The sequence below is a fragment of the Kitasatospora sp. NPDC005748 genome (assembly GCF_040630735.1).
Taxonomy (GTDB): domain Bacteria; phylum Actinomycetota; class Actinomycetes; order Streptomycetales; family Streptomycetaceae; genus Kitasatospora.
The window spans coordinates 1-42,469 of sequence record NZ_JBEXYD010000067.1; the positions used below are offsets into that span (position 1 = coordinate 1).

At 76.0% G+C, this 42,469-nt stretch carries 36 protein-coding genes; 20 read left to right on the forward strand and 16 right to left on the reverse strand.

Annotated elements, in window-relative coordinates; all coding sequences use genetic code 11:
- Positions 1 to 48: 48 nt before the first annotated feature.
- Positions 49 to 960, reverse strand: coding sequence for an acyl-CoA thioesterase II (locus ABZ495_RS31360; RefSeq protein ID WP_359839249.1), 912 nt, complete (start codon positions 958 to 960; stop codon positions 49 to 51).
- 147 nt (positions 961 to 1,107) lie between these two features.
- On the opposite strand from ABZ495_RS31360, the gene ABZ495_RS31365 reads away from it, so the two are divergent.
- The 3 genes from ABZ495_RS31365 (at position 1,108) to ABZ495_RS31375 (ending at position 6,254) form a co-directional block, all read left to right on the forward strand.
- Positions 1,108 to 2,493, forward strand: coding sequence for an SWIM zinc finger family protein (locus ABZ495_RS31365; RefSeq protein ID WP_359839251.1), 1,386 nt, complete (start codon positions 1,108 to 1,110; stop codon positions 2,491 to 2,493).
- A complete protein-coding gene (locus ABZ495_RS31370) occupies positions 2,490 to 5,189 on the forward strand; it encodes a DUF6493 family protein (protein ID WP_359839253.1) in 2,700 nt (899 codons plus the stop codon). The genes ABZ495_RS31365 and ABZ495_RS31370 overlap by 4 nt, the downstream gene beginning before the upstream one ends.
- 114 nt (positions 5,190 to 5,303) lie before the next feature.
- Entirely contained in the window at positions 5,304 to 6,254 is a 951-nt protein-coding gene (locus tag ABZ495_RS31375) for a DUF389 domain-containing protein (protein ID WP_359839255.1), read from the forward strand.
- Positions 6,255 to 6,297: 43 nt separating this feature from the next.
- Here ABZ495_RS31375 and ABZ495_RS31380 read toward each other — a convergent pair whose 3' ends face one another.
- The 3 genes from ABZ495_RS31380 to ABZ495_RS31390 all read right to left on the reverse strand — a co-directional run bounded on the left by ABZ495_RS31380 (position 6,298) and on the right by ABZ495_RS31390 (position 8,820).
- Entirely contained in the window at positions 6,298 to 7,491 is a 1,194-nt protein-coding gene (locus tag ABZ495_RS31380; RefSeq protein WP_359809959.1) for an MBL fold metallo-hydrolase, read from the reverse strand.
- Between the two features lie 286 nt (positions 7,492 to 7,777).
- Complete coding sequence (locus ABZ495_RS31385) at positions 7,778 to 8,230, reverse strand: MaoC family dehydratase (RefSeq protein ID WP_329490640.1); 453 nt, start codon at positions 8,228 to 8,230, stop codon at positions 7,778 to 7,780.
- A 158-nt stretch (positions 8,231 to 8,388) separates the two neighbouring features.
- A complete protein-coding gene (locus tag ABZ495_RS31390; protein ID WP_329490641.1) occupies positions 8,389 to 8,820 on the reverse strand; it encodes a pyridoxamine 5'-phosphate oxidase family protein in 432 nt (143 codons plus the stop codon).
- 259 nt (positions 8,821 to 9,079) lie between these two features.
- On the opposite strand from ABZ495_RS31390, the gene ABZ495_RS31395 reads away from it, so the two are divergent.
- From ABZ495_RS31395 to ABZ495_RS31465, 15 genes are all read left to right on the forward strand, one after another.
- Positions 9,080 to 9,931: a hypothetical protein gene (locus tag ABZ495_RS31395; protein WP_359809911.1), complete on the forward strand. Its 852-nt coding sequence runs from the start codon at positions 9,080 to 9,082 to the stop codon at positions 9,929 to 9,931.
- Positions 9,932 to 10,213: 282 nt separating this feature from the next.
- On the forward strand, positions 10,214 to 10,693 hold the full coding sequence (locus ABZ495_RS31400) for a hypothetical protein (RefSeq protein ID WP_329490643.1): 480 nt from the start codon (positions 10,214 to 10,216) through the stop codon (positions 10,691 to 10,693).
- A gap of 71 nt (positions 10,694 to 10,764) precedes the next feature.
- On the forward strand, positions 10,765 to 11,628 hold the full coding sequence (locus tag ABZ495_RS31405; protein WP_359809913.1) for a hypothetical protein: 864 nt from the start codon (positions 10,765 to 10,767) through the stop codon (positions 11,626 to 11,628).
- Positions 11,629 to 11,774: 146 nt separating this feature from the next.
- Entirely contained in the window at positions 11,775 to 12,506 is a 732-nt protein-coding gene (locus ABZ495_RS31410) for an SAF domain-containing protein (protein WP_359809915.1), read from the forward strand.
- A 1-nt stretch (position 12,507) separates the two neighbouring features.
- Positions 12,508 to 13,815 carry a hypothetical protein gene (locus tag ABZ495_RS31415; protein ID WP_359809917.1) on the forward strand — a complete coding sequence of 436 codons (1,308 nt, stop codon included), beginning with the start codon at positions 12,508 to 12,510 and terminating at the stop codon, positions 13,813 to 13,815.
- Positions 13,805 to 15,415 (forward strand): ATPase, T2SS/T4P/T4SS family, encoded by a 1,611-nt coding sequence (locus tag ABZ495_RS31420; protein ID WP_359809918.1) that lies wholly within the window; start codon positions 13,805 to 13,807, stop codon positions 15,413 to 15,415. Before ABZ495_RS31415 ends, ABZ495_RS31420 begins: the two co-directional genes overlap by 11 nt.
- Positions 15,412 to 16,401 carry a type II secretion system F family protein gene (locus tag ABZ495_RS31425; RefSeq protein ID WP_359809920.1) on the forward strand — a complete coding sequence of 330 codons (990 nt, stop codon included), beginning with the start codon at positions 15,412 to 15,414 and terminating at the stop codon, positions 16,399 to 16,401. The genes ABZ495_RS31420 and ABZ495_RS31425 overlap by 4 nt, the downstream gene beginning before the upstream one ends.
- A complete protein-coding gene (locus ABZ495_RS31430) occupies positions 16,398 to 17,276 on the forward strand; it encodes a hypothetical protein (protein ID WP_329490649.1) in 879 nt (292 codons plus the stop codon). Before ABZ495_RS31425 ends, ABZ495_RS31430 begins: the two co-directional genes overlap by 4 nt.
- A 57-nt stretch (positions 17,277 to 17,333) precedes the next feature.
- Entirely contained in the window at positions 17,334 to 17,618 is a 285-nt protein-coding gene (locus ABZ495_RS31435) for a hypothetical protein (protein ID WP_329490650.1), read from the forward strand.
- Complete coding sequence (locus tag ABZ495_RS31440; protein ID WP_359809923.1) at positions 17,615 to 18,028, forward strand: TadE/TadG family type IV pilus assembly protein; 414 nt, start codon at positions 17,615 to 17,617, stop codon at positions 18,026 to 18,028. The genes ABZ495_RS31435 and ABZ495_RS31440 overlap by 4 nt, the downstream gene beginning before the upstream one ends.
- Before the next feature lie 56 nt (positions 18,029 to 18,084).
- A complete protein-coding gene (locus tag ABZ495_RS31445; RefSeq protein WP_329490652.1) occupies positions 18,085 to 18,531 on the forward strand; it encodes a TadE/TadG family type IV pilus assembly protein in 447 nt (148 codons plus the stop codon).
- Positions 18,532 to 18,700: 169 nt separating this feature from the next.
- On the forward strand, positions 18,701 to 19,195 hold the full coding sequence (locus ABZ495_RS31450) for a hypothetical protein (protein ID WP_352294152.1): 495 nt from the start codon (positions 18,701 to 18,703) through the stop codon (positions 19,193 to 19,195).
- Complete coding sequence (locus ABZ495_RS31455) at positions 19,195 to 23,076, forward strand: BTAD domain-containing putative transcriptional regulator (RefSeq protein WP_359839257.1); 3,882 nt, start codon at positions 19,195 to 19,197, stop codon at positions 23,074 to 23,076. The genes ABZ495_RS31450 and ABZ495_RS31455 overlap by 1 nt, the downstream gene beginning before the upstream one ends.
- A gap of 162 nt (positions 23,077 to 23,238) precedes the next feature.
- The gene (locus ABZ495_RS31460) at positions 23,239 to 23,673 is read left to right on the forward strand and encodes a VOC family protein (RefSeq protein WP_329490655.1); all 435 of its coding nucleotides are present in this window, start codon (positions 23,239 to 23,241) and stop codon (positions 23,671 to 23,673) included.
- A gap of 499 nt (positions 23,674 to 24,172) precedes the next feature.
- On the forward strand, positions 24,173 to 26,287 hold the full coding sequence (locus tag ABZ495_RS31465) for a hypothetical protein (RefSeq protein ID WP_359839259.1): 2,115 nt from the start codon (positions 24,173 to 24,175) through the stop codon (positions 26,285 to 26,287).
- Between the two features lie 105 nt (positions 26,288 to 26,392).
- Here ABZ495_RS31465 and ABZ495_RS31470 read toward each other — a convergent pair whose 3' ends face one another.
- The 4 genes from ABZ495_RS31470 to ABZ495_RS31485 all read right to left on the reverse strand — a co-directional run bounded on the left by ABZ495_RS31470 (position 26,393) and on the right by ABZ495_RS31485 (position 31,203).
- On the reverse strand, positions 26,393 to 27,754 hold the full coding sequence (locus ABZ495_RS31470) for a S53 family peptidase (protein ID WP_359839261.1): 1,362 nt from the start codon (positions 27,752 to 27,754) through the stop codon (positions 26,393 to 26,395).
- 196 nt (positions 27,755 to 27,950) lie between these two features.
- A complete protein-coding gene (gene fabG, locus ABZ495_RS31475; RefSeq protein ID WP_329490658.1) occupies positions 27,951 to 28,709 on the reverse strand; it encodes a 3-oxoacyl-ACP reductase FabG in 759 nt (252 codons plus the stop codon).
- 113 nt (positions 28,710 to 28,822) lie between these two features.
- Positions 28,823 to 30,010, reverse strand: a complete 1,188-nt coding sequence (locus tag ABZ495_RS31480) for a thiolase family protein (RefSeq protein ID WP_359809933.1) — start codon at positions 30,008 to 30,010, stop codon at positions 28,823 to 28,825.
- 44 nt (positions 30,011 to 30,054) lie between these two features.
- Entirely contained in the window at positions 30,055 to 31,203 is a 1,149-nt protein-coding gene (locus ABZ495_RS31485) for an acyl-CoA dehydrogenase family protein (RefSeq protein ID WP_359809935.1), read from the reverse strand.
- Positions 31,204 to 31,336: 133 nt separating this feature from the next.
- Between ABZ495_RS31485 and ABZ495_RS31490 the strand changes: the two genes are divergently transcribed.
- The gene (locus ABZ495_RS31490; RefSeq protein ID WP_359839263.1) at positions 31,337 to 32,044 is read left to right on the forward strand and encodes a TetR/AcrR family transcriptional regulator C-terminal domain-containing protein; all 708 of its coding nucleotides are present in this window, start codon (positions 31,337 to 31,339) and stop codon (positions 32,042 to 32,044) included.
- Here ABZ495_RS31490 and ABZ495_RS31495 read toward each other — a convergent pair.
- From ABZ495_RS31495 to ABZ495_RS31525, 7 genes are all read right to left on the reverse strand, one after another.
- Positions 31,987 to 33,426 carry a nitric oxide synthase oxygenase gene (locus tag ABZ495_RS31495; RefSeq protein ID WP_359839265.1) on the reverse strand — a complete coding sequence of 480 codons (1,440 nt, stop codon included), beginning with the start codon at positions 33,424 to 33,426 and terminating at the stop codon, positions 31,987 to 31,989. The genes ABZ495_RS31490 and ABZ495_RS31495 overlap by 58 nt on opposite strands.
- A gap of 120 nt (positions 33,427 to 33,546) precedes the next feature.
- On the reverse strand, positions 33,547 to 34,977 hold the full coding sequence (locus ABZ495_RS31500) for a sugar porter family MFS transporter (RefSeq protein WP_359839267.1): 1,431 nt from the start codon (positions 34,975 to 34,977) through the stop codon (positions 33,547 to 33,549).
- A 118-nt stretch (positions 34,978 to 35,095) separates the two neighbouring features.
- Positions 35,096 to 36,079 (reverse strand): L-histidine N(alpha)-methyltransferase, encoded by a 984-nt coding sequence (gene egtD, locus ABZ495_RS31505; protein WP_359809941.1) that lies wholly within the window; start codon positions 36,077 to 36,079, stop codon positions 35,096 to 35,098.
- Positions 36,080 to 36,131: 52 nt separating this feature from the next.
- Positions 36,132 to 36,869: an ergothioneine biosynthesis protein EgtC gene (gene egtC / locus ABZ495_RS31510; protein WP_359839269.1), complete on the reverse strand. Its 738-nt coding sequence runs from the start codon at positions 36,867 to 36,869 to the stop codon at positions 36,132 to 36,134.
- Entirely contained in the window at positions 36,869 to 38,287 is a 1,419-nt protein-coding gene (gene egtB / locus ABZ495_RS31515) for an ergothioneine biosynthesis protein EgtB (protein WP_359839271.1), read from the reverse strand. The genes egtC and egtB overlap by 1 nt, the downstream gene beginning before the upstream one ends.
- Positions 38,284 to 39,654 carry an ergothioneine biosynthesis glutamate--cysteine ligase EgtA gene (gene egtA / locus ABZ495_RS31520; protein ID WP_359839273.1) on the reverse strand — a complete coding sequence of 457 codons (1,371 nt, stop codon included), beginning with the start codon at positions 39,652 to 39,654 and terminating at the stop codon, positions 38,284 to 38,286. The genes egtB and egtA overlap by 4 nt, the downstream gene beginning before the upstream one ends.
- 111 nt (positions 39,655 to 39,765) lie before the next feature.
- The gene (locus ABZ495_RS31525; RefSeq protein ID WP_359839274.1) at positions 39,766 to 40,974 is read right to left on the reverse strand and encodes an aminotransferase class I/II-fold pyridoxal phosphate-dependent enzyme; all 1,209 of its coding nucleotides are present in this window, start codon (positions 40,972 to 40,974) and stop codon (positions 39,766 to 39,768) included.
- 211 nt (positions 40,975 to 41,185) lie between these two features.
- Between ABZ495_RS31525 and ABZ495_RS31530 the strand changes: the two genes are divergently transcribed.
- A complete protein-coding gene (locus ABZ495_RS31530) occupies positions 41,186 to 41,800 on the forward strand; it encodes an antibiotic biosynthesis monooxygenase (RefSeq protein ID WP_359809949.1) in 615 nt (204 codons plus the stop codon).
- 3 nt (positions 41,801 to 41,803) lie between these two features.
- Here ABZ495_RS31530 and ABZ495_RS31535 read toward each other — a convergent pair whose 3' ends face one another.
- Positions 41,804 to 42,295: an SRPBCC family protein gene (locus tag ABZ495_RS31535; protein WP_359839276.1), complete on the reverse strand. Its 492-nt coding sequence runs from the start codon at positions 42,293 to 42,295 to the stop codon at positions 41,804 to 41,806.
- Between the last annotated feature and the right edge of the window lie 174 nt (positions 42,296 to 42,469).

The following is a 42,469-nucleotide window of genomic DNA, read 5'->3' on the forward strand; positions in this document are numbered from 1 at the left end:
CGTCCGCCGTCCACCGGTGGACGGCGGACGAACGCGGGGCGACCGGGGTCAGTGCGCCCGGGGTGCCCGGTCGCGGATCAGGGCCTCCTGGACGGCGGAGGCGACCAGCCGGCCGTCCCGGTCGTAGAACTCGCCGAGCGACAGCCCCCGGCCGTCCGAGGAGGAGGGGCTGCGCTGGGCGAACAGCAGCCACTCGTCGGCCCGGAACGGGCGGTGGAACCACATCGCGTGGTCCAGCGAGGCCATGATCAGCCGGGGCGGCTCGGTGCGCTGGAAGAAGTTCGGCTGGACGTGCAGCCCGGCCGTCGAGGCCAGCGTGAGGTCCGAGAGGTAGGTCAGCGCGCAGACGTGCAGCAGCCGGTCTCCGGCGGGGAGCGGGGAGGCGGTGCGCAGCCAGACGAACTGCTGCGGCATGCCCGGGACGGCCGGCGGCACGCCGGGTGCGTCCGGCGGGACGAACCGCAGGTCCAGCGAGCCGAAGCCGCCCGTGCGGGTCAGCGCGGCGCGGGCCTCGGCGTCCCAGCCCGCCAGCGCGTCCGGCAGCTCCTCCGGGCCGGGCAGCGCCGGCATCTCCCGGTGGCGGTCGGCGGCGGGCTCGGGCCGCTTGAAGGAGGCGGAGAGCGTGAAGATCGCTTCGCCGCCCTGGACGGCGGTCACCCGGCGGGTGGCGTAGGACATCCCCTGGCGGACCCGGTCGACCTCGTAGCGGATCGGCCGGGAGGGGTCCCCGGGGAGCAGGAAGTAGCTGTGCAGCGAGTGCACGTCCCGGTCGTCGCCGATGGTGTGCCCGGCGGCGGTCAGCGCCTGCGCGGCGACCTGGCCGCCGAAGGCGCGCATCGGGGCGCCGGCGTGGCAGCACCCCCGGAACGTGTTCTCGTCCAGCCGCTCGATCCGCAGCAGCTCGGCGAACGAGCCGGCGGTGTCGGCGGCCGGTCTCTCCTTCTCGGTCAGGTCGGTCACGGGGACATAGTGGCAGAAGCCGCCGTCCGGCGGTGTGACCGGGGTAACCCGGGGACCGGAGGCAGCCTGATAGAACCTGTTCCAGTACTGGCCTCGGCCCGGGCGCTCTCCGACGGATTGTCAGTCGCCCCTCCTAGCGTGCTCCGCATGACGCAAGCCGCACACGCGTACGCCTACCTGCGCCCGTCCGCCGTTCTCGACGGGGCCGAGGGCCCACGCCTCGCCCTGGAGACCTCCGGCGGCACCACGCCGCTCGGCGCGGTCGCCAACCCGCGCTTCTTCGCGGGCTTCCTGGCCGACCCGGCCCCGGCCGCCGCCGCGCTGCTCGCGGTCGCCGACGTGGCCGCCGCCCGCTACTACCAGCCGCTGCTGCGCGCCTCGCTCGACCCGGTGGTCACCGCCAACGGCGACCGGCTGCGCTTCGAGTCCTTCTCCGGCTGCTGCGGCGTCTACGCCCGTCTCGACGTGCTCCGGGCCGGGCTCGACGGCGACGACATCGGCCACGGCACCACCAACGTCGACGTCAACAACCCGCTGCGGGAGGCGCTCACCCGGATCGGTCCGGCCGAGCCGCTGCACCTCGCGGTGGGGCCCGACGCACTGGAGGTCACCACCTTCGAGGGACCGGTCGTCGAGAAGAAGGTCCCGCTGCCCGAGCGCTGGGTGCGCGGCTTCGCCGAGACCCAGGTGACGGCCGCCGCCTTCGACCTGCGCGCCGAGCTGCCCGCCGCCGAGGCGGTCCGCTTCCTGCGCTCGCTGCCGCGCGGCGGCGGGCGGGCCCGGTCCGCCGCCGGCTGGGTCGTCCCGGCCGGCCGGACGCTGCGCCCGACCACCCGGCCCGTCCCCGGCGCGGTCTGCCTGCCCGGCCCGGAGCGGCTGGTGGCGCTCCAGCGGGTGCTGCGGCACGCGCTGGCCCTGCGGGTGTACGGCCCGGTCGCGGGCGACGCCCCGGCGGCCTCCGCCTGGGAGGTGGTGCTGCCCGGCATGCGCCTCACCCTCACCCTCTCGCCGGACGCCTCACGCGGCTTCTCCGGGGAGGGCGGCGTGCTCGGCGCGCTGGCCACCGGCGCCGCCGAGCAGGACGCCGAGCTGGTCGCGGTGCTGCTGGCCTGGGAGCCGCGGATCGACGTCGCCGAACTCGCCGAGCAGTCCGGGCTCACTCCGGCCCGGGTCCGGGCCGCCCTCACCAGGCTCGGCACCGCCGGGCAGATCGGCTACGACACCGCCGAGGCCGCCTACTTCCACCGCCAGCTGCCGTACGACGCCGGCCGGGCCGTGGCGCGGAACCCGCGGCTGCGGGCCGCGCACGCGCTGGTCGCGGCGGGCGCGGTACGGCTGGAGCCGGGCGGCGCGCTCGCCGAGGTCACCGTGGACGACCACCACCAGCGGGTGCGCACGGACGAGGCGGGCCGGGTGAGCTGCACCTGCCTCTGGTGGGCCAAGTACCGGGGCGGGCGCGGTCCGTGCAAGCACGCGCTGGCGGTCGCCGTGGTGCGGGAGCGGGTCGCGAGCGGGCGGGAGGCGGGCGCGTGAGCGGCGTCGAGGAGTTGCTGCGGGCGGTTCGCGAAGGGCGGACCCCGCAGGTGCCGGCGCTGGTCGCGGCGCTCGGCCCGGCCGAGCGGCGGGCCTGTCTGCCGGCCCTCAAGGAGCTGCGCAAGGAGCTCCGCGGCGAGTGGTCGAACGCGGCGACCGCGCGGGCCGGGGCGGTGCTGGTGGCCGGCGCCGGCTGCCACGCCGGGCCGGCCGGCGCCGCCGCCTGGATCGGCGGGCGGGACTTCGCCGGCCGCTCCTGCGCCCGCCACCCGGCGCTCGGCGCGGTCGTCGAGGCCCAGCCGGTCGAGTGGCAGATCGAGGTGGTCAACCGGCTGGCGGCCCGCCGCGGCTCGGGCTGGAGCTGGGACCTCTACCCGCTGATCGAGCGGACCGTCCGGCGGACCGGCTGCCCGGTGCCGGCCACCGAGGCCTTCACCGGCGAGTGGCTCGACCGGGTCGGGGCCGGCGACGGCCGCCGGGACCGCAGCCGGACGCTGCTGGAGTACCTCCGCGAGGACGCCTTCACCCCGCTGCTGGCGCCCCGGGTGTTCGAGCTCGCCGACGTCGGCTGGCGGTTCGAGCACCGGCGCACCGAGCGGCCCGGGGACTCCTGGCCCGCCGCCCTCACCGCGCTCGCGGCCGAGGGCCGGGTGGACCGCGCCGAGCTGATCGACCGCTGCCTGGCCCGCCTGGTGCGCGGCGGCAAGCCGGGTGACCAGCGGGCCTTCCTGGGCGTCCTGGCGGCGCTCGCGCCGAGCCCGGACGAGTACGCGAAGCAGGTCCGGAGTCTGGTCGCCCTGCTGGACACGCTCTCGGTGATCGCCGGCCACGCCCAGCAGGTGCTGTCCGAGCTGGACGCCGCCGGGCTGGTCGAGCCCGAGGTGCTGGCGGAGGCCTCGGCGGTGGTGCTGTTCCGGACCGAGAAGAAGCTGGTGCGCGCCCAACTGGGCTGGCTGGACAAGGCCGCGAAGCGCTCGCCCGAGCGCGCCGGCCCGGTGGTGCTGGCGGCCGCCGAGGCCTTCGGCCACCCCGACTCCGCCCTCCAGGAGCGGGCCCTCGCCGTGGTCGCCCGCCACCTCCGGGCGGCGGGCGAGGCGGTGCTGCCCGACCTGCGCCTCGCCGCCGAGGGGCTGAACCCGGCCCACCACGCCCGCGCGGGCGAGCTGTTGGGCGCGCCGGTCGGCGGCGACGACCCGGACACCGGCTGGAGCGAGCTGCTCCCGCCCGCTCCGGTGCCGAGGCCGCTGGGCGAGCCGATCGCGACGGCCGCCGAGGTCGCCGAGGAGCTGTCCGTGCTGCTGGCCGCCGCGCAGCCCGAGGTCGCGGACTTCGAGCGCACCCTGGACGGTCTCGTCCGGCACGCGCACCTGGACCGCGCGGCGCTCGCCGAGGCGCTGGCGCCGGTGCTGCGGGTGCACCCGTGGACCGGGTTCGGCCGCTGGCACGACTGCGGGCCGGAGGACGTGCTGTACGTCGCGGCCGTGATCGCCGGTGCGGCCGACCCGCGCCTGCGCGGGGCCGTCTTCCGGGACAAGAACTCGGTGCCGCTGCGCGGCGGGCACAACACGGTGTACGGCAACGTGTTCGCCGTCCGGCTGACCGAGGCGGCCGAGCGGGTCATGGCCGACCGGCCGCCGTTGCTGCTCGCCACCCCGACCGACACCACCGGTGCGCTGTCGGCGCAGGCCCTGGTCGACCGGCTGGGCCGCTACCAGGAGGCCGGGGTCGAGCCGGGGGAGGCCGATCTGCACGCGGCGCTGCTGCGGCTCACCGTGACCGCGGACGAGGCCGTGCTGGCCGCCGCCGACCGGCTGACCTCGCCGGCCGGGCGCTGGGCGGCCCGCTGGCTGCGCGAGGGCGGTCTGCCGGGCCAGTCCTCCGAACGGGTGCGGTTCGCGCCGCCCGCCCGGGACGCCGGCGCCCGGTCGTTCTTCTGGGAGCGTCGGCGGGAGCACCGGTGGGAGGGCGTCAAGCGGATCTGCGTCGCCCAGCCCGGCGTCGGGGCGGGCCCGCGGGGCCCGGCCGGCGAGCGGCTGGGCGCCGAGTTCCGGGCGCTGCTGGCGGCCACCGAGCCCAGCGTGGTGCGGGCGTCGGCCCAGGACGAGTGGCTCTGGCAGCCGACCGCGCACTGGGCCGCCGTCCTGCCGCACCACCGGGAGGAGCTGGCCGCCCGCTGGCTCGACGGGTTCGCCGGCGGCGCCGACCGGGAGCAGCGCGGCGCCGCCGGGCTGCTGCCCGTCCTCGCCGAGGCCGGCGGACCGGCCGGTCTCGCGCTCCACCTGGCGCTGGCGTACGGGCTGGGCGCCCGCTTCCCCGAGGACCGCACGGCCGCGGTGGACGCCCTGCTCGTCCTCGCCGCCCGCGGGTGCCTCGACGGCGGGCTGCTCGGCCGTGAGCTGGGGGAGCTGGTCACCGAGGGCACGGTGAAGCCCAACCGGCTGGCCCAGGCGCTGACCGCGGCCGCCGACACCGGCGCGTACGGCACGGTCTGGTCGGTCCTGGCGCCCGCGCTGCCGGCCGTGCTGGCGGGCGCCGCGGGCCGGGGCACCGGTGAGCTGGTCGCGCTGGCCGCCGACTGCGCCCGGCGCAGCTCGGCCCGGGGCCCGATCCCCGAGGTGACGGAGGCGGCGGCCCGGCCCGGTACCGCCCGCCTGGTGAAGGAGGCCCGCGCCCTGCGCGACATCCTGGCGGGGTGACGCCCCGGGTGACCCGTGGAGCCCCGGCCGCCCGCCCCGGGCGGCCGGGGCCCGGGCGGCAGGCCCTAGGGTGAGCCGGTCCGTTCCTCGCCGAGACCACTGCCCGGAGCCCCCGTGCTGCACCTGCGCCTGATCGTCCCCCACGACCTGCGGAAGGCCGTCCTCGACAGCCTGGACGGCTTCGTCGGCGTGACCCATGTGGTGGTCCTGCCGGATGCCGCCGTCCGGCCCGCCGGGGACGTGGTGCTCTGCGACGTGGCGCGCGAGTCGGCGGACGAGGTGCTTGGGGCGCTGCGGGAGACCGGGCTCTCCGAGCGCGGGGCGATCAGCGCCGAGGAGGTCGCGCTGACCCTCTCGGCCGCCGCCGACGAGGCCGAGCGGCTCGCGCCGGGAGAGGGGGCGGACGCGCTGGTCTGGGAGGCGGTCTCCGAGATCACCCACGAGGAGTCCACCCTCACCGCCGTCTACCTGGCCTTCCTCACCGTCGCGACCATGCTGGCCGCGTGCGGGGCCGTGCTGGACAGCGCGATCCTGGTGGTCGGCGCGATGGCCGTCGGGCCGGAGTTCGGGCCGCTGGCCGGGTTCTGCGTCGCGCTGGTCCAGCGGCGGGCCCGGCCCGCCCTGCGGTCGCTGAACGCGCTGGTGGCCGGCTTCGCGGTCGCGATGGCGCTGACCGTCCTGTTCTCCCTGCTGATGGACGCCCTCGGGTTGTTCAGCCAGGCGGCTTTCGACGGAGCGCGGCCGAACACCTCGTTCATCTGGCAGCCGGACGCGACCTCCTTCGTGGTCGCCCTGCTCGCGGGGGTCGCCGGTCTGCTCTCGCTGACCTCGGCGAAGGCCGGGATGCTGGTCGGCGTGGCGATCTCGGTGACCACCGTACCGGCGGCCGCCAACGCGGCGGTCGCGCTCGGCTACGGCGACCTGAACCAGTTCTGGGGCTCCAGCTGGCAGCTGCTGGTGAACATGCTGGGCATCGTGGTGGCGGGGGTGCTGACGCTGCTGGTGCAGCAGGGTGCCTGGCGGGTGATCCGCCGCCGGGCGAAGCAGGAGGAGGCGGCGAGCTGACGGCGGCAGCTGACGGCGCGGCGGGCTGACGGCACGCCGCGGCTCAGACGGGAACGCCGTCGTCCTCCGCGGCGCCCTGGGGGCGGACCGGGGGGTGGCCCGCCGCCCCGGCCAGGCCGTCCGGGACGAGCAGTTCGCGGTCGTCGCGGGGCAGCGCCGCGACCGCCCGCCACCAGAGCCGCGGGGCGGGCGGGTCCGCCGGCTCGAAGGGTTTGCCGGGGCGCGGCACCGCCAGCCGGGCACCGAGCGCCTGGGCGGCGGCGACCACCCGTTCGGCGGGCTCCTCCCAGGGGTGCGGCGCCAGGTTGAAGGTGCACCAGTGGATCGGCAGCAGCAGCTCGCCGCCGAGGTCGAGATGGGCCCGGACGCCCTCCTCGGGCGTCATGTGCACCTCGGGCCAGAAGTCGCTGTACGCGCCGACCTGCATCATCGTCGCGTCGAAGGGCCCGAACCGGCGGCCGATCTCGGCGAACCCGGGGAAGTAGCCGGTGTCACCGCTGTGGAAGAGTCGGTGCCCGCCGCCGGACACCACCCAGGACGCCCAGAGGAACAGCGCGCTGGTGCGCGGGCCGCGGCTGCAGTAGTGCCGGGCCGGGGTGGCGGTCAGCGTCAGGCCCGCCACCTCGGCCGACTCCCACCAGTCCAGCTCGACGATCCGGTCGGCCGGCACGCCCCAGTGCTCCAGGTGCGCGCCGACCCCGAGCGGGACGGCGAAGACCGCGCCGGTGGCGGACAGCGCGCGGACGGCGGCCATCTCCAGGTGGTCGTAGTGGTCGTGGGAGACCACCACGACGTCCACCGGGCCGAGTTCGGCGAGCGGCAGCGGGACGGGGTGCAGCCGCTTGGGACCGGTCCAGCCGAACGGTGAGCAGCGCTCGCCCCAGACCGGGTCGAAGAGCACCCGGCGGCCGCCGATCTCGGCCAGCACGGTGGCGTGGCCGAGCCAGCTGAGCCGCAGTCCGGACGCGGGGGGCCGGGCCAGGTCGACCGGGAGCAGCCGGTGCAGCGGCACGGCGGCGGTCGGCACCCGGCGGGTCTTGTCGGCGGTGAGCTGGGCGCGGGTGATCTCCAGCGGGCTGCGCTCGTACACCAGTCGGCGGGTCGGCAGCGGGTTGCGGAACGCGCCGTCCGCGAACTGCGGGGAGCGGTGGATCCGGGCCAGCCGCTCGCCCCGCGGGTCGGCCCCGAAGGCGTCCGTCCGGACCCGCTGCCAGGCCGCGCGGGGGAGTCCGGCCAGGCCCGGGGCCGTCGTGGTCGCTGAGGGGACGGAGAACTGCGAGGCCAGAGCGGCGACGCGGGAGAACCACGGGACGGGGCGGGGCACGGCACCTCCAAGGGCGGCTGCGGCTACCGGGCATGCCGGGGCGCGTACCCACGGCGGTGAGACCGAAGCGGTACGACGACCATCTCGTCGGAGGTTACTCGCAGCGGGCGGTCCGGACCCGGTGGACGGCCCCACGCGTGCCGTTCGGCGTACGCCGGGCCGAACGGCACGCGCGGGAGGCCCGGCCCGGCCCCCGGGCTCAGGCGTAGAAGCGGGTGATCGTCTCGGCGACGCAGTGCGGCTTCTCGCTCTCCGCGCTGGTGATGGTGAACCGGACGACCGCCTGGACGCCGCCGGGCACCTCGGTCGCGGAGACCAGCTCGGCGGTGGCCCGCAGCGCGGTGCCGACCGGCACCGGAGCCGGGAAGCGCACCTTCTCGGAGCCGTAGTTCAGCGCCATCCGGACGCCCTCCACGCTGTAGCACTCCTTGGCCAGCACCGGGATCATCGAGAGCGTGAGGTACCCGTGCGCGATGGTCGAGCCGAACCGGCTCTCCTTCGCCCGCTCCGGGTCGACGTGGATCCACTGGTGGTCGCCGGTGGCCTGGGCGAACAGGTCGATCCGCTCCTGCTCGACGGTGTGCCACCGGCTGGTGCCGAGTTCGGTGCCGACGGCGGCGGTCAGGTCGGCGAGGGAGGCGAAGGTCGTCACGGTGCGCTCCTGGTGGCAGGCGGAGGTGGGGGAACTCCGGGAGAGTATGCCTACTCGCCGGTCACCTGTCAGGGGGCCGTCCACGGCGGGCGCTCCGCCGTCCACGGCGGGCCGGTCACCGGTCCGGCGAGCTTCGGGCCGGTCGGACGAGCACACCCCTAGGACCGCTGCACCGTGCGGCCGGCGGGCAGCAGTCGGCGGCCGCCCACGAGCTCCGGCACCAGTGCGACGAACATCGGGTCGGGATCGCCGACCCAGGGACGCAGCCCGCTGCGCAGTGCCCGGCGGACCAGCTCCGGGTCGCGCACCACGTCCGCCCGGCCATGCACCAGGACGCTCCAGCCGGTCCGGGTGACCGCGTCCAGCCGGTCGGCCTGGAAGGCGACGACGGTGCCGTCCAGCCCGCGCGCGGTGGTGCTGCTCCGGCGCACCGCCAGCAGCAGCCGCCCGTCCGGCGTGACGTCGAAGGAGACCGGCAGCACGGCCGGCAGCGCGTGCTCGGTGTACACCACGCGTCCGACGGGCACGGTGCTGAGCAGCCGAAGGCACTCGGCCTCGCACAGGGTCTCCACCCGGTCGTCACGGTCCATGGGTCCGATCGTGCCCCCGCCGGTGTGCGGCCGATAGGGCCCATGGTCCCGGAGCGGCCGGGCCGGGAGCCCCGTCGCCGCGGCCCGGGGCGGTAGCTTGTCCGGCGGCGGGTGGAACGTGCCGCCGGCACGGGCGGCACCCGGCGACCGGGGCCGGGCGGGCCCGGCGGCGCACGCAGGACAGGGCAGGACAGGGGCCGCGGCGGTACACGGGCGCGGCGGGCGGTCCCGGGTTCCCGGGGCCGGCGAGGAGGGGGCGGTGCGGGTGGTCAGTGGGGTCGACCTTGTGGTGATCGGGGCGGACGGCGGGCCGGACCGCGGCTTCGGCGGTTCGGCGCTCGCGGCGGACGGCGCCCGGCTGCTCGCCGACGTGCTGCCCGGGATGTGCTTCGACGCCGGATCGGCGGGCTGCCGGGTGGCCGTGGTGGAGCCGGGCGCGGACGCCAACACCATGCTCACGACGGTGCGGGAGGCGGCCGCGCGGCCGGGCCGGTGGCTGCTGGTCTGCCTGGTCGGCCAGTTGGTGGCGGATCCGCGCGGCCGGCGGCTGGCCCTGGTCACCGGCGGCAGCACCGCCGACAACGCGTACCGGCGCGGGCTCGCCTGGGACTGGGTGGTCAGCGCGATGGTCCACGGCGACCAGGAGGAGGCGCTGCTGCTGGTCGACGCCGTCGTGGACCGGGACACCTGGTCGGCCCTCGAACGCGGTGGCGGCGAGGACGGCGTCGGCGAGCTGCTCAGCTACTCGCGGGTCCCGCTCTGGGGCCGGATCGGCCGCTACACCCCCGGCAGACGCGGGCGGGACGCCGTACTGCCGGGCGGCGAGGGGTCGTTCAGCCGGGCCCTGACCGGGGTGCTCCGGCAGGGGCTCCCCGGAGCACCGGCCGCCGTCGCCCCGCTCGACCTCCAGCCGGCCGTCGCCGGTCTGCTCGACGGCCGTGATCCGGCCGGTGCGCCGGGCGCGCGCCTGCTCGTACCGCCGCCGGGCGGGCGCCTCCTGATGCGCAATCGGGCCGCGGTGCGGGGCGCATTGGCCGGATTGTCGCTTTCCGAAGAACTGTTGGCCGTCCTGTGGCGTGAAAGTGCCCCGACGGATCCACCTTCCACGTAAGGTCAGGTGGCCCGGGGTGTTGCCGTGAAGGGGTGGCTTGGCGAAGAATCGATGCTCTCGCGGCAACACCGGCGGGGCAGCGGAATTCTTCTGGCGACCACAGGCCACGGACGGGGTCGGTCGCGACGAGGTGGGGCGATGCGGCGGCGCGGAAATGTATTGCGCCCTGGGGCGGTTGGGGTCGCTGGGCTGGTTTTGGCGATGCTTCTGACCGCCTGTGGGAGCGGTGGTGGCGCCGGTTCCGTCGATCGTCTCGGGACGGCTGCGCCCAGTGTTGCGGGAGTGAACCCGGTAACTCCTTCGGGTGGTTCGGCAAACGTCGGGATCGCGCCGACCGAAGGGCCCGAAGGCGCGGCGGGGCGACTGGCGCTGAGCACCTATCAGGACTGGTGGCAGACCCAGGCGGCGGACTTCGCCCGGGCCGATTCGGACGGCTCCCAGTTGGAGACGTACTCGTCCGGGAAGGCACTGGCCGACGCCCTCGTCAATCTCCGTCAGCTCCATGACGCCAAACTGGTGATGATCGGCGCCCCGCGGAATTCACCCGTGGTGAAGAGCGTCGATCTGAAGGCGGACCCGCAGGCCGCCGTCATCGAGGACTGCCTCGATGTGACCGACTGGCACCAGGCCGATGCGACCACCCGCGCGGTAAAGGATCCACCGCGGCGGCTCACCCGGTACATCGCGACCGTTTCCCTGCGACAGTTCCAGACGCGCTGGCTGATCTACGAGTTCAAGCGGGAGGTGGACCGAACATGCTGAAACCGGTACGGCGATTCGTGATCCGCACGCTGTTGGTCGCGGGATTGCTGTTATCCCCGGCCGCGCCTGCGATGGCGGACGAACCACCGATCGGCGGGGACGTCACGCACTGCGCCGTCAACGTCATCTGCGAGGGCGGCACCATCCCCGGCGGCACGCCCTCCCCGGGGGGCGGCGGGACGGGCGGCGGGAGCACCGGCGGCCCGCAGATCTGCCGCTGGAACGGCCAGGACTGGCCCTGCCACGACCCGGAGCTGGGCTGGTTCAGCGGCTCGACCGGCTGCTACTACCGCGAGGTCTCCCCGCAGCCGCCGGCCGGCTCCGAGGCCTGGGAGGGGCACCAGCCCTCCGAGGGCACGGTCTACGCGGTGACCTGCCGCTTCACCGACGGCGGCATCGGCGCGCCCGCGCCCAAGTTCTTCGCCCAGGCGCCCGCCGGGCCGCCGCCGCTCAATCCGGTGGCGGAGGCGCGCAGGATCATGGACACCATCGTCCTGCCGTTCCCCGAGCCGGGTGTGGCGCCCAAGGACACGGCCGTGGTCGGGGTGCCGGTCTGGCTCTGGCTGGAGAACGCCAAGGCGCCGGCGGCGAAGTCGGTGAGCGGCGGCGGGATCACGGTCACCGTCACGCCGCGGCTGGACTCGGTGGTCTGGGACCTCGGGGACGGCCGGAAGGAGACCTGTGACAAGCCGGGCGCCGCGGCCGGCACGCCCTACGAGGCCAAGTACGGCGCCGCCAAGTCGCCCACCTGCGGCCACGAGTTCACCACCGGCTCGGGCGGCAAGCCGCGCGGCACCTTCGTCGGGAGCATCCAGGCCAACTGGGTCGGCGTGGTGACCGTCACCGGCAGCACCCAGAAGGTCGATCCGATCAAGGTCCCGCTCACCTTCGCTCCGCTGGAGCTGCGGGTGGGCGAGGTGCAGGTCCTCAACTGACGCGGGTGCGGCGGGGGCGACCCCCGCCGCACCGGCGCGCACGCAGCAATGTCCGAACGACGTGGGAAGGCCGGAACCCGGTGGAGAACCGTACATTTGCGACGCCCGGGGCCAGTGCGGCCGGGGCCGCGGCGGTGTCCGTGGCGGTGCCGGAGCAGGGGCGCGGGGCGCCGCACGCCCCCGGGCGGACCCTGCGGGCACGACGCCGGCGGCCGGCCGTGCTGGCGATGGCGGTGGCGCTGATAGCCGCCGGCGGGCTGGGCGGCGCGGTGCTCTACAACAGCACCGGCCAGCGGGTCGCCGTCCTGGCACTGGCCCGTGACGTGCCGTTCGGACAGGTGGTGACCGACGCGGACCTGGTGGTCGCGCGGATCGCGACCGATCCGGCGCTGAAACCGCTGGCGGCCGCGGAACGCGGCAAGGCGGTCGGGATGCGGGCCAGCACCGACCTCAGGCGCGGCGCGCTGCTGCTGACGGCGGACCTCGCGCAGCCCCTGACCGTCCAGCCGGGCCAGCTGCTGGTCGGCGTGTCGGCCAAGCGCACCCAGCTGCCGGCGGCCCGGCTGACCCCCGGCGTGTCGGTCGTCGTCGTCTACACGCCCGACAGCGGCCGGCCGGACTCGCTGTCCGCGCTCGTCGTCACGGTCGGCCGGGTGGACACCGACGGCAGCCAGGTGGTGGACGTGGCGGTGGCGGCGGCCGACGCGCCCCGGCTGGCCTCCTGGGTCGCCAGCGGGCGGATCCAGGTGGTGCTGGCGCCGCGCGGCGCGGCCGCGCCGTCCGGGGCGCCCTCGGGGGCGCCTTCGGGCACGGGCGCGCCGACGGCCTCCGCCGCGCCGTCCGGCTCCGCGACGCCCTCCGGGGCGGGTGGGGGCTGAGATGGCGGTGATCGCGGTGGTGGGCGGCCCGGGAGCTCCGGGCGCGACCACGACGGCCCTGGCGCTGCTGCTGGCCTGGCCGCTTCCGCCGGGGCGCCGGATCGTCCTGGTGGAGTGCGACCCGGACGGCGGAGCCGTGCTGGCCGGCGCCCTGGAGGGCCGGGTCGAGGCGGTCTACGGGCTGCGCAACCTGGCGGTCGCGGACCGGCGCGGCCTGCTCGCCCAGACGCTCTGGGAGCAGCTGATCGACCTCTCGCCCGAGGGCAACGCCGAACGGCTGCTGCTGCCCGGCCTGACCGATCCGACCCAGGCACCCGGGCTCGCCTACACCTGGGAGCCGCTGATGGAGGTGCTGCACGGGCTGGAACCGCAGGGCTACGACGTCATCCTGGACCTCGGGCGCTCCGGCGCCACCGGGACCAGCGCCGTGCTGGCCCGCCGGGCGGACGTGGTCGCGGTGACCGTGCGGACCACCCTGCGCGGGCTGAGCGCGGCCCGGCCGCGGCTGTCCGCGCTCGCCGAGGACCTCACGGCCGCCGGCACCGGGGCCGACGCGCTCGGGCTGCTGCTGGTCACCGAGGGCCCCTACTCCGGCGCGGAGGTCTCGCGCGAGTACGGCCTTCCGGTGCTCGGACTGCTGCCGTACGCGGCCCGCACCGCGCGGGTGCTCTCGGACGGCGGGGACATCACCGACCGGCGGTTCATCCGCTCGGAGCTGATGCGGACCGCCCGGTCGGCGGCCGACGAAGTGCAGCGACTGGTGCGCCGCCGCAGGCAGCGGCTGGCGCCCTCGGCGGCGCCCGCCCAGGTCGGTCCGGCGCCCGTGCCGGACGGGGAGGGCGCGGCCCCCGGGTACCCGTCGGCGCCCCAGCCGTACGGGCCGGTGCCGCAGGCTCCGGTCATCACCACCGGTCCGGTGGCCCCGCTCGCCGGGCTGGCGCCGCAGCCGGCCGCGCCCGCGCCGTTTCCGGCGCACGTCCAGCCGCCGCAGCAGGGGCCGTCGCCGCGGTCCGACGCCCCGGGGGCCCACGGCGGGGCTGAGCAGTACGGCCAGCAGCCGTACGGCGGGGCGGAGCAGTACGGCCAGGCGCCCTACGGGCAGCCGCAGTTCGGCGCGGCCGAGCCGTACGGGCAGCAGCCGTACGGGCAGGCCTCGTACGGGCCCCAGTCGTCGCCGCAGCCGCAGCCTCAACCGCAGTCGCAGCCTCAACCACCGCAGCCCCAGACGCTGTTGGCCCAGGGGCCGCGGCACCCGTCCGCCGGTCCGCAGTCCCACGTCAGCTACGGGGAGGTGCTCCGTGCGCGGTAGCCCCCTGCACCAGCGTCCGGCGGCCGACCCGGCCGCACTGCCCTGGACGGCTCCCCAGCCGGAGCCCCCGTCGGCGCCCCGGCCCGGCCACGTCCCCCCCGGCCCGGTCGGGCCGGCCGCCGCGCCGTACCCGGACGGGTACCAGGCCGGTGCGACCCCGACCGCCGTGCCCGCCCCGCTGCCCGCGCTCGACCTGCGCGGCGCCGGCACCCGGCCGGCCGTCGACCCGCAGGTGGCGCGCGAGCTGAAGCGCCAGGTGGCGGCCGAACTGCACCAGCAGATCGCCCGGTTGACCGCGACCTCCGGCGTCGAACCGGACCGCGCCACCCGCCGCCAGCGCGGGCGGGCCCTGATCGAGGAGGCGGTCGCCCGCTGGTCCGACGCCTACGCGCAGACCCACGGCATCCCGCCGACCCGCGAGCAGGACCGCTCGCTCGCCGAAGCCGTCTTCGACCTGCTGTTCCGGGCCGGGCGGCTCCAGCCCTACCTCGACGACCCGGACATCGAGAACATCCTGATCAACGGCTGCGACGACGTCTGGGTCTCCCGGGTCCACCAACCCCTGCGCCAGGTGCCGCCGGTGGCCGACAGCGACGCCGAGCTGATCGAACTGCTCCAGGACCTCGCCCGCCAGCACGGCGGCGGCGAGCGCAGCCTCTCCACCTCCAGCCCGACCCTCGCGCTCCGGCTGGAGGGCGGGATGCGCCTCCAGGCGCTCACCGAGGTGACCCCGCGCCCGTACGTGGCGATCCGCCGCCACCGGGTGGCCTCGGCGACGCTGTCCGAGATGGTCCAACTCGGCACCCTGGACACCACCCTGGCCGCCTTCCTGGCCGCGGCGATCCGGGCCCGGAAGAACGTGATGATCACCGGCACCCAGGGCGTCGGCAAGACCAGCCTGCTGCGCGCGATGGCCGCCGAGATCCCGCCGGACGAGCGGATCGGCACCCTGGAGTCGGAGTTCGAGCTCTGGCTGCACACCCTCGGCCATCTGCGCCAGGTCGTCCCGATGGAGGCCCGGGAGGGCAACGGCGAGCGCGTCGAGGGCCGGCTGGCGGGCGAGTTGAGCATCGGCGACCTCATCCCCGCCGCGCTGCGGATGACGCTCTCCCGGATCATCGTCGGCGAGGTCCGCTCCGGCGAGGTCGTCCCGATGCTGCGCGTCATGACCAACGGCGAGGGCGGCTCGATGTGCACCCTGCACGCCCGCGGCCCGCACATGGTCGTCGACCGCATCGCCGAACTCTGCCTGGAGTACGGCTCGCACATGACCGACACGCTCGCCTACCGGCTCACCGCCAACGCGGTGGACCTCATCGTGCACGTCGCGATGGTCGACGAGACGGCCGTCGGCGGCCGCCGCCACCGCTTCGTCTCGCACGTCCTGGAGGTGGCCGGCCTCGGCGAGAGCGGCCGGCCCGCGCTGAACACCGTGTTCGGCCCGCGTCCCGAGCTCGGTGAGCCCCGCGCCGTCCCGCATACCCCGCCGAACTGCCTGGACGATCTGCGCCGGGCCGGTTTCGACGCCGCGCTGCTCGGCTCCCGTTACGGGAGCTGGGGCCAGCCGCTGCAACTGCGGATCGGCGGTGGGGCGCGATGACCCTGCTCTTCGTCCTCTGCGGCCTGCTGGTCACGGCCGGCCTGGTGACCCTGGTGTTCTGGGCGCTCGGCAGCGAGGAGACCGGCGACCCGGACGAGGACGGCCGGAGCCCGCTGGCCTCCCGGGGCCACGTCCTCTGGTACGGCGCGCCCGGCACCGCCTCCGCCCGGACGGCGCGGCTGCGCCGGATCCAGTTGCCGGTCGCGCTCGTCGCCGCGCCGCTGGGCTGGCTCTTCACCGGCATCCCGCTCACCGCGCTGCTGGTGCCGCTGGCCGTGTTCGGCCTGCCCTGGCTCTTCGACACCACCCGCTCGGACACCCACCGCATCGAACGGCTGGAGGCGCTCTCCGAGTGGACCCAGCGCATCGCCGACGTGCTGCTGCTCGGCGTCGGCCTCAACCAGGCCATCGTCACCAGCCGCCGCACCGCGCCCGCCGCCCTGGAGCAGGAGGTCGGCGAGCTGGCCGCCCGGCTGCAGGCCCGCTGGCGGCCGGAGGAGGCGCTGCGCGCCTTCGCCGACAGCCTCGCGGACGCCACCGCCGACAAGGTGCTCGCCGCCCTGCTGCTGCGCGCCGGGGACAGCGGCCCCGGCCTGGCCCGGGCGCTCTCGGACATGGCCGAGTCGGTCCGCGAGGAGGTCCGTCAGCGCCGCACGATCGAGGCCGACCGGGCCAAGCACCGCACCACCATCCGCTGGCTGGTCGGGATCATCGTGCTGGTCGTCGTGATCGGCTCGTTCAACACCGACTACACCCGGCCCTACAGCACCGCGCTGGGCCAGATCGTGCTCGCGGTGGTCGCCGCGCTCTTCGTGGCGATCATCGCCTGGATGCGCGCGCTCGCCGCGCACCCGCCGGTGCCGCGTCTGCTGGAGCCCGAACGGCGCGGCCGCGGCGGGGGCCGGCGGCGCGCCGCCGAGGCGTCGGCCGAAGGCGAGCCGCAGGAGACCGGGGACGACCGGCGACTCCTCGGGGAGGTCCGGTGATCTCCCCCTGGTCCGTGCTGGCCGGCGCGGTCGCGGCCGGCGGCGTCGCCCTGCTGATCTCCGAACTCCGGCCCGCGCCGCCCGACCTGAGCCAGGCCCTGGACCGGCTGCACCGCACGCCCGCCGACCGGGCGCCGGACCCGGACGAGCGGCCGCGCTGGTTCGACCGGATCGGCGAGCGCTCGATCGGGCTGCGCGGGGTGCGCGTCCCGCAGCGCGAGCTGTCGCTGATCGGCCGGGCCCCGGCCCGGTTCATGGCGCACAAGCTGCTGTTCGCCGTGATCGGCCTCGTGCTGCCGGCCTACCTGTCGGCGATGGCGGTGCTGCTGGACATGGGCCTGCCGTTCGCGCTGCCGCTGCTGGTCGGGCCGTTGCTCGGCGGGCTGCTCTGGTTCGTCCCGGACGCCATCGTGCGCGGCGAGGCCAAGGAGGCGCGGACGGAGTACCTGCACGGCATCGCCGCCTACCTGGAGCTGGTCGCGCTGGAGCGGGCCGCCGACCTCGGGCCCGCCGAGGCGCTGCGCCGGGCCGCCGCGGTCGGCCGCGGCCCCGTCTTCCGCCGGATCCGGGACGCCCTGGACCGCGCCGCGACCGACCGGCTGCCGCCCTGGGCGGGACTGGACGCGCTCGCCGCCGAACTCGGGCTGACGCCGTTGCAGGACGTCGCCGACATCATGCGGCTCTCCGGTACCGACGGCGCCGCCGTGTACGACACCCTGCGTGCCCGGGCCAAGGGCCTGCGGGGCGAGTTGCTCGCCGAGGACCTCGCGCGGGCCAACGCCGACAGCGAACGGATGGTCGCGCCCGGGGCGGCGCTGACCCTGCTGATGACCGCCCTGATCGTCTTCCCCGCGCTCCACCAGATGCTCGCCTGACACCGTGCTGGTGCCGGTGAGCGCCTGTCACCACACCCAACCCCCGGGAGTCCTCCGATGTCCGACCAGCTCAAATCCCTGGCAGGCCGACTGATCCGGCCCACCCTGCTGCCCGTGCAGTTCGCCCTGCTGCTCTTCCAGTTCCGGGTCGGCCGGCTGAAGGCCGCCCGGGCGCGCGGCGACCGCGGCGCGATCAGCATCGAACTCGCGCTCGCCATCATCGCGCTGGTGTTCGTCGCCGGAGCGGTCGCGGTGGCGCTGTACGCGTTGAAGGACAAGGTCGTGAAGAAGGTCGAGCAGGACCCGAACCTGCCCGGCGGGGGCGGTGCGGCCACCCCGTGAGGCACCGACCCCGTCGCCGTCGCGACCGCGGAGCGATAAGCCTGAGCCTGGCCATCGTCTTCCCGGTCGTCCTGCTGCTCGTGCTGCTCGTCGTCCAGGGCTCGATCTGGTGGTACAACCGCCAACTCGCGCTCACCGCCGCCCGGGAGGGCGTGGACGCCGGCCGCGTACAGGGGAACCGGAGCGACGAGGTGAAGGACACCGCGGCCAGGCGGCAGGCCGAGGACTTCCTGCGACGGCAGGACGGCCCCGGCTACCGGGTGCGGACCGACGGGAGTACGCCGGAGCTGATCCGGGTCACGGTGGAGCTCACGCCACCGGTCCTGATCCCCGGCATCACCCCGCCGACCATCACGCAGCACGCCGAGGCGCCGCGCGAGCGCTTCGTCCCGCCGGCGGCCGCGCCGTGAGGCGGGCCCCGCGCCCGGCCCGACCCCCGTGGCCCGTCCGGTGGGGGCGCGGGCTCGTGAGCCTGCGCCCGGCCCGGTCGGCGCGCGGGCGGGACCGCGGCGGGGTGGCGATCGAGGCCGCGATCGTCGCCCCCGGCGTCGTCGCGCTGGTGCTGGTCGCCATCGCCGCCGGGCGGGTGCAGACCGCGGCCGGCACGGTGGAGGCGGCCGCCCGCTCGGCGGCCCGGACGGCCTCGCTGGCGCGCAGCGTGGACGGAATGGACGAACTGGTCCGGAAGACCGCCGCCGAGACCCTGCGGCAGCAGGGCGTCAGCTGCCGGGACAGCGACACCGCGGTCAAGCACGGCGAGCTGACCAGCCACGGGGTGACGCTGGCGACGGTCGAGGTGACGGTCCGGTGCGACGTGGGTCTGAGCGACCTCCTGGCCGGGCCGGGCATGCCCGGGACGAAACGGCTGGTGGGCCGGTTCGTCTCGGTGGTCGACCACTACCGGGCCGGGTGAGCCGGCCGATGGCGGTGGGGCGGACGGCCGGTGCCGACGAGGGCTCCGGGCGGGGATTGGGGACGGCCCGCGCGGGGGAGACGCAAGCGGAGAGCTCCCGGGGGACGGCAGGACGAGGCGGAGCGGTCCCCGGTGGGACCGCCAGGGAGACGAAGGTGCGGGAGGGGGCGTGACGGTGCGCAGACCCGGGGGGGAACGGTGGGGCGGCCAGGCCGTCCGACGGCGGACCGGAGGCCGGCGCGGCCGGGACCGGTCGGACCGCGGCGCGATCGCGATCTTCGTGGCGATCTGTGCGGCGTTCCTGGTCCTGGTCATCGCGCTCGTCGTGGACGCCGGCGGCCGGCTGCGCGTCGCCGAGCGCACCGACGGCTACGCCCAGGAGGCCGCCCGGGTGGGCGGCCAGCAGCTCGACGAGGCCGCCGTGCTCCGGGGCGAGGGGTACAAGGTCAAGCAGGACTACGTCAAGGACGCCGCCAACAGCTACCTCGCCCTGTACCACCTCGCCGTCCACGACGTGGCGTTCTCGGACGACGGTTCGTCCGTGACCGTCACGGTGCAGGCCGACTACAGGCCGGCCCTGTTGGGCGAGCTCGGCAAACAGAAGGTCACGGGCAAGGGCAGTGCCACCCTCGTCCACGGAGTCGAGAAAGCGGAGACCGACTGATGGTCGCGCCACGTGCCAAGGACCAAGCCCGCGCCGGACGCCCGGCCCGGGGCGTGCCCGCCGCGGCGGGAGCCCGCCACCGGCCGGCACCGCTGCCACCGCGCCGAGGGCGGGGCGGCGCGCTGCTCGGCGCCCTCGCCGCGCTGGTCACCCTGCTCGTCCTGCTGGTCGGCGTACCCGCGCTGCTGGTGTACGGCACCGGGGCGGTCGCCGCGATGGGCGAGGTCGCGCCGGACGGCGTCGGACAGCTGCTGACCAGTCCCGACGACGGGCGGCTCTTCCTCTGGCTGCTCGTCGTGGTCGGCTGGCTGGGCTGGGCCTGCTTCGCGCTCTCCGTCCTGCTGGAGGTCCCGGCCCAGCTGCGCGGGCGGATCGCCCGGCGGATCCCGGCCTTCGGCTGGAGCCAGCGGATGGCGGCCGGCCTGGTCGGCTCGGTGATCGCGCTGCTGCCGGTGGCCGGTTCGGCCTTCGCCGCGGTGCCCGACCGGGCGCCGGCCGTCGCGCAGATCCAGCCGGCGGCCGGTGTGCAGCGGGCCGCGCTGCCCGCGGCCCAGGCCGCGCCCGCGCTCGCCCCCGCCGCCGACCAGCAGCCCACCTACACCGTCCGGGACAGCCGGCCGGCCGACAGCCTCTGGTCCATCGCCGAGCGCCAGCTGGGCTCGGGGGAGCGGTGGGTGGAGATCGCCAAGCTCAACGACGGCCGGGCGATGGGGGATTCGGGTCTGCGCTTCGACGCCGAGCGGCCCATCCAGCCCGGTTGGGAGCTGCTGATGCCCGGCGACGCCAAGGCCGACGAGGCCAAGGCGCCCGCCCCGGCGCCCGCGCCCGTGCCGCCGGCGCCGAGCGTGCCGCAGACGGGCACGGACGGGAGCGCCGGGAGCGGCCGCGGCACCGTCACGGTGGCGGCCGGTGACAGCCTGTCGGCCATCGCCGAGAGGGAGTTGGGGGACGCCGAGGCCTGGCCGAAGCTGTTCGAGGCCAACCAGGGCGCCCAGGCGCCGGACGGCGAACGGCTGACCGATCCGGACGTGGTCGTGCCGGGGATGGTGCTGACCCTGCCCGGTGCTCCGGCCCCGGCGCCGGCCCCGGCCCCGGCGCCGGCCCCGGCTCCCGCGCCGGCACCGGCGCCGACCCCGGCTCCAGCCCCGGCCGACCAGGCGCCCGCCCCGGCCCCGCCGGCGCCCGCCTCGCAGGCTCCGGCCCCACAGACCCCGGCCACCCCGGCGCCCTCCACCCCGGCGCCGGTGCCCGCCGACGCCCAGGCCCCGGCCGCGCACGCCGAACAGGCCCAGGGCGACGACTACACCGTCGCCCTCACCGCCTCCACCGTCGGCGTGCTGCTCGCCGCGATGATGGTCGGCACCGTCGCCCACAAGCGCGGCACGCAGCTGCGCGCCCGCCGGCCGCGCCACCGCATCGCGCTCCCGGCCGCCCCCGCCGCCGCGTTCGAGGCCGAACTGAAGGTCCGCCAGGACGACCGCGGCCTGGACCTGCTCGACCGCGCCCTGCGCACCATGGCGCGCAACACCGTGCGCGGCGGCAAGCGCCTGCCCGCCATCGTCGCCGCCCGGATCACCCCCGGCCACACGGTCGAACTGCACCTCTCCGGGCCGGCCGCCCCGATCGCGCCGTTCCGGGCCGCCCACGCCCCCAACGTCTGGTGGTGCGCGGACGACTCCGGCGAACTCCTCTCGCCCTCCCAGGCGCGCAAGACCGCCTCGCCCTACCCGGCCCTGGTCACCCTCGGCGGCGCGCCGGACGGCTCGGTCGTCCTCGCCGACCTGGAGACCGTCCGGCTGCTCCACCTCTCCGGCCACCCGGACGACGCCCGGGACGTGCTGCGCACCCTGGCCATCGAGCTGGCCCACAGCCCGCTCGCCGACCGTCTCCACCTGCACCTGGTCGACCTCGCCGAGGAGTTGCCGATCAGCGGGCCGGCCGCCGAGCGGATCCACCGGCACGCCACGCTGGAGGCGGCGCTCGGCGCGCTCGGCCCGCGCACCGCCAAAGCCCGCGCCACGCTGGTCGCCGCCGAGGCCGCCAGCCCGCGGGACGCCCGCAGCCGCGGCCTGGCCGACGAGTCGTGGGTCCCGGAGATCGTGCTCTGCGCCCAGCAGCCCGGCGGCGACGTCCCGGCCGAGCTCGGCCGCCTGCTCGACGCCCGGCCGCGGACCTGCGTCGCCGTGGTCACCCGCGCGCCCGAGCGCGGCACCGGCCCGGTCGCCCGCTGGACGCTGCCCGCCACCGGCCAGGCCACCATTCCCGGCCTGCACGTCACGGTGGAACTCCAGCGCCTCAGCGACGGGCAGTACGAGCAGGTCTCCGAGCTGCTCCGGGCCGCCGACGACACCACCCAGCACCCCGCCCCCGCCTGGACGCTCGACGGCCCCGGCATCGACCTCGAACCGGCCGAACTCCCGGCGCCCGTACCGGTACTGGCGGCGGTCGGGGCCTCGGCACCGTTCGGTGACGGTGCCCTCGGCGGGTCGCTCGGGGGCGGCTTCGACAGCGCTTCCGCCGACCGGTCCGACGGCACCGAAGCGGCCGGTCCGCGGCTGCTCGCCCGGGTGATCGGCACCGGTGCCAGCCCGTTCGCCGGCACCGACCCGGCCGCGCCCGCCGCCGGTGGACCGGGCTCCCGCTTCCTCGTCAACGGCCTCGGCCGGCAGGCGAGCAGCCCGGCCGCGTTGTCGGCGGCGCCGCCCGCGCTGCCGCCCACCCCGGCGGTCGCCGAGGAGGGCGAGGCCCCCGAGGGGGACGCCGACGACACCACCCAGAACCTCCGGCTGCCGGCCGCGGCCGAGACCCGGGCCGTCGAGGTGGTAGTCCCGGTCCAGCCGGTGCCGCCGGCGGCTCCCGGACCGGAGCCGGCCGCGGAGCCCGCGCCGGTGCCGGAGCCGGTCCCGACGCACGAACCCGCGCCGGCGCCCAGCGGCGGCGCCCCCAGGGTCCCGGGCCGCCCGGAGCCGACCCCGGAGCCGACCCCGGAGCCCGCCGCGGAGCCGGCCCCGGAGCCCGACGTCGAGCCGGAGCCCGCCCCGGTGGCGCGCACTACCCCGGTGCGCAGCGACAGCGACGACCTGCTCGCCATCCTCCGCTCCCCGGAGGCGCACGCCGTCCGCACCGCCCCGCGGATCCGGCTGCTCGGCCCGGTGGACGTGGCCGGCGCCGCCGGCACGGTCGAGCCCGCGAACCTGCCCCGGCTCACCGAGCTCGCCGCCTACCTGGCGCTGCGCTCCGGCGCCGACCACGCCGCGCTCGACCACGACCTCCACCCGGGCGCGGCCCACCTGGACACCCACCCCACCGTCGCCGACGCGAAGAGCCCGCTGCCGGGCAAACTCGCCGATCTGGCGGCCTGGTTCGGCTCCTCGGCGGAGGGCCGGGCCTTCCTGCCCACCGACACCACCGACGGCTACGCCTTCGCGCCGACCGTCACCTGCGACTGGGACGAGTTCCGCGGCCTGTACCGGCGCGGCATGCGCAGCACCAGTGCCACCGCGGACGCGGCGCTCGCCCACGCGCTCGCCCTGGTCCGGGGGGCGCCGTTCGCGGAGGCCCCGCCCGCCGCCTACGGCTGGGCCGAGGCCGAGCGGCAGGACATGATCGCGGCGATCGTCGACACCGCCCACGAACTCGCCGCCCGCCGCCTCCAGTACGGCGACCACCGCAGTGCCGAGGCCGCCGTCTTCCGCGGCCTCGCCGTCGCCCCGGACGTCGAACTCCTGCACCGCGACCTCTTCTACGCCTACGCCTCCGCCGGCGCCCGGGACCAGCTCCTGCGCGCCGTCAACCGGCTGGACGCACTGAGCCGGCGCACCGGCCGGGACCTCGACGCCGACACCGTCGCCCTGCTGCGGGACCTGCTCTCGGGGGCCTGAGTCCGCTGCTGCCCCGGCGGCACGGAACAGCCGTGCCGCTCGGGGCGGCAGTGCTGCCGGGGCGCCCGGTCCCGTGACGGCCGGTGGCCGGTGGCCGGTGGCCGGTGACGGGCGCGGGTCGGTGCGCCTGCGGGTGTCGGTGGCGGGCGGTACGGTCCTGTCATGGCAGCCAGAATCGACCTGACCCTCGATTGCGCGGACGCTCAGCTCCTCGCCGCCTTCTGGAAGACGGCGCTGGGCTACGTCGACGAGCCGCCGCCCGCCCCCTTCGCGACCAGGGCGGAGTGGCTCGCGCAGTTCGACCTGCCGGAGGACGAGTCCGAGGATGACGGGGCCTGGCTCTGCGACCCCGACGGGGTCGGCCCCCGGCTCACCCTGCTCAAGGTCCCCGAGCCCAAGACCGCGAAGAACCGGCTCCACGTCGACGTCCGGGTCCCGGGGCACGGCAGCCCCGAGGAGCGGTGGGCCCGGATCCGGGCGGAGGCCGGGCGGCTGGTGCGGGCGGGCGGGAGCGTCCTCGCGGAGTTCGACGGGCACCACGTGGTGATGGCCGACCCGGAGGGCAACGAGTTCTGCGTCGCCGCGGGCCCGGCCTGAGGCCCGCGGCTTCGCCGGGGCGGACGCCCCGTCACCGGGGCGGTCCGTTGCACGATGGGGTCGGATCACGGGGTCGGAAGGGCAGACCCGCCGACCGGCGGCGGTCCGCGTCAGAAGCGGTGGTCCTCCGGTCACCGGCCGTCAGAAGCCCCGGGGCGCAGGGCCGCCCGCGCGGCGGGCGGAGCGCCGACCGTGCCGTCCGCCCACGGCCGTTCGGGCGCGTACGTGCGTGCGGGCCCGCCCGGCGGACGCCCGGGCGCGGCGGCTGAGCAGCGGCGACGCGGCGGGCCCCGGCGGCGGGGCGGTGATCGCCCACCCGGCCTGGCTCGGGTGTGCCGGGATCTCGTAGGGTGGCGCTGACGGACGTGGTCGCAGGCGCCACGGGCAAGGGCAGCAGACGCCGCTCAGCGGCGGGGCGGGGCGGTGACCAGAGATGGCGGAGTCGACAGCTGTCCCAGGAGGCCCCGATCCCGGTGCGGACCAGGGCCCCGGGGATGCCGTGCCGCCGTGGCCGCCGCGCAATCCGTACGAGGAGCACCCGCCCGGTCCCGCGGCCCTCTACGAGCCGCCCGCGGCCGTCCCGGCCGCCGTGCAGACCGCCGCGCCGGTGTCCGTCCCGGCTCCGGCCCTGTACGAGCCGCCCGTCCCGGCCCCGGCCGCGCCGATGGCGCCGCCCACCGGCTGGACCATGACCGGGATGTCCGTCGTCGCCCCGCCGCCCGCCGCGGCGGCGCCCGCCGCACCGTCCACCGCCACCCCGCTGCCGTTCACCGTCCCGGGCGGCACCCCGGCGCACGGCACGACTCCCGCGCACGGCACGGCCCCCGCGCACGGCTTCGGCGCCGGACCGGGCGGTCTCGGGTCCGCGCCGCGCGGGCGGATCCTGGTGGTCGAGGGCGGCTACGGCAACGCCGGCCGCCGGACCTGGGGGCGCGGCGGACCCGCCCAGGCGCCCGTCCTCTCCGCGATGCTCGCCGCCGTCTCGCCCCAGGTGCTCCTCGCGGCCGACGCGGTGGACGCTGTCCACCTCCCCGGCGCCAGCGACCCGCACACCGTGCTCGCCCACCTGCGCGCCGCCGCCCGGCACCCCGGTCCGCTGCTCGTCCACCTCGGCGGCCACCTGCTCGCCGACAAGCGCGGCGGCCAACTCCACCTCACCCTGCGGGACTCGAAGTCGGGGAGCATCCGCCAGGACGGCATCGCCTGGCAGTCCGTCGCCGCCGAGCTGCGTCACCGGCCCGCCGACTGGCAGACACTCGTGATCGCCGACCTGAGCGCCGATCAGAACGCCTGGCCCTACCTCCAGGGCACCGTCTCGCCGCTCGCCGACGGCCTTCCGCTCTGGGCGGTGGTCAGCCCGGACCCGGAGCAGATCGGCACCTTCACCCGCGCGCTGATCGAGGCCCTGCACGGGGGACGCCCGGGTGCCGAGGCCGTCCTCGCGCCCGAACAGCTGCGCCAGCAGGTGTACTCGGTGCTGCGCCCGGACGTCGTCATCCTCGCCACCCACGCGCCGAACCGGCCGTTCTTCCGCAACACCGCCCGGCGGACGGACGGCGTGCTGCCGGAGGCCGTCCCGTACGAGGGCCCGCGCCCCGCCGCGCTGCTGCCCCGTCCGCCGGTCCAGCGCGACGCCGCCCCGGCCGCCCGGCCCGCCGTGACCCTCGACAAGGCCGCCGCTCCGGTCTTCCCGGCACCCGGCTCGGCACCCGCACCCGGCTCGGCACCCGCGCCCGTGCCGCTGAGACCTGCCGCGGTGGCGCCGTCCGACGGACCGGTGAACCTGCTGAAGCCCGGCGTGCCGCCGACACCCCCGCTCCCGGCGCGGCCGGTCGACCTGCTGAAGGCCTATGCCTGGCGCCCGCCGGTGACGTCGGGCGTGACCCTGGGCAAGGCGCCGTCCACAGACGCGCGCCCGGCGGACGAGGCGGCCGCGCAGGCGGCACCCGTTGACGCTGCACCCGCCGACGCGGTGCCCGCGGACCGCGGGCCGGCCGAGGTGCCGCCGGTGGACGGGCCCGCGGAGGCGCAGCCGAAGGACGCCGCGCCCGAGCCGGAGCCCGCCGCCGCGCCCGAGCCGGAGCCCGCCGCTGCGCCCGAGCCCGAACCGGCCCCCGCCCCCGCCCCCGCCCCCGCCCCCGAAGCCCCCGCCCCCGAGGCGCCCCGCCCCCGCGACGACTACCGCGAGGTGATCGGCCGCATCGTCCGCAGCGCCGACGCCGGGGACCACGCCGCCGCCACCGACCTCGCCTTCGCCCTGGAACTGGAGGCGATCGCCGAGCACGGCGCCGTCTCCGCGCCCGTGCTCCAGGTGCGGCAGGTCCGCGCGCACGTCTGCCGGCTGGCCGGGAAGTCGGTCGAGGCGGCGGACATCTACCGCGAGGTGGCCCTGACGCTGCTGCGCTCCCAGGGTCCGGACTACCCGGAGACCCAGCAGGCGGCCACCAACGCCGAGGCCTGCTGGCGGGCGATCGCGGACCGCGCGGAGGCGATCCGGATCGCCCCCGAGATCATCGAGATGCGGGCCCACCTCCCGGGCCCCGACGGGCGCAAGCTGCGCGCCGCCGAACGCCACCTGGCCCAGCTCGCCGCCCCCCGCCCCGACCCCGCCTGAGCCGTCACCCGGCGCACCGCCGCACCGATGCCCCGGCACGGCGGAGCGGGCGGCCCACCCGGCCGCCCGCTCCGCCGCACCCGGCTCCCGGCTCCCGGACCGGCGCTACCGGCCCGCGAGGGCGTGCACGAACCTGGCGGCGTCGATGGTGCCGAGCCCGCTGGCGAGGTCGTAGCCCTTGGCGGCCCGGTAACCCGTCACCGTGTCCCAGGAGTTGTCGCCCGCCGTCACGTCGACCAGGCCGCTCCACTGCTGCGGGAGCAGGGCGAGGCCGTAGAGCCGCCCGTTGAGCTGGCCGAGCCGGCGCCCGGCGAGCTGGTCGGCGAGCGCGACGACGCCGGAGAAGATCGGGGTCGCCTCGCTGGTGCCGCCGGTGATGTGCCAGCCGGCCGTCGCCGGGTCGTAGGACTCGTACGTCCAGGCCGCGCCGTCGACCGCCGCGCTCATGCTGAGGTCGGGCGTGCCGCGGTGGTTGCCGGTGACGCGGGCGACGCCGGCCTGGTACCAGGGGCGTGCGAAGACGGCGGAGGTCCCGCCGCCGCCCGCGCCCCAGTTGTCGTGCCAGACCTGGTCGGGGGCGGTCCGCCGGCCCGCGTCGTCCAGGCTGAGCCGGGTGCCGCCGACGGAGGTGACCAGCGGGTCGGCGGAGGGCCAGGAGTTGACCCTGCCCGGGTAGAGGTCCTCACCGTTGGCCTGGTAGTCGGTGGCGCCGGTGTCGCCGGAGGCGGCGAGTACGGTCACGTCGTGTGCGGCGGCCTCCTGGAAGGCGTACCGCAGGTCGGTGAGCGAGCTGAAGTCGCCCTTGTCGAAGCCGGGGAAGGTGTTCTCGGTGGCGCCGAAGCTCTGCGAGATCACATCGGCGCGGCCGGACTTGATGAGGGCCTTCTCGGCGTCCATCATCTCGGGCAGCCCGGTCGTCCCCTCGGTCTCGGAGACGCCGGTCTCGACCAGGATGATGTGCGCGCCGGGGGCGACGGCGTGGGCGTACTCGACGTCGAGGGTGCTCTCGCCGGCCCAGCCGGTGTGATCGGGGTTGGTCGGGTCGAAGACCGGGACGTCGCCCCACTTGACCACCTCGACCTGGGTGTCCGGGATGCCCCACTGCTTGTCGAAGACCTCCAGGTCGTGCTGGATGGTCGGGGAGCCGAAGGAGTCGACGATGACGATCGTGCGGCCCTTGCCGGTGATGCCCTCGCGGTACAGCGGGTCGAGGTTGTAGGCGGTCCGGTACTGGAGCGGGGAGTAGCAGTGGATGCCGATCTGGCTGACGCACTGGGAGGTGGGCAGGGGTGCGTCCCGGCCGGCGGCGCTGAGGTGGCCCGTCGAGGCGGGGCGGACGTGGACGCCCGCGAGGCCGGCGGCGGCCGCCGGGTGGACGGCCGGGACGCCGAGCGTGCCGGCCGTCAGGGCGGTGGCCCCGACGGCGAGCAGGGCCAGGGCACGGCGGAGGGTGGCGGGGCTGCCCATGGGACTCCTTGGGACGCAGGGCCCGACCTGGACCGGTCGGGTCGGTCCGGCCATCCCATCGACAGCAGCATGATCATGCCATAGTCATTCCGTACCCGTCGGCATGCTCGCGCAGGCCACCGGAAAGGGTAAAGGCCGTCCCAGGTGAAGGTAACCCACCACCTGGGACAGCCATCTGACGAAACGTCAGGAGATCTCAGCGTGCCCCACCGTTGACGTACAGCGTCTGCCCGCTGACGTAGGAGGCGTCCTCGCTGGCGAGGAAGGCGACCACCGAGGCGATCTCCTCCGGCCGGCCGACCCGCCGCAGCGGCGTCCGGGCGGAGACCTCCGCCTGGTGGTCCTCGGCCGTCGCGCCGACCCGCTCGGCGGTGGCGGCGGTCATCGCGGTGGCGATGTAGCCGGGGGCGACGGCGTTGACGTTGATGTTGAACGGACCCAGCTCGATCGCCAGCGTGGCGGTCAGGCCCTGGATGCCCGCCTTGGCGGCGGCGTAGTTGGCCTGGCCCCGGTTGCCGAGCGCCGAGCGCGAGCTGAGCGAGACGATCTTGCCGTACTTCTGGGCGGTCATGTACTTCTGCGCCACGTGGCTGCAGTTGTAGGCGCTGGTCAGATTGACCGTCAGCACCGCGTCCCAGTCGGGCCTGGTCATCTTGAAGAAGAGGTTGTCCCGGGTGATCCCGGCGTTGTTCACCAGGATGTGCACCCCGCCGAAGTCCCCGGCGACCTCGGCGAAGACCGCCTCCACCGCGTCGTAGTCGGCCACGTCGCAGCCGTACGCCCGCGCGGTGCCGCCCTTGGCGGTGATCTCCTCGACCGTGCCGGCGGCCCGCTCGGCGGTCAGGTCGACCACCGCGACGGCGGCCCCCTCCTCGGCCAGCAGCCGCGCGGTGGCCGCGCCGATGCCCTGGGCCGCACCGGTGACGACGGCGACCTTTCCTGCGAAACGGGTCACGACAACTCCTTCGACTTCGACTGCGATGGGAACTGCGCCTGCGACTGCGCCCGCGACCGCGAGGTCGGCCTCGCGGTCGGCCTGGATTCGGAGGATGGGACGGCGGCCGGCGCTCAGGGGGATTCGACCAGGACGGCGGTGCCCTGGCCGACTCCGACACACATGGTGGCCAGCCCGCGCCGGGTGCCGTTGCGGCGCATCCGGTGCAGCAGGGTGGTGAGGATCCGCGCGCCGGAGCCGCCCAGCGGGTGGCCGAGCGCGATCGCCCCGCCGGTCGGGTTGACCAGCTCGGGGTCGAGGCCCAACTGGTCGACGCTGGCGAGCACCTGCGCGGCGAAGGCCTCGTTGAGCTCGGCCTCCTCCAGGTCGGCGACGGACCAGCCGACCCGGCCGAGCGCCTTGCGGGTGGCGGGCACCGGGCCGATGCCCATCACGTCCGGGTGCACCCCGGCCGAGGCGCCGGCCACGTACCGGCCGAGCGGCCGCAGGCCCAGCTCGCCCAGAACCTCCTCGCTGACCAGCACCAGGCCGGCCGCCCCGTCGTTCATCGGCGAGGCGTTGCCCGCCGTCACCGTGCCGCCCGGGCGGAAGGCCGGCTTCAGCCGGGCGAGCTTCTCCGGGCCGGTGTCCTCCCGGATGCTCTCGTCCTGGTGGACGGTCACGCCGTCCGGCCGCTCGACCGGGACCAGCTCGGCGTCGAAGTGGCCGTCCTTGCGGGCGGCGGCGGCCAGCCGGTGGCTGCGGAGCGCGAAGGCGTCCTGGCGCTCCCGGGTGATGCCGTGGCGGGCGGCGACCTCCTCGGCGGTCTCGCCCATCGAGAGCACGCCGTGCAGCTCGGCCATCCGCGGGTTGGTGAGCCGCCAGCCGAGCCGGGTGTCGAAGGTCTCGATCCGGTGCGGCAGCGCCTCGTCGGGCCGGGGGAGGACGAAGGGGGCGCGGGTCATCGACTCGCAGCCGCCGGCCAGCACCACGTCGGCCTCGCCCGAGCCGATCGCCCGGGCGGCCTGGGTGACGGCCTCCAGGCCGGAGGCGCAGAGCCGGTTGACGGTGGCGCCGGGGACGCTGTCGGGCAGGCCGGCGAGCAGCACGGCCATCCGGGCGGCGTTGCGGTTGTCCTCGCCGGCCTGGTTCGCGGCGCCCCAGTAGACGTCGTCGATCCGGGCCGGGTCGAGGGCGGGGACATCGGCGAGCAGGGCGCGCAGCACGGTGGCCGAGAGGTCGTCCGGGCGGACCGTGGCGAGCGCTCCGCGCAGCCGGCCGATGGGTGTGCGGCGGGCTGCGGCGAAGTAGACAGGACGCACGTCGTCGGGCTCCTTATCCGGTGGGGTTGTCCGGTGAGTGGCGGTCAGAAGGCGTTGACGCCGGTGAGCGAACGCCCGATGAGCAGCTTGTGGATCTGGCTGGTGCCCTCGTAGAGGGTCATCACCCGCGCGTCGCGCAGGTACTTGCCGACCGGGTACTCGTCGATGAACCCGTAGCCGCCGAAGACCTGGAGCGCGTTGTTGGCGGCCCGGACGGCGGCCTCGCTCGCGTAGAGCTTGGCGACGGAGGACTCGGTGGCGAACGGCAGGCCGCGCTCGATGTGGTCGGCGACCTTCCAGGTGAGCAGCCGGGCGGCCTCGACGTCCACGGCGATGCCGGCGAGCAGCTCCTGGACCAGCTGGTGCGAGGCGATCGGCCGGCCGAACTGCTCGCGCTCGCCGGCGTAGTGGACGGCGGCCTCCAGGCAGGCCCGGGCGATGCCGACGCAGCCGGCCGCCACCGACATCCGGCCCTTGGCCAGGGCGGCCATCGCCACCGTGAAGCCCTTGCCGAGCTCGCCCAGCCGGGCCCCGTCGGGGACGCGGACGGCGTCGAAGGCGAGTTCGGCGGTGGCCTGGCCGCGCAGGCCGAGCTTGCCGTGGATCTCGGTGCGGGTGAAGCCGGGCAGGTCGGTGGGGACGAGGAAGGCGGTGATGCCCCGGTGGCCCGGTCCGCCCGTGCGGGCGAAGACCAGCGCGACATCGGCCCACGTCCCGTTGGTGATGAACATCTTGGCGCCGCTGATCAGCCAGTCGTCGCCGTCCCGGACCGCCCGGGTGGTCAGGTTGGCGGCGTCCGAGCCGGTGCCGGGTTCGGTGAGGGCGAAGCAGCCGAGCGACTCGCCGGAGGTGAGCCGGGGCAGCCAGTGCCGCTTCTGCTCCTCGGTGCCGTAGCCGTTCACCGACTTGGCGACCAGGCCGAGCGAGACCGAGACGATGCCGCGCACGGCGGAGTCGCCCCGGCCCAGCTCCTCCAGGGCCAGGCAGTACGCGAGGTGGTCGCCGCCGCTGCCGCCGTACTCCTCGGGGATGGTGAGGCCGAGCAGGCCGATGCCGGCGAGCTTGCCGATCACCGCCCGGTCGACGGACTCGGCCCGGTCCCAGGCGGCCGCGTGCGGGACGATCTCGCGGTCGGTGAAGGCCGCCGCGAGGTCCCGGAGGGCGGCCTGCTCCTCGGTCAGCTCCAGATTCATCGCGCCACCTCGTCGGGCTCCGGTAAACTAGCGGTGCAAGTTTTACCGGGACTGTAGCCCCGACCGGGCCGCGCTGGGAAGAGGCGCCTGCCAGAATCGGTCCTCACCCCACTCGACCGGAGGAACCGCGACGATGGCCCGCCCGCGCACACCCCTGCTCAGCCGCGAGCTCATCGTCGCCACCGCGCTGCGGCTGATCGACGCCGAGGGGCTGGACGCCCTCTCCACCCGCCGCCTGGCCACCGAGCTGTCGGTCAGCGGGCCGTCGCTCTACAACCACGTCGCGACCAAGGACGAGCTGCTGGACGCGGTGGTGGACAGCGTGATGGGGGAGGTCGACCTGTCGATGTTCACCGCCGGCGCGCCGTGGCCGCGGGCGCTGCGCGACTGGGCCCGCTCCTACCGCGCCGCGCTGGCCGCGCACCCCAACATCGTCCCGGTGCTGGCCCAGGGCCCCGGCCGCCGCCCGAACGCGCTGCGGCTGGCCGACGCCGTCTTCGGCTGCCTGGTCGAGGCCGGCTGGCCGCGCGGGCAGGCCACCCGGATCGGCGCGCTGATGCGCTACTTCGTCACCGGCTCGGCGCTGGCCTCCTTCGCGGCGGGCTTCCCCGAGGACGCCGGGCTGTACGACGCCGCCGACTACCCGCACCTCGGCGAGGCCCACCGGCTGGCCGAACACCGGGGCGCGATCGACGAGGGCGCCTTCGAGACCGGTCTCGAAGCGCTGCTCGACGGGCTGCTGCTCCGGTACGAGCGGACGGTCGACGGGGCGGCGCCGCGGCCTCACCAGGGCTCGCGCGCCACGAAGGCGGGGCGCAGCGACGGGTCCACCGGGTCGTAGTAGCGGTGGTAGACCGGGGTCAGCCCGCCGGAGACCGGCGGCACGATCCAGCTCCAGTCGGCGGGGGTGGGCCGGCCGAGCCGCTTCTCCTGGGCGATGTGCTTCAGGAACCGCTCCGACTCGGTGTGGTGGTCGGCGATCGTCACCCCGGCCTCCTGGAACGAGTGCAGCACCGCGACGTTGAGCTCCACCAGCGCGCGGTCGCGCCAGAGCGTGCGGTCGCTGGAGGTGTCCAGGCCGAGCCGGTCGGCGACGGTCGCCAGCATGTCGTACCGGTCGGCGTCGGCGAGGTTGCGGGCGCCGATCTCGGTGCCCATGTACCAGCCGTTGAACGGGGCGGTGGGGTAGCGCACGCCGCCGATCTCCAGCGTCATGTCGCTGATCGCGGGCACCGTGTACCAGCGCAGGCCGAGCTCGGCGAACCACGGGTGGTCGGGGTGGCTGAGCTCGACCTCGGGGGTGGTGTCGTCCGGCAGTTCGTACCACTCGGGGCGGGCGCCGGGCCGCTCCTGCACCAGGAGCGGCAGCACCTCGAAGCGCTCCTCGCCGCACTTCCAGCCGAGGTCCCGGGCGCGGGCCGCCAGCCGCGCGCCCGCCGGGTCCCCGACGAAGCCGTGCCCGGTGGTCCGGCCGGCGTAGCGGACCAGCTGCTGGTTGAGAATGCGGGCGGCCGGGCGGCCGGGCCGGTCGGGGGCGAACACCGAGATCACCGGGCGGATCCGGCCGCCGTTGGAGGCCACCCGCAGGTGCTCGAAGCACTCGGTGGCGATGTCGTCGGCCGAGGCCAGGTGCCGCAGGTCCCGCACCACCAGGCTGCGCCAGTACAGCCGGCCGATGCAGCGGGCCGCGTTGCGCCAGGCGAGCCGGGCGCCGTAGGCGAGTTCGGCAGGGGTGTGCTGGTAGGTGCCGGTGCGGTCGATCTCGTCCAGGACCGCCAGCACCCGCCCGGTCGGGTCGCCGGCGCCCGGCTGCTCGCGGTGGAACTGGCGGACGAAGTCGGCGGCCGCGTCGGGGTCGGTGAAGGGCTCGGCGAGCGGCTGGGCCGAGGGTCCGGTGAACGCCTCGCCGAACGGCTCTGCGAGCGGATCGGTGCGGAGACCGGCGAACGGATCGGTGCCGGTGGGGCGGTCGGCCACGGTGGGCCGCCCCGGGGTGGTCCGCCCGGCCTCGGCGCGCCCCGGGTCGACGAGGTACCGGACGCCGGTGCCGTGCACGGTGGTGGGCAGGGGTTCGGGCCCGTGCGGCGGCTCGGCGGCCGGGTGGGCGTGGGCGAACGGGCAGCCGCCGCTCGGGGCCGGCACCGCGGCCGGCGTCGGAGCCGGTGCGGGGCGACGGGTCGGGCGGGTGCTGCGGGTGCGAAGCCGGTTGAAGATCAAGGACACATCCCTCCTGCCGAACAGGAGTACCGGAGGTAGGCGCCCCGCCGCAGAGAGTGAACGATTCGGCCCCCGCACCCGCGCCGAGGGCGCTAGGGTGCGGGGGCCGAAGGTCCGACAGTCGGATCAGCCCATGTCCTCCAGGCGGACGCCCTTGGTCTCCTTCATGTACTTCGCCACGAAGACCAGCGACAGGGCCGCGAAGCCCGCGTAGACCAGGTAGGTCGCCGACAGGTTCCAGCGCGAGAGCGAGGGGAACGACACGGTGATCGCCCAGTTGGCGATCCACTGCGCCGAGGCGGCGACGGAGAGCGCGGCGGCCCGGATCCGGTTGGGGAACATCTCGCCGAGCATCACCCAGACCACCACGCCCCAGGACATCGCGAAGAAGAGCACGAAGGCGTTGGCGGAGATCAGCGCGACGGTGCCCTGGAGGTCGGGCAGGGCGACGTCGTCGCCGGTGCCGGTGGCGGAGGAGAACGCCCAGCCGCAGGCGGCCAGCGCGACGGCCATCCCGGCCGAGCCGATCAGGGCGAGCGGCTTGCGGCCGATCCGGTCCACCAGCAGGATCGCGACCACGGTGCCGAGGATGTTGATGACCGAGCCGATGAAGCTGATCAGCAGCGAGTTGCTCTGGTCGATGCCGACGGACTGCCAGAGGATCGACGAGTAGTAGAAGATCACGTTGATGCCGACCAGCTGCTGGAAGACCGAGAGGCCGATGCCGACCCAGACGATCGGCAGCAGGCCGAACCGGCCGCCGAGCAGGTCGCCGAAGCGCGGCCGGTGGTCGGAGGCGATCAGGCCCTGGATCTCGGCGATCCGCGCGTCGGTGTCGGCGCCCTCGCCCTCGACCTCGGTGAGCACCGTGCGGGCCTCGTCCAGCCGGCCGGCCGAGATCAGGTAGCGCGGGGACTCGGGGATCATCGAGGCGAGCACGAAGTAGACGGCGGCCGGCACGACGCAGATGCCGAGCATCCACTGCCAGGCCTCCAGACCGAGGAGCCGGCCGCGGGTGTCGCCGCCGGCGGCGTCCGCCAGGACCCAGTTGACCAGCTGCGAGATCGCGATGCCGAGGACGATCGCGGCCTGCTGGAAGGAGGCCAGCCGGCCCCGGTAGCGGGTCGGCGCGACCTCGGCGATGTAGGTCGGGGCGATCACCGAGGCGATGCCGATGGCCGCGCCGCCGAGGACCCGCCAGCCGGCGAGGTCCCAGGCGGCGAACGGCAGCATCGAGCCGACCGCGCTCACCGCGAAGAGCAGCGCGCCCGCCTTCATCACCTTGATCCGGCCGTACCGGTCGGCGAAGCGGCCGGCCAGCGCGGCGCCCACCGCCGAGCCCAGCAGCGCGGACGAGACGATCAGACCGGTGACGCCGTCCCCGACGCCGAACTTCTCCTGGATGCCGGAGACGGCGCCGTTGATCACGGAGCTGTCGTAGCCGAACAGGAACCCGCCGAGGGCCGCGGCGGCGGTGATGAACACGACGAAGCCGAGGCGGTCGGAGGATCGAACCTCCGCCGCCACGGGCTCCGAGGGCTGCTGGGTGACGCTCACGATCTTGACTCCTGATACTCAACGCTGAGCTTGGTAGCCGCGATCGTAACCCGTCAATGTTCAAGTGTTGTACGTGGGATGCCCGACAAGTCCCCTTGCCTATTAGTAAAGTGAACTGTCAAACCGGTTCGGCCACCGGCGAGGCCAGGGACAGCCCGAACCGGCCCTCCTCGTCCGTCCACCAGTGGCTCAGCCGCAGGCCGGCCGCCGCCAGCTCCTCGGCCACCCGCTCCCGGCGGAACTTGGCCGACACCTCGGTGCGCAGCTCCTCGCCCTTCTCGAAGTGGATCGGCAGGTCCAGCGCGGGGATCTTCACGGTCTGCTCCTGCAGCGAGCGCAGCCGCATCTCGATCCACTCCCGCTCCCGGTCCCAGAGCGCCACGTGCTCGAACGCGGTCGGGTCGAAGTCGGCGGACAGCTCCCGGTTCAGCACGTTGAGCACGTTCCGGTTGAACTCCGCCGTCACCCCCGCCGCGTCGTCGTAGGCGGCCACCAGCACCTGCGGGTCCTTGACCAGGTCGGTGCCGAGCAGCAGGAAGTCACCGGGGTCGAGCGCGGCCCGCAGGCGGCGCAGGAAGACCGCCCGCTCGGCGGGGAGCAGGTTGCCGAGGGTGCCGCCGAGGAAGGCGACCAGGCGCGGCCCGCCCTCCGGCGGCAGGCCGAGCCGGGCGGTGAAGTCGGCGAGCACCGCGTGCACGGACAGTCCGGGGAAGTCCAGGGCCAGTGCCTCGCCCGCCCCGGTCAGGGCGCTCTCGCTGACGTCCACCGGGACGTAGCTGTCCAGCGTGCCGAGGTCGCGCAGCGCGTTCAGCAGCAGCCTGGTCTTCTCCGAGGAGCCCGAGCCCAGCTCCACCAGCGTGCGGGCCCGGGTGGCGGCGGCGATCTCGCCGGCCCGGTCGGTGAGGATGGCCCGTTCGGCGCGGGTCGGGTAGTACTCGGGCAGCCTGGTGATCTCCTCGAACAGCTCGCTGCCCCGGGCGTCGTAGAACCACTTCGGCGGCAGCCACTTGGGATCGGCGGTCAGCCCCTCGCGCACGTCGTGCCGCAGCGCGGTGCTGAAGTGGTCGGCGGGCAGCAGTCGGGTGAGATCAAAGATGCTCATGGCAGATGGATCCTCTGTTCAAAAAGTGAAGGTGAGAGGAGCGAGAGAGATTTCAGAGCGGGCGGACCACGACGCCGTCCGGGCTGGCCAGCAGCAGCGAGCGGTCCGGGACGACGGTCCAGTCCGGGTGGTCGTCGTAGGGCTCGGAGGCCACCAGGACGCCCGCACCCGGCAGGCTCCGGTGGTGCAGCGTGTCGCCCCAGGCGGTGGCGGCGATCGCCCGGCCGTCGGTCAGCAGCAGGTTGAGCCGGCCGGTGGTGTGCGCGGTCACGTCCGCGACCGCGCCGGCCAGGGCCTCGCCGAGGCCCGCGCCCGCGCGCAGCCGGTGCAGCGCGAGGCCCCAGAGCAGCGCCGAGTCCGTCCGGGCCGGCAGCTCCAGCAGCTCGGCCGGGGAGAGCCGCCCGGCCGCCGCGTCCAGCTTGTCCGGCCAGCCGGCCACCGCGCCGTTGTGGCTGAACAGCCAGGGCCCGGCGGCGAACGGCGCGGCCGCGTCCTCGCCCGCCGCGCAGCCCTCGGTGGCCGAGCGGACGGCCGCCACCAGCGCCCGGGTGCGGATCACCCGGGCGAGGTCGGCGAAGGAGGCGTCCGCCCAGATCGGTCCCGCCCGCCGGTAGCGGGCCGGGGTCGGATCGCCGTCCGCGTACCAGCCGAGGCCGAAGCCGTCGGCGTTGACCGTGCCGTACTGCTGCGCCCGGGGAGCCCAGGACTGCCGGTAGAGCCCGAACGGCGGCTCCACCAGCAGCTCCCCGGGCGTCACCGGGGCGCCGAGGTAGGCGAGGTGGCGGCACATCAGCCGGCCGCCACGTCGGCCGCGGTGCGGAACCCGGCGAAGATCTGCCGCCGGACCGGGTAGTCCCAGTTGCGGAACGTGCCGCGGCAGGCCACCGGCGCGACCGCGAAGCAGCCGCCGCGCAGCACCTTGTACTCGGGCCCGAAGAAGACCTCCGAGTACTCCCGGTACGGCCAGGCCCGGAAGCCGGGGTAGGGGTGGAGGTCACTCGCCGTCCACTCCCACACGTCGCCCATCAACTGCCGTACGCCGTAGGGGGACTCGCCGGCCGGGTAGCTGCCGGCCGGCGCCGGGCGCAGATGGCGCTGGCCGAGGTTGGCGTGCTCCGGGGCGGGCGGGCCGTCGCCCCACGGGTAGCGGCGGGAGCGGTCGGTGGCCGGGTCGTGCCGGGCGGCCTTCTCCCACTCCGCCTCGGTCGGTAGCCGCCGCCCCGCCCAGCGGGCGTAGGCGTCCGCCTCGTACCAGCTGACGTGCAGCACCGGCTCGTCCTCGGGGACGGGCTCGACCGTGCCGAAACGGCGGCGCAGCCACTGGGCGCCCTCGCGGTGCCAGAACAGCGGGGCGGTCAGCCCGGCCCGCTGCCGGTGCTCCCAGCCCTCGGCCGTCCACCAGCGCGGGTCGTCGTAGCCGCCGTCGGCGATGAACCGCAGATAGGCGCCGTTGGTGACCGGCGTGGTGTCCAGCCGGAAGGCCGGCAGGTCGATCCGGTGCGCCGGGCGCTCGTTGTCCAGCGCCCACGGCTCGGTGTCCGTCCCCATGGTGAACGGGCCCGCGGGGACGAGCACGTCGGCGGGCAGCGCCGCCGCGTCCGCCGGGGCGGGCGGCGGCGGGGGAGCGGCCAGCGCGGGCTCGCCGCGGCGCAGCTGGTGGGTGACCAGCATGGTCTCGTCGTGCTGCTGCTCGTGCTGGGCGATCATGCCGAAGGCGAAGCCGGCGTCGAGCAGCGGAGCGCCCTCCAGCGGGCTGGCCTCCAGCAGGTCGAACACCCGGCCGCGGACTTCGTGCGCGTAGGCGCGCGCCTCGGCCGGCGGCAGCAGCGGCAGGCTGGGGCGTGCGGCGCGCGGGTGCTCGAAGGCGTCGTAGAGCGGGTCGATCTCCGGGCGCATCGGCTCCCGGCCGCCGATGTTGCGCAGCAGCCAGAGCTCCTCCTGGTTGCCGATGTGCGCGAGGTCCCAGACCAGCGGGGACATCAGCGGGGAGTGCTGGGCGGTGAGGTCGTGGTCCTCGACGCAGTCGGTCAGCGCGGCGGTGCGGGTCCGGGCGGCCAGCAGCTCGGTGGCGATCGCCTCGCGCAGGGCCGCCGGGGGCAGGCCCTCGGGGGACGGGCCGGCCGGCGGGGCGGGGGAGGCCGCGGGCGCAGACCCGGGGCCGGTCGCCCCGGCGGTGCGGGAGCCGGTCGGGCGGGCGTCGTCGATCATGGTGCGGCCTCCTCCGGGGGAGTGCGTCGGGTGCCGGAGCGCAGGGCGTCCAGCTGGTCGTCGGCCGGGCAGCGGCCGCGCGCGGGGTAGCGCTCGGCGAACTCGGCGACGGCGGTGCGCAGTCGCTCGGCGCCGGGCAGGCGTCCCAGCGCGGCGTCGGCGGCGGCGAAGCAGGCGAGGGTGGCGCGGCGCAGCGCGGGATCGGCGACCGCCAGGGTGGCGGCCCGGCGCCACGCGTCGCTGCGCGGCGGGAGCGGCCCGGTGGCGCTCTCCAGCGGCTCCAGCGCGGCCAGCGCCGCGTCGGCGGCCTTCGGGTCGTCCAGCAGCGCGGTCACCAGTGCCGCGGGGACGATCCAGCCGTCGCCCGGCTGGGCGTCGATCATCCGCAGCTCCAGGTGGCCGTGCGGGCGGACTGGCGGGAACAGCGTGGTGCGGTGGTAGTCCAGGTCGGCGAGGGTCGGCGGGCGTTCGCCGCCGCCGCGCAGCCAGTCGAGGAAGGTCAGGCCGGCCGGCGCCGTCCACGGCAGGCCCTCGGGGCGCCGGATGCAGAGCACCTCGGCGTCCAGCACGTACCTGGTCCAGGCCTCGCGCGGATCGCCGTGGTCGGGCGCCGGGGCGAGCGTGCGGGTGGGATCCATCCGGGACCAGACGATCTGCCGGGTGGACCGGTGCCCGGTGGGCTTCCCGTCCAGCAGGGGGGAGTTGGCGAAGGCGGCGACCAGGACCGGACCGAGCTGGTGGGTCAGGCGCCAGCGCCGGTCGAGCGCGTGCGGGCCGTCGGCGGCCCCCGCGTCCAGGCAGACCTGCACGGAGGCGGTGCCGGTCATCATGATCCGGCCCCAGGGTCCGGCGGAGTCGAAGAACCGTTCCATCGCGAGATAGCGGGGGTGGTCCAGCACCATCGTGCGGGGACGGGCCAGGGGGTCGGTACCGGTGCCGGTGAGCCGCAGACCCTGGGCCGCGAAGGCGGCCCGCAGGGTGGCGAGATCACGGCGGGTGTCGTCGACGCAGGCGACGATGCCGTCGGCGGGCGGGGAGCTGAGCTCGACCTGTCCGCCGGGTTCGAGGGTGAGGCGGGCACCGGACGGCAGGACCGTCCCGTCGGCGCCGCCCAGTGGCAGTGACTCCAGTGCGGCGTGCAGCCGCTCCGGTAGCACGGGGCCGGTCGGACATCGGTCGTCGTGGACGAACCACTCGACCTCCACGCCGACCAGCCGGGGCGGCCCGATCTTGAAGCAGACGCCGGCCATGTGGCGGCGCGCCGTCGACTCGGTGAGCGGGGTGACGCTCCCGGTGGGCGGATCGGTGCCCTGGCGGTCGGTCGGGCTGGTCGGGCTGGTCGGGCTGGTCGGGCGAACGGGTATCACCGGACTCACCATCCTCGGGATCACGATTGCGGCCCGGTCTACCCTGCCCAGTCTGCTACGGACCATGCCGGGGCGCTCCGCAAACATCTGGTGAAGAGAGGTCGTCGCAGGTCAGAGGCGGTGCAATCGGGTGATACCGGGATTTCGGAGCCGTTCCAGCCTGCCCACGGCCGCCGCCAGCGCGGGCTCCGGCAGGGCGTAGTTCAGCCGCAGCGAGCCCTCGCCGCCGGGGCCGAAGTCGTCGCCGTCGGAGGACTCCAGGCCGCACCGCTCCAGCAGCGCCGCCCGGGCGCCCACGGGCGGTAGGCCGAGCGCGGCGGCGTCCAGCCAGAGCAGGTAGGAGGCCTCCGGCGCGGAGCGGACGGCTTCTCCGAGCACGCCGGTCAGCCGGTCCCGGGCGGCGGCCAGGTGGTCCAGCAGCGCGTCCAGCCACGGGCCGCCGTCGCGCAGCGCCGCCTCCTGCACCACCTGCTCCAGCAGCCCGCCCTCCCACAGGCCGTACCCGGCCATCACCTCGGTGAGCCGCTCGCGCAGCGCCGCGTCCGGCACGAGCGCGAAGCAGCTGGGGATGCCGGAGGTGTTGAAGGTCTTGCCGACCGAGTTGAGGGTGACGGTCCGATCCCGGTGGGGGCCGGCGACCGCGACGGCCACCGGGTGGCGGTGGCCCGGATGGGTGAGGTCGCCGTGCACCTCGTCCGAGAGCAGCACCCCGCCGCCCCGGGCCGCCGCCTCGGCCAGGGCGCGGACCTCCGCGGCGGTCCAGACCCGGCCGGACGGGTTGTGCGGGCTGCTCAGCAGCACCGCCCCGGCCCGGTGCCCGGCGAAGGCGTCCAGCGGTAGCCGGTAGCCGGCGGCGTCCCGGGCCAGCGGCAGCTCCCGGTGGGCCACTCCGGCGGCCCGGCAGATCTGGGCGAAGCCGCCCCACTCCGGCGCCGGGAACAGCACCGGCCCGGTCGGTCGCACCGCCTCCAGCAGCAGCCGGACGGCGGTGCGCGGTCCGAACGGCAGCAGCAGCACCCACGCCGGGTCGATCTCCACCCCGTGCCGGTCCCGGTACCAGCGGGCCACCAGTTCCCGGCCGGCCGGGTCGCACACCGTGTACCCGTACGCCGGGTGCCGCGCGCGCCGGCCCAGCGCCGCCGCGACGGCCGGCGGGCCGGGCAGGTCCATGTCGGCCAGCCCCATCGCGATCACGCCGGCCGCGCCGGCCGTCCGGGCCCACTTGCTGCTCCCGGTACCGGTCCGGTCGAAGGCCCGCCCGAAGAGCCGGTCGGGGGCGTGGCCGGGGTCGTGGCCGAGGTCGTCCGACGGGGTCGTCATGGCGGGCGCCTCCCGGGCGGCGGTGGGGGTCGGTCCCGGGCCACGCTAACCGCCCGGGCGGGGCCGGTCACCAGGGCGCGGGCGGGCCGCCACCGGCACCGGCCCGCGTCCCGAGGAGCGGTCGGCAGGGGCGCGGCCGCCCGGCGGGGCCGTACGCTGCGGGACGGCTGCGACCGGGGACGCACGGGGACACCCGGAAAGGGCGGGACCGATGGGACTGGTGGGACTGCGAGGACGGGCGGGCCGGGCGGCGCCCGCGGCGGACCGGGGCGGGCCGGACGACGAGGTCACGCTGTTCGTGGCCCGGCGGGTCGAGCCCGGTCACGAGGAGGCGTTCGAGCGGTGGGCGAAGGGGATCCTCGCCGCGGCCGCCGGGCACGAGGGCAACCTCGGCACCGGACTGCTGCGCCCGGCCGGGCCGGACGACCCCTGGCACCTGCTGCTGCACTTCCGTGACGGCGGGGCGTTCCGTTCCTGGCAGGCCTCGCCGGCCCGGGCGGCCTGCTTCGCCGCGGCGGACGGGCACCACCACGAGGTGCACCGGCACGAGATCCTCGGGATGGAGGGCTGGTTCGCCACCACCCGGTCGGCGGCGAAGGGCCGCCCGCCGGTGCGCTGGCGGATGGCGGTCGCCTCCACGGTGGCGATCGCGCCGCTCACCGTCACCTCCGGGCTGCTGCTCACCCCGCACCTGGCCGGCCTGCCGGTGGCGGTCCGCGCCCTGGTCACCGCACCGCTGATCAGCGCGCTGATGACGTACGCGGCCCTGCCGGTGGTCACCCGGCTGCTGCGCGGCTGGCTGTTCGGTCGCACCGACCGGGTCTAGGTGTCACGCCGGGCGGTCGGCCGGTGTGCCGCCCGCCCGGCCGCCCGGGTCCCGGCGGGCCAGGTGGGCGGCCAGGCCGCGGTGGCCGCGGCGCATCATGACGGCGTGGTTGGCGCGGAACACCGGGTGCAGCGGCACGGCGAGGCGCCGGAGCAGCGGGCGCCCGGGCCGGGCGTCCTCCTCGAACAGGGCGCGGGCGCCGGTGCCGTCCGCCCCGACCGTCCAGCGGGACCAGCCGACCAGGTCGCCCCGCATCGCGACCTCCAGCCCGCCGGCCACCGGGTCGCGCCGCACCACGGTCAGCCCGATCACCAGCCGGTACGGCAGCAGTGCCCGGACCACCGCCTCGCCGTCGTCCGGGCCGAACCGCCGCACCGCGCGGATCTCGGGCCACCAGAGCGGGTAGCCCGGGACGTCCTCCAGCGCGGCGTACACCGCGGCCGGCGGCGCGGCCAGCCGCCACACGTGGCGGAACCGGTAGTGGTTGAGGTCCACGGCCGAACTCTAGGGCCTCCGGCCCGGCCCCGGGGGTGGACCTCCGGTGACCGGCTCCACCGACCCCGGGGCCGGGGGAGCCCTAGGTGTACTGACCACGGAGGTTGGTGACGGGGCTCACGGCGTGGTGATCTTGAAATGAGTGAGGGCCTTCTGGCTCGGTGTGGATTGCGA

Bases quoted from the DNA above. Each gene is read 5' to 3' on its own strand.
- egtB (WP_359839271.1), bottom strand. From the start codon at position 38,287: ATGATCGACGACGCCCGCCCGACCGGCTCCCGCACCGCCGGGGCGACC.
- ABZ495_RS31470 (WP_359839261.1), bottom strand. From the start codon at position 27,754: ATGGGCAGCCCCGCCACCCTCCGCCGTGCCCTGGCCCTGCTCGCCGTC.
- ABZ495_RS31390 (WP_329490641.1), bottom strand. From the start codon at position 8,820: ATGGACCGTGACGACCGGGTGGAGACCCTGTGCGAGGCCGAGTGCCTT.
- ABZ495_RS31460 (WP_329490655.1), top strand. From the start codon at position 23,239: ATGGCAGCCAGAATCGACCTGACCCTCGATTGCGCGGACGCTCAGCTC.
- ABZ495_RS31525 (WP_359839274.1), bottom strand. From the start codon at position 40,974: ATGACGACCCCGTCGGACGACCTCGGCCACGACCCCGGCCACGCCCCC.
- ABZ495_RS31490 (WP_359839263.1), top strand. From the start codon at position 31,337: ATGGCCCGCCCGCGCACACCCCTGCTCAGCCGCGAGCTCATCGTCGCC.
- ABZ495_RS31435 (WP_329490650.1), top strand. From the start codon at position 17,334: ATGTCCGACCAGCTCAAATCCCTGGCAGGCCGACTGATCCGGCCCACC.
- ABZ495_RS31530 (WP_359809949.1), top strand. From the start codon at position 41,186: ATGGGACTGGTGGGACTGCGAGGACGGGCGGGCCGGGCGGCGCCCGCG.
- egtD (WP_359809941.1), bottom strand. From the start codon at position 36,079: ATGAGCATCTTTGATCTCACCCGACTGCTGCCCGCCGACCACTTCAGC.
- ABZ495_RS31425 (WP_359809920.1), top strand. From the start codon at position 15,412: ATGACCCTGCTCTTCGTCCTCTGCGGCCTGCTGGTCACGGCCGGCCTG.
- ABZ495_RS31455 (WP_359839257.1), top strand. From the start codon at position 19,195: ATGGTCGCGCCACGTGCCAAGGACCAAGCCCGCGCCGGACGCCCGGCC.
- ABZ495_RS31485 (WP_359809935.1), bottom strand. From the start codon at position 31,203: ATGAATCTGGAGCTGACCGAGGAGCAGGCCGCCCTCCGGGACCTCGCG.
- egtC (WP_359839269.1), bottom strand. From the start codon at position 36,869: ATGTGCCGCCACCTCGCCTACCTCGGCGCCCCGGTGACGCCCGGGGAG.
- ABZ495_RS31405 (WP_359809913.1), top strand. From the start codon at position 10,765: ATGGCGGACGAACCACCGATCGGCGGGGACGTCACGCACTGCGCCGTC.
- ABZ495_RS31365 (WP_359839251.1), top strand. From the start codon at position 1,108: ATGACGCAAGCCGCACACGCGTACGCCTACCTGCGCCCGTCCGCCGTT.
- ABZ495_RS31415 (WP_359809917.1), top strand. From the start codon at position 12,508: ATGGCGGTGATCGCGGTGGTGGGCGGCCCGGGAGCTCCGGGCGCGACC.